Here is a 57,671-nt window from a genome sequence, read left to right as displayed (position 1 = left end):
TGCCATTGTCGTATAACAGTTTGGTCAGTTTTAAAAAGGCGGCGAACGACTGTATATAGGTGGAGTCCATTCCCGGCGGTACAGGTATGCCCCTGCCGCCGGCGCGCATGCTGCGTTGTATCTGTAACGGGAAATGGGTGATGATGTCTTTGTTTTTTTCTTCTATGACGCCATCGCGGCCGGTCAGCATCGGTTCAAACGCTACCAGCGTAGGGTCGGATGCGATATTCCGGGATTTCATCAGCGCGATAAACTGTTTCACCGGTTCGCTGTTAAGGTCCAGCGAAGCGGCCCGCTGTGCCGGGATCGCAAAACGCTGGGGCGTACGGGTATCGATGGTATCACCGAAGAAGTTCAGCAGCAGCATGTTCATATGCGTCACTTCGTTGTACCCGGCTTCTATGGCCTGCGCGGCGGTCATAAAAGCGGGAATATGGCCGCATACGCGCATATGGTATTTCTTCGCTTCCGCGATCAGCGGCTTCACCCACTCCGGTTTGATGGAGCTGTATAGTTTGATCTGATCATATCCTTTGTCAGCAAACATGCGGACAAACTTCTTACCTTCTTCTTCGTTGTGGATCAATATGCCGGTGGGCGCCGCCATGGGGCCGGCCCCGTCAATCAGTCCGCTGATGACTTCCAGATGCGGGCCTATCAGTTCACCGTTATCGATTTCTTTCCGGATAGTAAGCAGGGTGGTATCGTTTCCCATGTCCCGCGCATGCGTGACGCCGGCGGCGATGTGCATGATACCTTCCGGACCGTCGCCCATGTGCACATGCATATCCCAGAAACCGGGCAACAGTGTTTGTCCGCGGCCGTCCACGGTCTTCGCAGCCTTCTCTGTCAGCGGTTTTCCGACAGATACCGCTTTGATCTTTCCGGCGCCGATCAGCACGTCGGTATGCGGCTGTAAGGTAGCTTTCTCTGCATCGAAAAGGGTCACATCGCGGATCAGAATGTCTCCGTTTACCTTTTCAGGTATGTCTTTGGCCAGCTGGCTGTCATGCTGCCGCTCTATCTTTTTCTGTACCGCCAGCAGCTCTTTTACATAGGGTTCATAACCCTTACGGATCATCGAAAACCAGTCGCCGAGATATCCAAAGGTCACATTCTTTTCATCTGCCCAGATATACTCCGGTGTATAGTACATCCCGGAAATACGGCACAGCTGGAGCGATTGGCCGCCGGCTTTGTGTTGCAGCACCACTTCCAGCGTGGCTTCTCCGAATGGTAGCAGCTTTATTTTATTCCGGCCGGCTTTCAGCGCTTTGATGATGTTTCCGCTCTCTCCGTTCAGGCAGGTATAAAAAGCCTTTTCTGAAACAGGCCTGGATTCATTTTCAGCGGTATTCTTCCAGGTGGCCACACCATCTGTCAGGGAGAAATCTTCCGATATTGGTTTTTTGAAATAGTCTTTCCCTATGGCGTGGACATAAGTAGGATACCCGTCGCTGTCCTGGCGGTAGATGGTATGCAGGCTGTCGCCCCTGCCACGGTCGTTATACTGGTACCAGGATTCGAAGGTGCCGGGAGATGTTTCTATCACCTTCTTTTCGCCTTTGATATTTCCTGTTAAAATAAGTGAGTACCTGATCGTATCGTGCTGTTGGGCAAAAGTACAAACAGGTGTACTGAAACCAACCAGCAGTAACATCCTGAAGATGGCATTAGCGGGTAACATAAGCGGTTATCATTTTGGTTGAAAAGGATAAAGTAAATATAATGATTATTTCTTCTTCAATGGGTAAGACATCCGGTGACCGCCGTTCTCCTTTTCATCCAGATAGGGACAGTACAGGATATATTTTCCTTCTTCTTTTTCGATCCGGCCGAACCGCTTTTCGCTTTTCACCAGTACATCCCCTCCCTCCAGTACTTTTTTGAACGTAAAAAACAGCTGGCCGTCCATCTCAGTGGCAGCCAACAGGTACTTGTTATTCACCTGAAAGCCGGATTCGGTGAAGGTTACAGTGTTCCCTTCCACCTTCAGCGCCACTTCGATATGGGCCCCGGCATCGTCACCGGATGCATGGAGAACCGTAACATACGTTCCTTTCCAGGAAGCATTGACAGGAGCCGCCTGCAGCGTGTCTTTTTCTGAGGTAACCGTCATCCGCAGGTAATCTGAGGTGGCGGCATCATCGCCTTCTTTCTGCCAGGTTTTGATATATATCGTATGATTGTCTTTCCAGTACAGCTCCCTGGCCATCCAGCGGGAAGGCTGGAGGAAGATCCTTTTAATAACAGGATTATCTACCGTATAAATGCTGATATCCTCAGTGGGAGGCGGAATATGTTCGTACTCTTCATAAGGATTGTACCGTTTGCTCACGATCAGTCTTCCGTCCGGCGACAGGACCGGGAAGTTGCTGACCGTATCTTTTTTGCCGGTGACTTTATCAATCAACAGGACGTAATCCTGTTCATACCTATTTACTTCCACCAGGTATTTGTGCAGGGGTTTTAAATAACCCAGGTAGTGGTAAGACAACCTGTCTTCATCGTGGGGGACGCCGGCATTGTTCTTCAGCACTACCGCTCCCGCCTGGTCGGTAGGGAGGGCCAACTCACCACTGGCAACCCGGAACCTGGCGGTATCATATTCAACCTGGTTAAGGGCGGGCGGTTGGTGACGGCCGAATTCCGCTTCCGTAATGCCGGTCAGCTCAACGGATAATTGCCCTCGCGCCGGTGCAGTCGTTGCAACGGTGTCGCTCCTGCTGGCCGCTATGGTGCTGTCGGCGGTCGTTTTGCCGGGTATGCCCTGGTTACAGGCGTAGAGAAAGAAGGTAAACAGCAGGCTCGTGCGGGCTGTCCGGGTTATCTGATATAAACAATGACCGGTTGATGTATTCATGGATGGGAAACTTTCGGCGGGATATACCGCCCCGTTTTTTTAAAATAAAAATAGCCAAAATAGTTATATTGTGTTGTGTAGCTACTATTTACCTTACCCCGGTAAAACAGATCTATCTCAACCGCCAAACTTTTTTTAAATTCTGTTTTTACTGCTGACATAAGGTTGTCATGCTGAGGTTGGAATTTTGTTTTAATAAATACAAAATCCCATGAAACAGCTTGTTCTTTTATTTTCTGTCACTGTTATAGCGATTACCGCACTTTCACAACCTACAAAACAAGACCGTATGTTTACCGTAAAACCGTTTAAAATCGAAGTACAACAGTCTGTACTGGACGATCTTAACAACCGCCTCCGCCAGACCCGCTGGCCCGATGCCCCCGACAATGCCGGCTGGAACTATGGCACCGACCCTGTATTTCTCCGGGACCTTGTCGCCTACTGGCAAAGCAGCTATGACTGGCGCAAGCAGGAAGCTGCGCTCAACAAGTTTCCGCAGTTCACCGTGGAAATAGATGGCACCACCATCCATTTCCTGCACATCAAAAGCCCGAAAGCCAATGCCAAACCTTTGCTGCTGGTACACGGCTGGCCTGACTGTTTCTATCGTTTTCATAAAGTCATTCCCCTGCTGACCAACGACTACGACCTGGTAATCCCTTCCATTCCCGGCTTCGGTTTCTCCGGTCATGTAGCCATGACCGATGATGGCTCCGCTAAAGTCTTTGCGACGCTGATGAAGGATGTGCTTGGTTACCAGTCCTACTACGCGGCTGGTGGCGACGTAGGCAGCGGCATCGTCAAATCACTCGCTAACCTGTACCCCGAAAATGTAGCTGCCATCCACTTAACAGATGTAGGTTACCCGAACGGTTCAGAAGACTGGAGCACCATGACTCCCGCCGAACAGGCCTTTGGGCAGTTTATCCAGCAATGGTGGTTCCGGGAAGGCGCCTACGCCATGCTGCATGCCACCAAACCACAAACACAGGCTTATGGCCTGAACGACTCTCCTACCGGCCTCGCCTCCTGGATCGTGGAAAAATTCAACGCGTGGCGTACTCCCGGTGGCACACTGGAAGAACATTTCACCAAAGATGAGCTGCTGACCAACATCATGATCTACTGGGTAAGCCAGACGATCAACTCCTCCATGCGTACCTACGCCGTAGGCGCCTTTCAGCAGCTGGCCTCCGGGCAGAAAGTGAATACACCTACCGGCGTGGCTGTATTTGCCGGCGATGCGCCTACGCCGAAGGAATGGGCGGAAAGAAAAGCAAATGTGAAACGGTTTACCGTGATGGAAAAAGGCGGACATTTTGCCGCGCTGGAAGCACCGGAATTGTGGGTAGGAGAAGTGGATGCGTTTTTTAAGAGCGTAAAATAAAGACCGTATAAAAAGACAGCCCGCACGGGCTGTCTTTTTATCATTGCCAAATTCAGTACCTTTGAATTATATAAGGTTCAAAGCAATGACAGATAACTTCATTCCCACCGAATCACTGGCGCAGTTTTACAAGCGTACCGGCCAGGACATTCCATTGGGACTTGAATCCGGGAAAGCGCATTTTAATGTCCGGGAAACGCTCACCACCACCCGCAAGACACCTTTTAACCGGCGCGATTACTTCAAAATATGCCTGAGCCAAACGCCGGCAAAAGGCAGTGGCATACTACAGTACAATGACCAGGAAATACCGATCAATCAATGCTGCATTATTTTTAACAATCCGGCGGTGCCCACTTCCATAGAAGTAAATATCCCGTTCAACCGCTTCTATTGTTTATTCAATACTCCCTTTATAGAGGGTTCCATTCCTGCTGATATACAATACGCCTGCCCGTTGTTCAACCCGTCTCTCATGCCGGTCATACCCATTACCAAAGAAGACAGGCAACGGTTGAGCACCTACTTCACGCAAATGCAAACGCTGCAGGACAGCGACTATCCCTTTAAATGGGACATGATACGCCACCTGCTACAGCTGGTCATCCACGAAGGCATCCGTCTTCAGAAAAACCAGGAGATACCGGCCACTGTCGTCCGCGACCGGCTGGTAAACGATTTCCTCGCTTTATTGAACCAGCAGTTCCCGGTAGACTCGCCTGAATCTCCTTTGAAGTTATTAACACCAGCCCATTTCGCCAGCCAGCTGCATGTGCATGTCAACCATCTGAACAGCGTCGTAAAAAAGCATACGCATAAAACCACCCGCGACATCATCCATGAACGGGTGATCATCGAAGCGAAAACACTGCTGCGCAATACCAACTGGAATATCTCGGAGATCGCCTATGCGCTGGGGTTCGAGTACCCTTCCCACTTCAATAAATACTTCAAGCAGTTTACCTCCCGTACGCCCCTGGAGTTTCGCATGGGAAGGAAAACAACGGCTTAGAATCACCTTTGATTTGTATAACCATCCCTTTGAAACGTGTAATTACCACAGCTACCTGCCTTCCTACCTTTATGTCGCTAAATTAAAGCAACAAGTATGAGAAGAATCCAGGAATCAAAAATAGGATGGAACACGGTCATGTCGTTGTGCCTGATACCATTATCGGGCTTTGCCATGGATATATTCATCCCCTCCTTACCCGACATGGCGGTGCAGCTGCACGCCTCTCCGGCCGCTATCCAACTTACACTTTCGCTCTTTATTATCAGTTATGGTATTTCGCAACTGATCGTAGGCGGACTGATCGACACTTACGGCCGCTACCTGCCCAATATGATCGCCATTCTGGCCTTCAGCGCCAGCAGCTTTGTCATCGCCTGTTCCACTAATCTGCAGGTGATCTATGCCTTGCGCATACTACAGGGGTTTACCGTAGCGGTAATCGCCATCAGCAAGCGCGCCTTTTTTATAGACCTCTATAAAGGAGAAGCATTAAAGAAGTACACGAGCATGTTCTCGGTGATATGGGCCATTGCGCCGATCGTAGCGCCTTTCCTCGGCGGCTTTTTCCAGACCACCTGGGGCTGGTCCTCCAACTTCATGTTCCTCGGTTACTTCGGCCTGGCGTTTTTTGTTGTTGAACTGCTCATCGGCGGCGAATCCATGAAAGCAGCGCAGCCGTTCAGCGTTTCTTCTATGGTGCAGACATATGGCAGGATGCTCAGAACACCAGACTTCACTTCCGGCCTGGTCATACTCGGATTAGCCTACGGCATGATACTACTGTATGGCATGTGCAGCCCGTTCCTTATCGAGCGCCAGTTGCAGTTCTCAGCGGCTACAACAGGTTACTGCGCCTTATTCTCCGGCGTATCGGTCATGATCGGCGGATCGGTATCAAGGATGCTCGTAACCAAACCATTACGCCAAAAGCTGGTCCTGTCCAGCGTAATACAATTGATCGCAGTCGCCATCATGATACCGCTGACGCGCTACTACCACAATTTAGCGACGCTGTTATTGTATGTATTCCTGCTGCATAGCACCGCCGGCTTTATCTTCAACAACCTGATGTCGTATTGCCTGATCCGCTTTCCGCAATATGCCGGCAAAGCCAGCGGGCTAACGGGCGGCGGGTTTGCCGTAGTCACGTCTCTTCTCAGCTCATTGATGGTGAACACGATTGCTATTACCAACCAGGTTACGCTGGGTGCGGCGTATGGGATGATAGCGGTGGTTACCTTTCTATTTTTGCTGAAAACGAAGTGGAAAGAGGGGGAGGAAAGGAAGGTGGAGGTATCCGGACAACGGCTTTCAATGCAAACGATATCGGCAGAGGCGAATGTGTGAGCGGGTTATAAATTGAGAAACGGATATTCCTGTTCTAACTAATTGTAATTAGAAGATCTAAAGAGGTGGCCATAAAGGCCACCTCTCTCATTTGTTAAGATACTTTTCTACGGCAGCAGAGGAGTTGCCAACTGCTTTTACTGCTGCTCTTAACCGAGCTTCAGTGCAACCAAATTTCCTACACCAGTAATCAATTTCCCATTGCTCGCTAAGATTGATCTTACTGGCGTCCTGCGGCCTTCTTTTACTTAAATCATCAGACATAAACATTAAATTTAAATGAATATAGCTCCTGTGAAAGCTTCCCATTAAAACGTAACGGTTAAAAATATCGAATAATCGTTAAATTTAATGGGTATGAAAAAATCAAAATTTACAGAAAGCCAGATTATTGGGATTCTAAATGGCCAGGAATCAGGCAAATCGGTAGCCGACATCTGTCGTGATCATGGAATAAGCCAGGCGACATTTTATCAGTGGAAGTCGAAATACTCCGGGCTTGAAGTCAATCAGTTAAAGAAACTGAAGGATCTGGAGTCGGAACTTGCCCAGTACAAAAAAATAGTAGCGGAACAAGCCTTTCAGATCACCGTAATGAAAGATGTCATAGAAAAAAAGCTCTAACGCCTGCAGATAAGCGTGAGTTGGTGGATTATGCCCGTGATAGCCATAAAATGAGTATCCGGCAGGCGTTAAGATTGTTTCAAATCCATCCTTCTGTTTACTATTATAAACCATTGCCAGACGGTGACGAAGATATTCGGGAGAAATTATCTGAATTGTCGCAATTGCATAATCGCTGGGGATTCTGGATGATGCACCATTATCTGCGTAATCTGAACCACAAATGGAATCACAAGCGGGTATACAGGGTCTATACAGAGATGGGACTCAATATGAGGCGTAAGCATAAAAAACGCCTACCAGCAAGAATAATGGAGCCATTGCTACAGCCTCTCAGACCTAATATAACCTGGTCCATGGATTTTATGCATGACACACTAAGCAATGGTGTTACTTTCAGATCATTTAATATCATCGATGACTATAACAGAGAGGCTCTAAACATCACTATTGATACCAGCTTAACCAGCAAGCGTATTATCAGGCAGCTGGACCAATTGATTGCCTGGCGTGGACAACCGTTAAAGATCAGAGTCGATAATGGGCCGGAGTTTGTTGCTGAAGCACTCTCTCAATGGGCTGAGATCCGATGTGTCGAACTCAAATTCATCCAGAAGGGTAAACCTTTCCAGAATGGTTATATGGAGCGCTTCAATAGAAGCTACCGCGAGGAAGTATTGGATGCATTTTGTTTTACCCGCCTGGGGGAAGCTCAAATACTTTCAAACGCCTGGATGTGGGTGTACAACAACCAAAGACCACACAAGGCACTGGGTTACAGATCGCCAATAGATTTTCTATGTCGGCATCAAAAAACCAACACATTTCCTACTCTTCAAAAAGATGAAGGATTTGAGTGGGAAACCTTAGTTGAAAACGTTACTGTCTGAGGGAAGCTTTCACCTGGTCTCAGCACAAATGACACTGCCGGACATGGCTTTTAACCAGGTACCTTTCGAAGGTACTGGAAGCGTAAGACATCAAAATACGGGAACCCGTAAAGGTTGTCTGATATACCAGGTAATGAAATACGATCAGGCATAACGAAAACGATAAATATCTCCCAGAGAAAGTGAAATGCAAAGTTGTAGACACGAACCCTACACTACTATCAAAGGCTTCCATCGCCAAGTGCGTAAAAAGTAACCAAAACCAAAGGTACTTTTACCTCTGTATGGCCCTGTTAAAATTAATTTACCTCGCCGCCCGGAACATTCAGAGGAAATAGTCATAGTCCCTCCAAAACTGGAGCCTGACTGTGTCACAGTTGTCAATTATATTTGGCGATCGACTGAAATTACGATTATAAAATACTATTTGATACAGCTTGTTTTACACTCCCCTATTTGCTGAGGAAACAATGTTTAATCTAAAACCCGTTCAAAAATTCCAATAACCTGAAGGCTGGACAATCCATCTCCTTCAAGTACGATATCCTTGTAGGACTTGATGGTGGAAGAAGGTTTAAGTATAATGCGGTTATGCTTCCAGGTCCCATCAGGATAATGTGCTTTCTCACTGAAGTACTTTTTTACCGTATAACCTGAGCCGAAATCAGCATCCTGTATACTGGTGTGAGATACCAATACAACTTCCCCATTTCTGGTACCTCCCGTATATCTGCGAAATAAACATATGGCACCATTGGGAATTAGTCTATTCATGGATCTTCCCACCACTTCGCAAGCAAAATGGTCATCTGAAATTTTCACATCATCTGGTATCGGGTATCTTTCCATCTCATTATCAAATTGCTGCTGTTCACTAAAATCACCCGCTGCAGCTTTCAAATTAATCAGTGGGACGCTGTTCTTAAATGGAACAGGCTCCTTCTCTACTGAATTGCTATTGGCCAGGACCTCCTCGTAAGAAGGAATATAGCGGGTAAAATATTCCCGAAGCGCCTCATCACAGACATAAAGGTAAGTGCCTTTAATACCACGCAGCATTAGCGTTTTGTAGATATTAATAATGAAGCTCTTTAACTGTTCCGGGTCCTTAACTCCATTCTTTCCGTTCCTGTCATGATAGTTATCTTTCCGAATGATTATCTCTCCCCTTTCCTTATCAAAGCCAATCTCATTTCCGAAAATCACACCAGTATAGTTTAAATCGTATCCCTGTACAGTATGAATGCAGCCTACCTCGTTGATCGCATTAGGTGAATTAATCCAGTCTTTTGTGATGCTATTCCATTTCAACTCCAACCTATCAATTTTGATATCAACGGCTTTTTTGTTTTTTTTCGAGGCCCATGGCCAGGCGTATCCTGCCACCACTCTTGCCAATTTCCCTTTATTATCATGTTCTTTGACATGAGTTATCATCTGTTCCAAGTCATGAAAAATCCAGAAATCATATTTTTTAAACCATTTCACCTTTTTACTAACAATAGGCTTTACCGTCAGTAAAGCGTCGATAAACTTTACATACTTTAATCCACCCTTTACGCGAAACTGTGAATTCAGATAGGCAGTTTTTACATTTTCATTATTCTTCAGCATGTCAAACCTTTCCTGGAGTACATCGGAGGGCCGGATTGATTGAAATTCGTCGTAAAAGAATACGCTTCTATTGGATTGTTTTATTACCCAGTCCAACTCATCATTTTTCATTTTATCGAAGCCCAGCTCACTGCAAACTCTGTCAAACCCGCCAAAATAGCTGCCTAAATTCTCTCGTCTCCGTAGCCGATGTGCCTCATCCACTAAAACAATATCATAACGATTTCTTGCGAGATCCGCAGGTCCTACTACCATAGCAGCATTTAGTCCGTCTACATGCCTGAATATCTTCTCAACCGTTGACCTGAAGGAATCCACAGGAATAACCAATGCCATTCGGGGGTTGGGCCATTTCTGTTTTAGAAGTTTTACCAGTTCTGCTATTTTCATATCATCCTCACCAAAAAGACTAAAATTAAATTCTTCTTTCTCGGTATGTAACAGCTTAAACAGAAAAACGGCCAGTATGGTCTTCCCTGAACCCGCACCACCCTCGATTACAATCCTTTCATGCTTGTCTTCCAATAATGACTCCAGAATAGTTATCAGACTTTTCGCTTGCTCAGGATCTAATGTCTTATAAGGCGAGTACTTAAAAAGAGCAGAGTTACTAATTTCACTTAGTTCCTGACTGGCTATGCCTAATGAGCGAAATTTCTGCCATATGGACTCAAAAATTTTGTAGTACAATTCCTCCTTCTGATAATAGTTATGATCAGAAATACCCAGATTGCCATTAAGTAACTTGTACTTTCCATCTCCGGCTAAATACTTAATGCAGTATGCTTCGATATCAAGCGTAGCTGATTTATTAAATTTTTCGCCGGAAATTAAATATGCTTCCTGTAATTTGCTTTTTTCGGGATGGCCTAAGTGAGTGGTTAACCTTGTCACTACATCATACGTTTCGCCAACATAGGCAAGAGCGTTCTTTTTATCTTTTTCTTTCAATAGATAAACAACCGGCCAAAACTCATCGGTAAAGGGATCGTCAGAAAGTTGATTGATTGCGCTCTGGCTAAAGCCAAGCTTCTTAATGGCGTACTCTTGAGGGGTTTTCATAACTCGTTGTATTTCTTAGCACTACCTTTTGCCTTATCCACAGGGTATTTCAAGGCGTTCTTTTCAATTTTATCAGCTACGATCTGACCGACATCAAACCCGTACTTATCTGCTAACTGCAGCGCATAGGTAAAGATGTCTGCCAATTCCTCCTTTACTTTTTCAGCATCCGCTTCTTCAGCTTTTTTCCAGAGAAACAGTTCATTCAGTTCAGCAGCCTCAATACTTATTGCCAGTGCCAGGTCCTTCGCGTTGTGGAACTGGCTCCAGTCACGTTCCTGATTGAACTGCCGGATCTTGTTAATTAGCATTTGTAAATCGCTCATACAGTACAATTGATACCCTAATTTAAGAAACTAACACGATAAAGATTAAACGCTCTTTCTCATGATTAAATCGTGGATATCAAACTGCAATATACTTTGCTCAGATACAAACGCTAAAAGACATAAAAAAGGGGAGCAATCTTCCGACTGCTCCCCTTTGTGGAGATGGCGGGAATCGAACCCGCGTCCAAACATATTCCTCAAAAGCTTTCTACATGCTTATTTACGCATTGGTTTGTCGGGACTTGGCAGGGGCGCAACGAACCAACCTTGTCCTTATCCGTTTAGCTTCAGTGCTCACTCACAGAAACCATGAGCACCTATCCCTATGGGTTTGATGATTCAGCGGCGGGAGTCGCATAAGGCGACAACTCCGGGCGGCTATAATGGGTGTCTAATCGCTGATTAGGCAGCCATGGCGTAGTTAGATTCGCCAATTAAAGTTTGAATATTCAGATTAACGTGCTAATTATCCAACGCACGACATGCTTACACTTTCAAAGACCTATGCTGTCAAAACCAGGCATCCCCGATTTCAGACGACAAATATACGAAAAAAATATGGATTACGGAAATCCCGTAATCCATATCCTTTATAAAAATCAAGTGATTTAGAACCACTTACTGATAATATGCCGCCAGAAATCCAGACCGTTGGCCAGCAGCAGCAGGCCGAACAGGATGATCATACCGGCAATCTGCGCGTATTCCAGGAATTTCTCGCTGGGCTTGCGGCCGGTGATGATCTCGTACAGGAGGAACAGCACATGCCCGCCGTCCAGCGCCGGGATAGGCAGGATGTTCATAAACGCCAGGATGATGGAAAGGAAAGCGGTCATCTCCCAGAAGGTCAGCCAGTCCCATGCTTCGGGGAACAGGTTGCCGATGCTCATAAACCCGCCCAGCGACTCGCTCACCTTCACCTCTTTGGAAACGAAGATCAGCCGCAGCTGCTGTACGTATTTCACCAGCTTGTCCACGCTCATTTTAAAACCGGCGGGGATAGCCTCCAGCAGGGTATATGTTTTGGTTTTAAACGAAAAGAATTTCTCCGGGTCCTGCGGGTAGATGCCCAGCTTAGCCTTGTCATCCAGCTGGATGGGTATCACCACGGAGTCCTGGCCTCTCAGCACACCGATATTCACCTTTTCGTTTTTATGCTTGCGCAGCTCTTTGGCGAAGTCAGAGAAATAAGGCACGGACAGTCCGTTGATAGACAACATCTGGTCTCCGGGCTTAAAGAGGCCGCTTTTTTCAGCGATAGAGCCTTTTTCAAAACGGTCAACGTAATAGGGCACGCGGATGTAGGCGAAAGGTTCTTTCTGCTTCAGCAGCGCACGGATAAATCCATCAGGGATAGCGATGCTCTGCTCCTGGCCGTCACGCACCACTTCAATGCTTTTGGCTTCCTGCAGGATCACCTGGGCGGTGATAGCGTTGAACTGCTCTATTTTCTGATGGTTTACGCCGATGATCTTGTCGCCGTCACGCAGACCGATGCTCTGTCCGAGGGAATCCACGGCGATGCCGTATTTCACGGCGTCGGTAGGCAGGTATTTTTCACCCCAGTGCCACAGGATCATCGCATAGATAAAGAAGGCCAGCAACACGTTCACCGTAACGCCGCCGATCATAATGATCAGCCGCTGCCAGGCCGGTTTGGACCTGAACTCATATGGCTGCGGGGGAAGGGCCATGGCATCTTTGTCCATGCTCTCGTCTATCATCCCGGATATCTTCACATATCCTCCAAGCGGCAACCAGCCGATACCATATTCTGTTTCTCCCTTTTTGATTTTAAAGAGTGAAAACCAGGGGTCGAAGAAAAGGTAGAACTTTTCTACCCTTGTTTTAAACAATTTGGCGGGGATAAAGTGGCCTAACTCGTGCAATACGACCAGTATAGAGAGTGACAGTAACAACTGTCCGGCTTTCACCAATATTACCTCTGTTGTCATTTACTTGTTTCTGCTTTAATCTGCCCAAGATATCGGATTTAACAGATATTCCGGCAAAACTATTTGTTAATTTTCAACGGTTATTTTAAATAACGATAGCATTGATAAGGGTTGCAGCGTGTTCACGTGCAGCCTGGTCGCATTCGTAGTAATCATGCAGCGTCGGCGCTTCGATAAACGGGATTTTGGCGATGGTCTCCTCAATCACCTCGGTCATCTGCAGGAACCCGATCCGGTTGCGCAGGAAGGCATGCACCACTTCCTCGTTGGCGGCGTTCATCACACAGGCGGTGTTTCCACCCTTATGCATGGCGTCGATAGCAATGGCGAGGTTGCGGAAAGTCTTGGTGTCCGGCTGCTCAAATGTGAGCGATGAATAGTTCCGGAAGGAGAACCGCGGAAAATCGTTGGCCAGGCGGTCGGGATAACCCAGGGCATACTGAATGGGCAGTTTCATGTCGGGCAGGCCCATCTGTGCTTTGAGGGAACCGTCTACGAACTGTACCATGGAATGGATGATAGACTGCGGATGAATCACCACTTCGATATTTTCCGGGTGCAGGCCAAACATCCAGCGGGCTTCGATCATTTCCAGCCCTTTGTTCATCAGGGTGGCGCAGTCAATGGTTATTTTTGCGCCCATCCGCCAGTTGGGGTGCTGCAGGGCGTGATCTTTCTTTACATTGATCAGGAAATTGGGCTTTTTGCCGAGGAACGGACCACCGGACGCGGTCAGGATCACCTTTTCCACTTTACTGAAGGGCTCGCCTACCAGGCACTGGAAAATAGCGGAATGCTCCGAATCTACCGGTATCACCGGTACGTTCTTCCTGCGGGCGGTGGCCATCACGATATCACCGGCCACCACAAGGGTTTCCTTGTTGGCCAGTGCTACCGGCGTACCCTGCTCAATGGCGGACAAGGTGGGCGCCAGTCCGGCAAAACCCATGATAGCGGCCAGCACCATGTCTATAGAGCTCCAGGAAGCTACTTCCACCATGGCTTTGGCGCCGGCAAATACCTTAATGCCTTTGTCAAACAATACGTCTTTTACCTGTTTGTATTTTTCCTCGCTGCCGATAACAACCGCGTTGGGCTTGAATTTCAACGCCTGCTCTATCAGGAGGTCGGCATTCTGTTGTGCAGTCAGCACTTCTACACTAAACCGGTCGGGGTGCGCTGCTATCACCTCCAGTGCCTGTATACCAATGGATCCGGTGGACCCGAAGATGGCAATTTTTCGTTTATTCATTACGGTGATTTACTTTGTTAATCTTTCACAGTGATGTGAACGCTGCTACAGTGGTCACACCTTTCAGGATGGCTGCACATATTTTGTCAGCTCATCGGCCAGCTTTCTGTCATTGCTCAGACGGGGCACTTTGTTCTGGCCCCCCAGTTTTCCAATAGCCTTCATGTAATCGATGAAGCCCTGTTTACGTACGGTCCTTATTTTCAGGGGTTGTAAAATATTGCCGGTCAAAAGGTCATTGTAATAAATGTTCTTCTGACGCAGGTTATGGTCTACTTTCATGGCAAAAGCCTGCAGGTCTTTCGGGGCATTTTCAAACTCCACAAACCACTCGTGGTAAGGCAGTTCGCCGTTGGTCTGCACCATCGGGGCCACGGTAAATTCCGTGATCTGCACATTTTCCTCGGCGGCGGCTTTCATCAGGCTGTATTCCACTTCCTCGCCGATCACGTGCTCTCCGAAGGCGGATATAAAATGTTTGATCCTGCCGGTCACCAGCAAACGGTACGGATTGGTGGAAATAAACTTCACGGTGTCACCGAGGTTGTATCCCCATAATCCGGCGTTGTTGTTGATGATCATAGCGTAATTTACACCGGTTTGCACATCTTTGAGCGACAGTCGGGTCGGATTTTCATTAAAAATTTCCTGTGCCGGGATAAACTCGTAGAAAATGCCGGAGTTGGTGTTCAGCAACAGCCCTTCCTGCTCCTGCGAATCCTGGAAGGCAAAAAAGCCTTCAGATGCCGGAAACGTCTCTACCGTATGGATAGGATGACCGATAGAGGCCATCAGTTTGGCGCGGTAAGGCTCAAAATTCACCCCGCCATATACCATCACATCAAAATTTTTAAATATCTCTTTGATCTTTTTACCATCGGTACGTTCCATCAACCGGTCAAAATACATCTGTACCCACGGCGGTATGCCGCTGATCAGCGTCATGTCCTGGTTGATCGTTTCCTCCACGATCCTGTCCAGCTTGGTTTCCCAATCATCTATGCAATTTGTCTCATATGAAGGCAATTGATTGGTACGCAGATAACGGGGGATATGGTGATTCACGATACCGCTGAGCCTGCCGGTAGGGATGCCGCCCACCCTTTCCAGCTCAGGGGAGCCGGACAGGAAGATCATTTTCCCGTCAGCAAAAGCCGTATTGCCGGTTTCCCCCATATAATTAAGGAGGGCATTACGGGCGGTATCTATATGATTGGAAATAGAATCTCTGGAAATAGGGATGTATTTAATACCGCTGGTGGTACCGGAAGTTTTAGCCAGGTAAATAGGCTGCCCCTTCCACAACACATTCTGCCTCCCCTCCTTGATCCGCTCTATGTAAGGTTTAAACTGTTCGTAATCCCTTATTGGCACAGCTTGTTTGAACTCTTCGTAGGTACGTACTGCATCCAGCTTATGGTCATTTCCGAACTCCGTCTTTTTGCCTGTCTTTATCAGTTCCTCCAGGATAGCCTCCTGGTCTTCCACCGCCCTGAGCATCTCCTTCCTGATCTTGTTGTGCACAATAGAAGCAAATGGTTTGGCTAGCAGTGATTTAAACTTCATGCCCTTTATTTTATAATTGAGAGTATATTTTCAATTTCTTGATGTCGGGATTTTTTGATTTCAATTTCGGGAGATGATCACCGTCTGTCCATCCCCCCGGGAAATCAGAAAATTTTACATTTTAAAACATCATCGCTTCCCCAAAATCCCCCAATCTCAAAATCCCAAAATTCAAAAGTATATAAAATTGTGGTGGTTTGTACGGTAAAATAACTGTTTTTACTGCTTTGTCACCTCCTGTCGGAAAGCCGGCCGGCATGGCCCGGAATTTGTTAAAAAAATTTAAAATTCAAGAAAGTATGTATCTTTGAAAAGATTAAGTTTTTATCCGGCTTTTAATACGTATTTACATATATGAATTAAAAAAAGCCGGAAATCTTTGTTCAATTGGAAAACAATTGATACTTTTGCGGAAATTATATTTTGGATAATTATGTTTGCAGTTGTAAAAATCGCAGGTCAGCAATTTAAAGTAGAAAAAGACCAGGAAATTTTTGTACAGCAGTTACAAGGAAAAGTTGGAGACAAAGTGGAGTTTTCCGAAGTACTGTTGACAGACAATGCTGGTGCACTGACCGTAGGCACTGATGTAAAATCAGTAGTAAAGGCAGAGATCCTGAGCCATGTACAGGGTGACAAAGTGATCGCTTTCAAAATGAAGAGAAGAAAAGGCTTCAGAAAGAAAGTCGGACACCGTACCCATTTCACTAAGATCCGGATCAATGAAATAGCTTAATTCATTTTAAGCTGATTATTTTTATTTAGACACTTATTTTAAAGTAATTATACAATGGCACATAAAAAAGGTGAAGGTAGTGTAAAGAACGGCCGTGACTCCCAGAGCAAAAGGCTCGGAGTAAAAATCTTCGGTGGTCAGCCTGCTATTTCTGGTAACATCATCGTTCGTCAGAGAGGCACTGTTTATCATCCCGGTCAAAACGTAGGCGTTGGTAAAGATTTTACCATTTTCGCGCTGGCAGATGGTGTGGTTGAATTCAGAAAAGGTCGCGAAAACAAGACTTACGTTTCTGTTAAAGCATTTGACACCACTGCTCAGGCAGAAGCCTAATCAGTGTTAGCCATAAAGTTTTTTTATACCCAATATTTTTTTACTAACCCAAATTCAAAAAACAATGGCAACAATTAAAAAAGCAGCTGCTAAGAAAGCTGCGCCTAAAAAAGCTGCTGCTAAGAAAGCTGCGCCTAAAAAGAAAGCTGCTGCTAAGAAAGCCGCTCCTAAAAAAGCTGCTGCTAAGAAAGCCGCTCCTAAAAAGAAAGCTGCTGCTAAAAAAGCTGCTCCTAAAAAGAAAGCTGCTGCTAAAAAAGCCGCTCCTAAAAAAGCTGCTGCTAAGAAAGCTGCTCCTAAAAAGAAAGCCGCTGCTAAGAAAGCCGCTCCTAAAAAGAAAGCCGCTGCTAAAAAAGCTGCTCCTAAAAAGAAAGCTGCTCCTAAAAAACCTGCTGCTAAGAAGAAAGCTCCTGCTAAAAAAGCACCAGCTGCTCCTCAGGCACCAGCTGCTCCGGCAAACTAAGATCGGATTTACAAAATGTAGTTATAAAGGTCCCGGCTTATCAGCCGGGATCTTTTTTATGCCCCCAACACACAAACTCCTCCCCCCTTCCCGGTTTCATGCTGATGGAATCGCTATAAACCACTATTTTTACACTTCCCTTAATCAGCTTTACCCGACAATAACTTACCCCCGGCTTCAAACCCGGGAATTTGTACTTTTACCACATGGACAATAATTCAATCGCCGATAACTTCTCCCTGCTGTCCAAACTGATGGACATCCACGGGGAAAACAGCTTTAAAGCCAAATCCTTCGCCTCCGCAGCCTTTACCATAGAGAAACTGCCGGCTCAACTGAAAGATACCCCCCGCGATGAGATATTCCGCATCAAAGGCATCGGGGAATCTACAGGGAAAAGCATCCTCGAAATGCTGGATAACCAAAGCTTTTCCCTGCTCAACAACTACCTCACCATCACCCCTCCCGGCATCCTCGAAATCATGAAGATCAAAGGACTGGGACCCAAAAAAATAGCCACCATCTGGAAAGAACTGGAGATCGAATCCATGGGCGAACTACTGTACGCCTGTAACGAAAACCGCCTCCTGCTCCTCAAAGGCTTCGGTGAAAAAACACAGGAAAACGTCCGCCAGAATATTGAATTCTACTTGTCCAACCGCAACCGATACCTCTTCGCGGAAGTGGAAACCGTTGCGGCTGACCTGCAAAAACAACTGCAGGAGCTGCTGGCGCCCGCACCGGTAGCCCTCAGCGGCGCCTTCCGCCGCCAGGAAACGATCATCGATGAACTGGAATTCGTCATCGCCGCCACACCGGACACCCTGCGCGAACGCATAGCCTCCCTGCCCGGCTTCACCCCCGGCGACGCCAACGGACCCAACCTGGTATGGAAATACAACGATAAACTCAACGTGGTCACCCACGCCTGCGCACCGGACGATTTCCACAGCACCCTCTTCAACACCACCGGCGCCCCCGCTTTCATCGATAAATTCAATGCGGCCGGCGGCGCTTCCCATGTTGACAAAGCACCCTCTGAAGAAGCCATCTTCAGCAACGCCGGCATGGCCTACATACCGCCCTGCCTCCGCGAAGGACAAAATGAAATCGACCTGGCACGCCGGCAACAACTGCCCACCCTCATCACCCCAACAGACATCAAAGGCATTATCCACTCCCATAGCCAATGGAGCGACGGCCTCGATTCCCTGGAGGAAATGGCCACCGCCGCCGCCAGCCAGGGCTTCGAATACCTCGCCATCAGCGACCACTCCCGCTCTGCTTTCTATGCCAACGGCCTGAGCATCGAAAGAGTGATGACACAACACGAACAAATCGATGAACTGAATAAAAAACTGGCCCCCTTCCGCATCTTCAAAAGCATTGAAGCTGATATCCTCAACGACGGTACACTGGACTACCCCGATGAGGTACTCGCCCGGTTCGACCTCGTCATCGCTTCGGTACACTCCAACCTGAAAATGACGGAAGAAAAAGCTATGGCCAGAATACTGAAAGCCATCGAAAATCCATACACTACCATCCTCGGCCATATGACCGGCCGCCTGCTCCTGAGCCGCAACGGCTACCCGGTCAACCATAAAGCCGTGATCGACGCCTGCGCGGCCAACAACGTGGTGATTGAGCTGAACGCACACCCCCGCCGCCTGGATATCGACTGGACCTGGCTGTCCTATGCCCTGGAGAAAAACGTGCTCATATCCATCGATCCGGACGCCCACAGCATCCGGGGCTTCCATGATGTCCACTACGGCACACTGGCCGCCCAAAAAGGCGGAGTTACCAAAGCCAACAATCTGAGCAGCTTCGGTGTTGACAGGCTCACTGACTTCCTGCAGGAACGTAAAAAACAAAAAAATATCCTCTCATGATGTTACTGGCCCTGGCCGTAGCCCCGGGACTGGCTATCTGCCTCCTGATGTTTGTAATAGACAAATACGACCCGGAACCGGTTGGCCTCCTGTTGAAAAGTTTCCTCCTCGGTATGCTCTGCGTAGCCCTGCCGCTGGTATTTCAGCTGCTCGCCTCTATGTACGGCTTCCGGGAAACCAACGACAGCCTTTTTGATACCGCCCTCTTTGCCTATGGCATCGTAGGCCTCTCCGAAGAACTCGCCAAATTCCTGGTGCTGCGCTTCTATGCCTACCCTAAAAGCGCTTTCAACGAGCCACTGGATGGTATCGTCTACGCCGTCATGATAGGAATGGGCTTCGCCACACTGGAAAATATCGCCTATGTGGGCCAGTACGGCTTCGGTACCGGCGTGGCCCGCATGTTCCTCTCCGTGCCCGCCCACGCTACCTTCGCCATACTAATGGGGTACTATGTGGGACTGGCCAAATTTGTCCCGGCAGAACGAGACATGCTGCTGCTCAAAGGCCTGCTGATAGCGGTGTTTTTCCACGGCTCATTCGACTTTTTCCTGTTCTCCGGAAATAACATCCTGGCGCTGGGAGCCGCCGTTTTTACACTCATCATCGCCGCCAGGCTGTCTTACAGAGCCACCCGGAAAGATATGATGCTGTCGAAAAAACTGTTTCACCGGCATTTTGACAAAGAGGCCACAGGCCCCTCTCCCATGGACGGAGAAGAAGACGACTTACTATAATTACGGCTGACCGCATTAAAGATGAGCACAATTCAATCGGGAGATTAGTATCTTTGTAGCCGCTTGCACTTTTTTCCAACGGCTAACTGCACAGCTAACCGCGAAAAGCTAAATGCCTGTTTATGCGTTTTATATATGTCTATGATCCGCTTTGTGGATGGTGCTATGGGTTTACACCTGTAGTCATGCAGTTTCAGCAGCTGCATAGCGGGACCATGGAATTTGATATCCTCTCCGGCGGCATGATCGTGGGAGACAACCGTCATCCGTTCTCTACGATGACGGCCTATATCCAACGGGAACATACCAATGTGGAAGAGATGACCGGCGTGAAATTCGGTAACGCCTTTCTCGAAAAACTGCTCCCTTCGGAAGAAATCATGGACTCTGAAAAACCATCAGTGGCCCTCACCGTTTTTAAAACTTACGAGCCGGAAAATGCCATCTCCTTCGCACATGATATGCAACATGCACTCAACTACGATGGATTAAGCCTTAACCTCGACCATACCTACCGGAAACTGGTAAGGAAATATGGCCTGCCGGAAGACGAATTTATTGACCGCCTGCATGATGAACACCTGCGGTATGAAACCAACCAGGAATTCCAGCTCGTGCACAACTGGGGCATCACCGGCTTCCCCGCCGCCATTCTCGACACAGGCAAACAATTATACCTCTGCGCAAGAGGATACACACCACTCGATCGGCTTCAACAAACCGTCGATAATATTATTGAGGAAAGTAACCGTTTATAATACACAAACCATGTATCGCGTAAAATCAACATCAGTAGCCGACATTCCCGTTATACAGGAGTTGACTGAAAAAATCTGGAGACCAACTTACCAACGCATACTCGAACCCGAACAGATCGAGTATATGATCGATATGATGTACAGCACCGCCTCCCTCACTAAACAGATCGCGGAGTTAAACCACAAGTTCATCATCCTGCAGGACGATAAAAGACCCATCGGCTACGCTTCCTATAGTCCAACCGATACGGAAGGCGTCTATAAACTGCATAAAATCTATCTCGACACCTCCTACCAGGGCAAGGGCGTTGGCCGTTTCCTGCTGGAAACCGTTATCCGCCAGGTGAAAAAGCTCGGCGCCACCATCCTCGAACTGGATGTAAACCGCTATAATAAAGCCCGCTATTTCTACGAGAAAATGGGATTCTCTACTTATAAAGAGAAAGACACCGATATCGGTAATGGTTACATAATGGAAGACTTTGTAATGAGGAAATCTTTATAAAAAAAGAGCCCGGTAAGGACATACCAGGCTATTCCCAAGTTAACCATTAAAAGACACAACTCTTTTATTTTTGAGTTATTTTATTAATTCCTTCTATCATTACCTACGATAAACGGTTTATCGTGGATTTACAAATAATAAAAAAAGCAGCATCTTTTATATTTTAATATAAAGGATGCTGCTTTTAAGTTTATTAAAGAAAAAATTCCCGCATAATAACTATGCGGGAATGTAGGTGTTGCCTGAAGCAGCGTATATCGGTTATTGATTCAAGCCGGGATTACTTGGTGGCTGTCAGCACAGATCCTTCGTCGCTATCGTCGTCATGGATAACAGCCAGCGCTTTATTCAGCTTCAGCTCAGGGGAGATTTTCAGCACACCGGCATTGTTGGCGGCAGTAACGTCGCGCAGTTTCACGGCTACCACGGCATCTGATTCCCTGATACGGTCGTTTACCACGGCCACCTGGATGTCTGTTTCGCTAAAGGCACAGTCACCGGTGATTTTCACCATGTCGCCGTTCATGATCACGAATTTACGGCCGTAAGCGGCGGCACTCACGGAATCCACGCCAAAATAGATGTTGATATCACTGCCGGTGCAGTTGGTCTGTACAGAGCCGTCCACGGCTTTCACGAGGATACATTTGAACATGCTCACCGGCGCGGTAGCCGATTCGTTGGCGTCTGTCAGCTTAACCAGCGTGATATGCGCCGCCTGGTCCTGGATATACTGGGACGCGGAGATGGAAGTCACGTCGCCGTTATACCCCACGATGGCTTCGTTTTCCGCTTTGATTTCACTGAGTACCAATACCACTGTCTCTGCCAGCTCAAAACGGTTGTCGTCTTTCACCTTTACAGACAGGCTCGCGGTGCTGGCGCCATTGTCAATCACAAACGGCGCTTTGATGCTGCTCACAAAGTCAGCGCCGGGCAACGCTGTGCCGTTACCGAATTTGTACGTCAGCCGTACAGGTTTGCCGGTAGCATTGATCAGCGGCGTATTGTCCCGTTTGAACAGGCCGGCGGAGAATACCACATCGGTAGCTGGTTCCGCCCCGTTGGTACCGCCAATGAATTTTACCATTGCCGGCTGGTCCAGGATGGTCACTTCGCCTTTTGCCTTGGTGAGGTGCAATTCCGACGCATCCATGATTTCTACATGGAAAGACTCCTTGCCCTCCAGCAGGTTATCGCTTTTAACGGGGATCTGGATAGTTTTGGAGATAATAGCGCCCGCAGCGAATTCGGAAGGCACAAAGGAGATGGTGCCTTCGGTGATGTCGAAGTCGCCCTGGCCTGCGCCATCTTTATGCGGGATGGTTTTGTAATGCACATTCACCGGTGTACGTACGCCGTTGCTCCTGAGGAAGCCGGACAACGTAATGGTAAGGGAAGCGTTAGACAAGCCGTTGAGCGGCTCGGATACGGCAATATCATTCACAGACACGCCATGGCTGATTTTGATGATACGGTTGCCGTCTTCGTCACCACCGCCAGCTGCAAGTATTTCGCCGGAAGGGCTCATCAGCAGGGAGGCGAGGGTGGTTTTGGTATCATATTTACCCAGTTGTTTGTCAAACATCAGCTCACCGTCAGGCGTCAGTTTAATAAGGCGGTAGCCTTCTCTGGTCACCACACACATTTCATCGTCCTCCGTGAGCAGCAGGTGCTGAAACACCGTACCCATGTTTTTGTTGACTACCTGTGTGCCGTCGGGCAATAATTTCACGATTTTGCCGGTATTCATGCCGATGTTGCCCCCAGCGGCTACCACTTTACCGTTCTTACCTACTTCCAGCGCATACAGGGCGGCGTCTACCTCTTTGTTGAACAGCTCTGTACCATCAGGGCGCAGCTTCACGATGCGGCCCTTGTCTTTCTCTTCCGCACAGGCGAAGATCTGGCCCAGATCATTCACTTTCATGGCGTTGAACTTACCGTCTACCGTGCTGTATTCCTTGTCGAATACCACCTGGCCTTCGGCGTTCACTTTAGCGATACGGCTGGCGTTGCCGGTGCCGTAAGCGCCACCGCCCATTGCCAGGATGGAGCCGTCTTCCAGCAGCAACATTTTTTCAAACACGGCGCCGGGCTTACCGAAAGTAAGGTCAAACTGTTTTTCGCCCTTACCGTCTACTTTTACCATAAAGGCTTTACCCTGACCATCTCCTACGTCTCCGCCAACAGCCACGATATTTTCGTCTTCGTCGATCAATACGTTTGTAAATACGTTGTGTGCTCCAAAACCTTTGTCAAACTCGATCTTACCATCGGGTGTCATTTTGGTGATGCGGGCCTGTGCCGGCTTGCTGCCATCTACGCCTACGGTAATGTAGTTACCATGACGGTCGGCTATAATCTTCGTGAAATAACCACCCTGACCGTTGCCGATGCTCTTGTCAAACACCACTTCCCCGGTGGCGCTCAGTTTGGTGATACGGGCGTTACCATAGGCGATGGTGCCGCCGCCTACTGCCACCAGTTCATTTTTAGGCAACAGTAACAGGTCCTGGTACGCTACCAGCCCGCCTTTGTTTAAACGGGTATTGTAAATAGGATTTCCTGTGGAGGATAATTTGGTGATACATCCGTTATCCAATCCACCGCCGATAGCAACAATAGCATTGTTCTCCGCAATGGCCAGTTTACGGTACTGGTTTTTGGGAGCGCCCATGCTTTTGTTGAACACAACTGGCATTTCCTGGGCAAAGGCCTGTGAGCCTATTCCCAGCAACAGCATTAGTGATGCAACTTTGTTCATTTTGTTAGTTTGATATACGCAATAAAAAAAATCAGTTTACTGTATCGTGATCTCACACCGCCTGTTCACGCCCTGTTGCAGGATAAACTTCTCCCGGTCCGCATCCATCGTATACTGGCTCGCTACCAGCACCGGCCGGGTAGACCCGAAGTAGTTGATCCGGATACGGCCCGCTTCCACTCCCCTGCTGAGCAGGCATTCCTGGATATACACCGCCCGGTTTTTGGAAAGGGCGAGGTTGTATTTCTCGGTACCGATAATGTCTGTATGGCCGTTCACAATGATCATCCGCTGCGGCTGGGCTTTCCAGATATAGAAGATGGAATCCAGCTTACGCCATTCCTTATCCTGCGGGATATAGGAGTTGAGATCGAAATAAACGGCGCCCGGTATTTTCCACGCGGTGACGGGTACACGAAGCGTGCTGTCGGCAGGCAACGTATAGGCGCTCACGTGAATGACCGTACTGTCTGCCGGTATGTTCTTTTTTACGGGAGATGCAGGAGCCGCCGGTGCAGTGGCTGCTGCCTGACGGTTGAGCTGCTGCGGCTGACCGGCAACGGTGCGCTGCCCGTAACCAGGGGCGGCGGCCGCTGTAGCTGCTGCAGCGGCAGGCGCAACGGCGGGCGCAGGATGGGCCAGGTTCTGCCAGGGTATCATCTCCGGAGAACTGTCCACCACTTCATCTGTATAATCTTTTACCTCACGGACAGGCGTAGTAACGGGAACGGCTGTATGTGCCACTGCGGGCGCAGCAGGCTTGTCTTCCGCTTTCACAACGGGAGCCAGGTTATCATAGGTTTTATCCCCTGTTAAAGTCAGCTGTTGACGGTTGTCCGTCTGCGTCATGGTATAAGGCACTTTATCTTCGTCGTTTACCGGCTTGCCGGGATAAGGCAGTCCCAGTTGTTTCAAAGGATTCTTCTTCAGGTTCAGCACATAGATATGATCATTATCATGTACACCGGAACGGTCTGATGTAAAATATAATAATGACCTGGATTCGTCCAGCACGGCATTCAGATCGTCAAACTGCGAGTTGACCGGATAAGGCAGATGCACAGGGCCTTCATCGGGTTTCTTCAGATCGATCATGAATATGTCCAGCCCGCCGAAGCCCCGTAAACCGTTGGATGCGAAAAACAGCTTGTCTCCCGCAATAAACGGATACAGTTCGTTACCGTTGGTGTTCACCTTCGGTCCCATATTCACCGGCGCCTTCCAGCGTTTTTCCGCTTTGTCCCAGTCAGCATAGTAGATATCTGTACCACCCTGACCGCCAGACATATCGGACGCAAAGTACAAACGTTTACCATTCGAAGCAACTGACGGATGCAGGAAAGACCAGGAATCTGAAGATTTTCCCAGTTTTACCGGCACCGGTTTGCTCCAGGCATCGTGGTTTTCCTGGTAGGTGGAGGCTAACAACTGTGTGCCGTTGTTATAATTGATATAGGAATTTTTATCGTTTTTAACGTCGGTAAACCGGTTGGAGGTATAGATCACCTTCTGGCCCTTATCATAGAAAGAGGCCGGCCCTACCTGTAAAATGCCTCTCAGACTGTTGTTAAACGGTTCAATACCGTCTTCTGAAATCATATACAGCTTAGAATTTGTGTAGAAAGACTGCGCTTCGTTCTTCTTAAAATCATTGGAAAGAAAAACGATGTTGTCTTTATACAGGGCCAGTCCGTATTGGTACCCGGGCAAGCTGAGCCGGAGACTGTCGGCCTTTACGTTCCGGAGAGAATCCCGGTTAAAGAAAGTATAATAGTTCACCAGCGATTCCTGGAGATTGGTAAAGCGGGCGTTGTTTTTATAGTTGTTGGCATACACTTCACTGATCTGCCGGGCTTTTTCCACTCTGCCCGTACGTTTCAACAGATCAATATAAGTGGTTACGTCCGTCACCAGTACATCATCACCGGGCTTATACAACAGTTCATCATACAGGCTGACTGTCTTTTCGAACTGCCGTGTCTCGAAGTAAATGCGGGCCAGCTGGAACTTCGCCTGTCGCCGCGCATTTTCATTGCTGGTGTTATTAATTACGTCATTGCAAAGCGATATCGCCCGCTCATATTCCTGTCTTTTAAACAACCGCTCCGCCCTCCTTGCTTTAGACATGCCCATACTACCGGCAGTATGGTCTTTCACAAAAGAGCAGGAACCAGTCATGATCAGCACACCCAGGAAAAACACCAGGCGGCCAACATGGTAATTTCGCATTCGTTCCGTGAATCGGGTTTTCATAGCATTTTTTTTAAAAGTACCGCGGGGCCACCACTTTCCATTTGGACCAGGAAAAACGATAATTGATCATTACTTCGTGGGAAACTGTTTGTGCGCCTTTCAGGTTAGACTGCATCGGGGTATCGTAAGAATAGCCCAGTTGCAGGTTTTTGTTCAGCTGCACTTGTACAAGACCGGTCATCGTTTTTTCGGAACGCCAGGATGCGCCCAGCCATACCAGATTTTTTAAGAGAATATTCGCATTGAGATCATACTGCACCCCTGTGCCTTTGACGATCCGCAGCAGCACATTGGGTTTGAGTTTTACGTTGTCATTAATGGTCAGAAGGTATCCGGATTGAATAAAGTAATGTGATTGCACCACCACTTTGTTGACACTGTTGCCCAGGTCAAAACTTTTGAAAGTAGGGGAAGAGATGCCTACAAAGAAGTGATCGGTGAAGAGCATGAAACCGAAGCCTACATCTGTTTTCCAATAGCTCTGGTTTTGCGCGAACACCGGGTCGGAGGTTGACAGGGAGCTGTTGTCTTCCCGGAATTGCGACATACCCGCTTTCAGCCCCATGGCGAGGTATAACTTTTCGTTGAGCTTTACCCGTTGGGATACGTTGAAATGCACACCTGTCTGCGAGTTAACGGTAATTTTTTCATTCATCAGCGACACGCCAAGGCTCGTATTGGTCGCTTTCAGCGGCGTATAAAAAGAAGCTGTGGCTGTTTTAGGCGCACCGTCTACACCCACCCACTGGTTACGGCCTACGGCGGTAAGGCTGGAAGACTCGTCCATGGAAGGGTATGCCGGGTTGATGATCATCCCGTTAAACATATACTGGGAGTAGATCGGCTGTTGCTGCGCCCACCCTTTCAGGCAGCAGCAACAGCATAGTACAGCAATCCCTAAAGCTTTCATAAATCGCTTGTTCATAGGTATCAGCTTGAATATTTTACCAATAATGATCTCAACGTTTGATGACAATAAATCCGGTATACCGTTCTACCCTGCCATCCACCCAGATCTGTACCTGGTAGAAGTAGGAGCCGTCCGGCACATCGGCGCCTGACTGGCCGCCGGCATTGGCCTTGCCTTTGAAACTGTTGGATTTATTATCGTAATTACTTGTCTTATACACGGTACCACCCCAACGGTTAAACACCACGACCTCGTTTTTCGGGAACTTCTCGATGTTCTGGATGTACATCAGGTCATTACCCTGTCCGTCGTTGTTGGGGGAAATCGCCGGATGTACCTTGATCTTGCCGTCCCTGCCGTCGAGGTAATCGATCTTGCGGTTGTTGTCGAGATGGAAGCGGCTCACGGAATCCGGCACACCGTCGCCATCGGAGTCCAGGTCGAGGAAGTTCGGGATACCGTCTCCGTCCGTATCGTCGTCAAACGGATCACTGTTGCCGTTGATGTCCTCCTGTTCGTCGGTCAGGCCGTCACCATCGGTATCACAGGTTTTACACATCGGATCGTCGTTGAGGATCACACCGGTAGCTTTGGCCGGATCACCGAGTACCGGCGTATTCTGGCCGGAAGGCACGGTCACGGTCTGTAGCTTCACGATAAAGGTCTCGTTCTGTTCGAAAACCTCATCGCCAATAATATTCACCACTACTTCGCCGCCCGGCTGGAAGGCAGGTATTTTCGCCTGTTTCACCGTATTGTCAAAGTCTGTTCTCGGCGTAGCTTTGAAGCCCAGGTAAGGGAAACTGACACCGTCTGTGGATTCTTCAAAGTCATAGTTAAGGGTAATATCCCTTGAGCTCTTGCGGTTCATTTTCACCACAAATTTCAGCGGCGTATTTTCTCCTTTATTTCCTTCTTTCACGCTGAATTTCTCCGCGGCAAAAGCCAGCGTCAGCGGGTCGTTGTCATGGATGGCCGTTTGTGCGGAAACATTAGTCCCTGCTTTGTAGATCGGGGTACCGCTGCCACTCACATGCGGCAGGATGGTCGCTTTCAGGAAACCGTCGTCATCGTTGGTATCGTTGTCTGTTGCGGTCAGGGTAAAGTCCTGCGCCGTACGGAGTGCCGGTAACACTACTGTGATGGTATTGCCGTTCACCGTGGCGCCGGCGGCAGTGAAGCTGCGCGCAGCATCCTGGTCTACCCGGAAGCGGATCGGCAGATCACGCGCAGCGGTGTTCACCGCGCGAATGCTGAACTTCACCGGCTTGCCTTCGTCTGCCGGCAGACCGTCGTTGATGATATCCACCAGCAGGGTATCGTTATCGTGGATCAGCACGTCTGCCTGCGCTTTGGCAGATAACGGCCAGGTAACGCCCGCGATGTTGCCGGTAACAGTCTTCAGTTGTACCTGTACATTTTCGTCTCCTTCCACAATGGTATTGTCAATCGGATCGACTTTAATATCGGCGTAGTTTTTACCGGCCGGTATCACAGTGGAGCCGCTGAGTTTACGGTAACGGCTGTCCGCCACCGCATTGCCGCTTACCTGGTAAGTCACGGTCACATCTTTCACGGCCGACAGTTGAGTGTCTGTGAAGTGTACCCTGAAAGCGCCGGGTGTATTGGGTTCGGACGCATCGGCAGTTTTCTCCACCATCATCTGGCGGGCAGTAGCTTTAGCGCCGGTAGCGTAACTTTCATCGTCAAACACCGTCATCCGCACGGTATCTTTATCGTTTACATCGAAGCCGATATTTTTATTAAACCGCTTCATCTGCGCCAGCAGCAGCGATACTTTCACTTCTTCATCGCCTTCAATCACCAGGTTATCGATCACGTTCACGGGAACGGATACACTGTTCTGTCCGGGTACGATAGTGGCGGATGTCTGTATCGGCGCTATATTGGTAGTACCGGCGATGCTGCTGACATAGAACACCACCTTCACTTCGGCGGCAGCGGTGCTGGTACCGGGCAGTTTAATCAGGTAAGCGCCGTGGGTGGCTGGTTCGGCCGCATCATTTTTCTTCTGCAGCTGCACGCTCATATCGCCGGTTTCCGGTATCAGTAAAGACGACGGCTGAAGGAGGGTATATCCCGTTGTTACCAGCTGAGCAGTCAGTTGCAGCATCTCATCGCCTTCCAGCACATTATCGTTGATCATCTGCAACGTGTATACTTTATTGTTAGTCAGCGCCGGCAGCGTCACGGAAGACGGCACGCCGCTATAGTCTGCGGCATCCGCAGTGGAAGCGGCATCCCTGCCGATATTGATGGTAATGTCTTCATCGGAAGAGATCAGGCTGTTCACAAATCCAACCTTCAGGGCGGAACTGCTACCCTCATGCAGAATGGTAGAATCTATCTTCACCTGCACCTTCAGGTTATTGGGGTCGAGGCGGGTAGCGTCTTTGATGATCAGGTCGAGGGTGTCGCCCTTCATACCGGCCATATTTTTAGGTGCGGCTACCAGCTGTAACAGCTCGTCTTTTTCAAGGATGTTATCGTTTTCCGCATGTACGGAGAAGCTGACATCCGGTTGCAGCGCCGGGATAATCACCTGCGGCGGCAACCCGCTATAGTCGGAAGGTTTGGCTTTGGTAGCGCTGCCGGCAGACAGGGTCACCGTGATAGCTTTGCTGGAAGTAACGCCTGGCGCCAGGGATACTTTAGCGGCATAGGTGTCGCCCTCTTTTACAGCAGTACCAGCCGTTACCGGGATGATATGGATATAGCCGGTCGCCGGGTCGTCGTGTGTTCTGTCGAGGATCACTATGGTATCTCCTTTCACGGGCATATTCACATCACCGGTAGTACCGGTAAGCACGACCGTTTCATCATCTTCCAGGACCAGGTCTTTCACTGCTTCCAGCAACACTGGATGTGTGGCGCCGGTAGCCAGTTTAGGGATGGTGATGGTAAGGGGGAAAGGCAGCGGTTTATAGTCGATATTATCGGCAGTAGACGCTGCGTCTTTATTGATTGTGACAACGATGGGCTTACCGGCCTGCCAGCCATTAGGCAGCTGCACACCGATAGCGGCACCGGCGCCGCCTTCATTGATGGCGGCCAGCGAACGGGTGATCTTCACAGGCGCTGTCAGCGGATACTGCGCATCGTCGATGTTTACTTCAAAAACATTGGTGGCATAGCTGCTGATCCCGTCGGTGGCGGTGGTGCTGATCACCAGTTTCTCCGGTCCTTCCACAAGGTTATCTGCTGCTATCTTCAGTGCAATCGTAGTATCGTTGGCGTTATTAAAGGAGAAAGCGTTGCTCATGGTGTAATCCGCACCGGCTTCTGCTTCGCCGCTGGTTTGCGTCAGCGTAAGGCTGATGGGCACCTCTGTGGTAACGCCCGCCGGCAGTGCAATATGTACGTTACCGTTATCTCCTTCTTTCGCGTTGAGCGTTTTATAGGGTGTCAGCGTCAGCGCCCTGTTGGCAGGAACGGTGCGTGTCAGGTCCTGAATTTTCAGGTCGAGATTGTTCACGGTATAACCAGCCAGTGTGGCGTTGAGTTTAAGGGATTCGTCTTTTTCCAGCACCTGGTCGGTATGCGTCTGAAGCACTTCAAACGTGTGTGTTTTATCTGTTTTTTGCAGTTCCAGCAGGGTGTTGATCAGGGCGTAGTCATTTTTGGTGAGACTGGCTTCCGAAGCGGCATCGACTGCCAGTTGTACCGCTACTTTTTTGGCTGAGGTATACAACCGTGTTACCGTCACGCTCAGCTTCTCCCCTTCCGGTATCAGTGTTTTGCCGGCCGTGAGGGTAATCTTACGGGCATCCGGTTTATTGATGGTATTGTCTGCAATGTGAATGGTCGTGCTGGTGACCGGCAATGTGGTATTGGCCGGGTTGCCGTCAATGATCAGGTCGGCGTCGTCGTCCAGCACATCGTTGTCTGTGGCGAGGACCTGCATGGAAGCGGTGCCGGTGGACTGGATGACCAGCTGTTTATTGAGAATGGCAGTATGGCGGTCGTCTCCGGCGGTGGAACTGCTGTTCTTCACCAGCTGTACCGTCAGCGGAATGGCTGATTTCCACCCGTTCGGCAGCGTGGCGGTCAGGGTAGCGCCGGCCGGGTCGTTCTCCTGTATCGTGGCAGGCGTACTGCTGAGCACAATCGGATTGGTCGCCAGCAGCGGGTACTCCCGGTCGTTGATGGTAAGGGCCAGCGTGGCTGGTGTCATGCTATAGGTAGTGCTATAGGCATCGGTGATGGCCGGTGTGATGGTCAGGTTCTCCTGGTTTTCCACCAGGTCGTCTTTTAATATGTTTAGCGTGGCTGCGGGCGCCGGCGTAGCGGCGGTGATCTGCAGCGGGCCGGTCAACGTATAATCGTTGGTGGCAGCGGTGCCGGTGACAGCGCTGAGGTCTATATTGATGGGTATTTGCGTGGTAACACCGGCAGGCAGTGTAGCCGTAATAGTGGTAGTATTATCTTCCGCGATGGTGGTCTGCGGAATGCTGAAGGTCACCTTCGTGTTGGCTGCGTTTCTCCTGGTAGCGTCGTTGATGGTGATGGTTGCTCCGTTCACCGTATAAGCGCCGGCGGTGCCTTTGATCACCAGGGCTTCGTCTTTCTCGATCACCATGTCAGCAGCGGCTGCCAGTACGCTGGCAGGCGTGGTGTAGGTGCCGGTGGTATGGGCCGGCAGCTCAATTTCGTTGGCAAGCGTATAGTCGGTCGCTCCGGCTTCTGTCCCCGTTGGGTTGGCAGCCAGGGCTATCCTGATATTTTTGGCGAAACTGTACCCGCTGGTAAGGCTGATGGTAAAGGGCGTCGCCTGTCCTTCCGTCAGCGGTGTGGTGACCGGCGCTATGGCGATGGATACGGCGGAAGCATCTGTCTTATCGTGGATATTAAGTGTGACGTCTGTGCCGGTGGTAATACCTGTCAGCGGCACGCTGGCAGCTGTGGCGGCATGGACCACCAGCACGCGGTCGTCTTCCAGTACGAGGTTGGCAGCAGCGGAAATGACATCCGGTACAGACGCCTTCGCTCCTGCCGGAATCACCATTGAAGCAGGTAAACCGCTATAGGAGCCCGTTTGCGCGGTGGTACCGGCAGCGGCGGAGATGTCGAAGGTAAGCGCCACATCGGTGGCCACGATACCGGCAGGCAGTTCTATCCAGCAGTTGGCGCCGGGACCGCCTTCGTTGATATCGTTGGTGGACAAATGGAGTGTAGCCGGCGCCGTGAGGGGCAGCTGCGCATCCTTAATGGTAATGGCGGCCGGCGCCAGCTTAAAGGCCGTGGCGCTGCCGTCGGTGATGGCTGCGGTGAGGGTGATGGTTTCATCACCTTCGATACGGCCGTCGTCGGTCAGTTTAAGGGTACCGCTGATGGGTGTGCTGCCGTTGATGATGTTGGCAGGCAGGGTCAGCGTATAGTCTGTATTGTCTGCAGCGGTGCCTCCTTTCGTCAGGGTAACGGTGATGGGTATATCCGTAGATACGCCCGCCGGCAGGCTGACGTTGAAGGTACCGTTGTAACCTTCTTTAAAGGTGAGCGCGGGATAAGATGCGTCCGGATCAGCAGGGGTAACGGTAACGGCTAATGTAATATTGGCGTCGTGGTTACGGGTGTCGTCCGTAATGGTGATCACCGGTCCGGCAGCTGTTTTCGCCTGCCCCAGTACGTTAGCGTCTCCCTGTATTTTGAAGGTCTCGCTGGCTTCGAGGACAAGGTCCGTTTTGGCGGTGATCACAATGTCAGCGCTACCGGTGCCATTGGCGATCTTCACTTTTTTATCCATGGTGAAGTCCACGTCTGCCACGGCGGTATTGCCGGTAAGAACGGACAGGTCCACATAGGTATCTTCCGTTACGGTGGTGCTGCCGGGCAGGGAGATGGTACCCGTTATCTGGCTGCCTTCGTTGACAGTTGTCTGCGGGAAGTTAATCGTCAGTGTGCGGTCTTCATCATCGACAATGGTATAGGTCGCCTGTTTGGCGGCACCCAGCTGTACCAGTGCATTACAGTTGATGTCCTGCAGTTCGAGGGTAAGCTTGCGGCTGTATTCCAGCCTGTCGTTTCCTTTGATGATCACGTTGGTCACCGGTACGGTGGTAGCGGTGGTATAGTTACCGGCCGGGATGATGAAGCCCGTTTCGTAGGTGAAGTCCTGGTTTTCCAGGGCGGGATGCGGCTCTCCGGCATTAGCCACCACTTTCATTTCGGCGTATACCGGCGTTTTGAGGATGCCGCCGCTTACTTTCAGCAGGAGGCTTTGCGGCGCGTGGTCGTTGCCGGTGTTGCCTTCATTATCGCTGGCATCACCCGCAAATTCTACGGTCACAGGTGTGCTCCCGTCGCTGGTTTGGCCGCCGATAGCGGTGTGTATAGCATCGTAGTCCGGATACGAGGTTACCGGCGGCGTATTGTCCAGATCGCCGTAACCTACAGCAATGCGGGTACCCAGCGTTTTACCGGCCAGTTTGTTATTCAGGGCTGATTGTACCAATAACATACGGTCATACCCCACACTGATTCCCGTACCGGTGTTGGAGGGGTACGGAAAGAGCGTCAGGTTGGAAGACGACTGGTATTTGCCCGGCGCCTTGATATCGTCTGACAGAAAATAACTAGCAAATGAAGAGGAGGCGACAAAGGCATGGGTATAAGGCTGCGGCACGCCGCAGTTGATGCTGGACGCCGTTCCGTGGTAAGCGCCCATGTAGGCTGTTCCGCCCGGTTGTTTAAAGCCGAGGGCGCAATAACCTGCAATGCCTGCCTGATAATCGCTGCCGGCACTGTAGACATAGTTGGGGTCCTGTTGCATGGCCAGGTGTTCTTCCTGGTAGAGCATCACATTGTACCCGATGTTGATACCGTTAAAAGAGTAGTCGACGGTAAAGTATTTATTCGGTGTTATATAAGAGTAAGCGCGGGTGATAAAGATGGGTGATTCGAAGTCTGTCCCGCCTGCCGGCTTTTTATCATAAATTTTGTTGAAGACGAAGATCCGGTAGGGAGAGGCAGCGCTGCCGTTTCCGATAACGGGGGAGATATAGCAGACGTTGGTGTCCAGGCTTTGCAGGGCTGTCATGGGGGTGGTACTGTGTTTCACCCGGATATAGTCGCCATAGCCTTTTTCGCCGTTGGCCACATAAGATTCCGTTTTACCATTCCGGAACACCTGTATCCTGCCCTTGGCGTCCATTTCCAGCCGGAGGCCGTCGCTGGCGGAGTTCCCCCCGGCGGCGTTGATCACGCGGATGGCTGGTAGCGGTGCCTGTGCCTGTATGCCGGTATAGATCAGCAGGAACAGGAGCAGTGTTACGCAGCGCCGAAGCACGGTTTTGCCTTCCGGCAATAGATGCAGCTTCTTTTTCATAGGATGGGACAGGACTAACATATGCGTGTGTAAATTTCTATTTATACATATAGATTTTAAAAATGTAAAAAACAGTCCTTTATAAAACCCTATATGCCTCGTAATTGGCTCTCCCGGCAAACCTTTAACCTGAATACTTCATACGTTGAAGCTGAAAAACCTTTGTTGCCGGCAATTATTGTTATCAATACCCCGGGGATGGGGAGAAAATAAGACACACAAATTGCGCTTACAATGATGTTTAATAATTGCTCATACTCTTCTTACTGTTCTTTACCACTAAACAATTAAATATTAAATCATATATTTTAATTTACAAACTTATAACATAATTTATATTAAATCAAATTTAATTTGAAAACGATCGGCAGAGATGGCTCTAATAAAATGATTAACAAAATTTTAGGGGGTCACTGCGGTGAGGAGGGCGGCGCTATTATGTAAAAAGTTAAAATAAGCCTAGATTTGCACAAAACTTTATTTAATGTCCACAATTGCAAAATCCAACATCGACTTTAGCCTTCCGTATAAGGTAAAAGATATGTCACTTGCGGCCTGGGGTCGTAAAGAGATAGAGCTGGCAGAAGCCGAAATGCCCGGTTTGATGTCATTGAGAGAAGAATATGGTGATAAAAAACCCCTGAAAGGCGCACGTATCGCCGGTTGTCTGCACATGACCATTCAGACCGCCGTACTGATCGAAACCCTGGTACACCTGGGTGCGGAAGTACGCTGGAGCTCCTGCAATATCTTCTCTACACAAGACCACGCTGCTGCTGCCGTTGCTGCTGCCGGCGTTCCGGTATTTGCCTGGAAAGGTCTTAACGAACAGGAATTTGACTGGTGTATTGAACAAACCCTGTTCTTCGGCGGCGCTGACCGTCCGCTGAACATGATCCTGGACGATGGTGGCGACCTGACCAACATGGTACTGGACAAATACACTGAGCTGATCCAGCACATCAAAGGTCTGAGTGAAGAAACCACTACCGGAGTTCACCGCCTGTATGAGCGCATGAAAAACGGTACTTTACCGATGCCCGCCATCAATATCAACGACTCTGTTACCAAATCCAAATTTGATAACAAATACGGTTGCCGCGAATCCTGTGTAGACGCTATCCGTCGTGCTACCGACGTGATGATCGCCGGTAAAGTGGCTGTTGTTGCCGGTTTTGGCGACGTAGGTAAAGGTTCTGCTGAATCCCTGAGAGGTGCAGGCGCCCGTGTCATCGTTACCGAAATCGACCCGATCTGTGCTTTACAAGCCGCTATGGAAGGTTATGAAGTGAAAAAAATGAACGATGCCGTTAAAGAAGCGGACATCATCGTTACCACTACCGGTTGCCGCGACATCATCACCGGCGAACACTTCAAACTGATGAAGGATAAATGTATCGTTTCCAATATCGGCCACTTCGACATCGAAATCGATGTAGCATGGCTGAACAAGAACTACGGTAACACCAAAGTGGAAATCAAACCCCAGGTAGATAAATATACCATCGACGGTAAAGATATCATCCTGCTGGCAGAAGGCCGCCTGGTGAACCTGGGTTGCGCTACCGGCCACCCTTCCTTCGTAATGAGTAACTCTTTCACCAACCAGACACTGGCTCAGCTGGAACTGTGGCTGAATTCAGACCAGTACGAAAACAAAGTATACGTACTGCCTAAACACCTGGATGAAAAAGTTGCCCGCTTACACCTGAAAAAAATCGGTGTGGAACTGGACGTACTCACCCCTGCACAATCCGAATACCTCGGCATTCCGGCAGATGGTCCGTTCAAACCAGACTACTACAGATATTAATTACGAATTACGAATTACGAATTCGGAAAGCGAAGACCTGAGCGAAGACAATTTGCTCAGGTCTTTTTATTTATCGGGATCTTTTTATTTGCACAGATTATTTGTCCACACTGCAATAAAACAGCTCCCATTCGTAATTCGTAATCCGTAATTCGTAATTGATTAGTACTTTTGTGACATGACAAAGCTGAGCGTAAATATCAACAAGTTTGCTACCCTGCGCAATGCACGGGGCGGCAACCTACCGGACATTCTTAAAGTGGCACAGGATTGCGAACGGTTCGGCGCTGACGGTATCACCGTACACCCCCGCCCGGACGAGCGTCATATCCGCTACCAGGACGTAAGAGACCTTAAACCCCTTGTCACTACCGAATTTAATATTGAAGGATACCCTTCCAAAGACTTTATGGACCTCGTACTGTCCGTAAAGCCCCATCAGTGCACGCTCGTACCGGACCCACCGGACGCCATCACCTCCAACACCGGCTGGGATACCATCCAGCACCAGTCCCAGCTCAAGGAAGTGATCAGTGAACTGAAAAAAGCAGGCATCCGCGTTTCCATCTTCCTCAATGCAGAACCAGACAAGGTGGAAGGCGCTAAAACCGCCGGCGCAGACCGTATCGAGCTGTATACCGGCCCTTACGCGGAAGAATACACGAAAGCTCGTACACAGCCGCAAAACCTGCAGCTGTTCAACGACTATAAAAATACCGCCCGCGAAGCCACCAACATCGGCCTGGAACTCAACGCCGGCCATGACCTGAACCTCGACAACCTCCGTTTCTTTAAACTGCATATCCCGCAACTGAAAGAAGTGTCTATCGGTCATGCCCTCGTGGTCGATGCGCTGTATTATGGCCTCGAAAACACCATCCAGCTGTACAAAAGGCAACTGGCCGACCACTAACAATAGTATAAAACATAAAAAAGATACCCGTTTGATGATATATCAAACGGGTATCTTTTTTATAATACTTCTATCCTTCGCCCCTATCTCCGGGAATCAAAAAATCAGTAATAATCATGTCCGTCATGAGGCAAAATATTAAAGCCATTCCGCTGAGAGGAATGGCTTTAAGAACCCTTAAAACAATCAACATGATGCTCATACCGGGGTCACAACAAAACCGATATGAACTTTAAAAAATTGCTGCCAGGACTGGCAACAAAATTCGTTTATATTAAAACTAAAACTAATTTATTTATACAATTAGCATTATAGCTGCAAGTCAATAACTTTCGTCAGCATTTCTCTCTCCGCTTCCACCTCCACTCCTCAGCGAAACCGACAAAAAGCATGTTCATCACAGTTACTTCTTTAATAACGCTATTTCCAGCACTTGGTTCATTTCTCTTACATAATGAAACTTCATGCCTTTGATATATGAAGGATTTATGTCCTTTATATCCTTCTCATTCTGCCAGCATAAGATAATTTCCTTGATACCTGCCCTTTTGGCGGCCAGAATTTTTTCTTTGATGCCCCCTACCGGCAGCACCTGTCCTCTCAGCGTAATCTCTCCGCTCATCGCCAGGTAGGATTTTACCCTCCGGCCGGTAAATGCGGAGGCCAGCGCTGTCAGCATGGTAATACCCGCACTGGGACCGTCTTTCGGCACCGCGCCTTCCGGTACGTGCACATGTACGTTCTTTGTATGGAAGATTTTCGGGTCCAGCTTCAGCATAGCGGGGTTGGACTGTAAATAGGTCAGGGCCGTAACGGCAGACTCTTTCATCACGTTCCCCAGGTTACCCGTCAGTTTCAGTTCTCCTTTGCCTTCGCTCAGGCTGCTTTCGATGAAGAGTATATCGCCGCCCACGTACGTCCAGGCCAGCCCGACGGCAACACCCGGAGGGTTGCCCACTTTATAGATTTCGTTGGAATAACGGGGCCTGCCCAGTATCCGCTCTATATCCGCGTTGGTGATGTTCTCCGGCAGCTTGTTTTCCATGGCCACTTCTTTGGCCAGGTTACGCATGATAGCGGCAAAGAGCCTGTCCAGCTCCCGGACGCCGCTTTCGCGGGTATAGTCTGCAATAACATGCTCGATAACGTTATTGGCTATCTTGAATTTCGCGTCTTTCAGTCCATGTGCTTCCTTCTGTTTGGGCAGCAGGTGGCGTTTGGCGATCTCGGTCTTCTCTTCGATGGAATAACCGCTGAGGTCAATGATCTCCAGCCTGTCGCGCAGCGCAGGGTGGATAGCGTTGATATTGTTCGCTGTCGCGATAAACAACACCTTGCTCAGATCGAACTCCAGCTCCAGGTAATTATCGTAAAAAGTGCTGTTCTGCTCGGGGTCCAGTACTTCCAGCAGGGCTGAACTCGGGTCGCCGCGCAGATCGTTGCCGATCTTGTCGATCTCATCGAGGATCATGACAGGATTGGCAGATTTGATTTTGCGGATAGACTGTATCACGCGGCCTGGCATAGCGCCGATATAGGTTTTACGGTGACCTCTGATCTCGCTTTCGTCATGCAGTCCGCCGAGGCTCAACCGCACGTACTTACGGCCTACCGCGCTGGCAATAGAACGGCCGAGGGAGGTTTTACCGATACCCGGAGGGCCAACGAAACACAGGATCGGTGATTTCATATCCCCTTTCAGTTTCAGTACCGCCAGGTATTCCAGGATGCGCTCCTTGATTTTTTCCATGCCATAATGGTCATGGTCCAGTATTTTTTTCGCCTTTTTCAGGTCGTAGCTGTCGGTGGTATATTCGCCCCAGGGCAGGTCCAGCAGCAGGTCCAGGTGGTTGTACACCACGCTGTAGTCCGGTGTGCTGGGATGCATGCGTTCCAGTTTTTCGATTCCTTTGGCGAAGGCTTCGGCCGCCGCGGCCGGCCATTTCTTTTCTTCCGCTTTGCGCTTCATTTCTTTCAGCTCGCGGTCGTTGGCGTCGCCACCCAGTTCTTCCTTGATGGACTTCATCTGCTGTTGCAGGAAGTAGTCGCGCTGCTGCTTGTCGAGATCTGCCTTGGTTTTATTGGTGATTTTATTTTTCAGTTCTGCCAACTGCAACTCTGTCTGCAACAGTTTCATCAAGAGTTCCGCGCGGGTACGCAGGTTATTGATTTCCAGCAGTTGCTGTTTATCTTTCAGGTCCGAGTTGAGGTTGGAAGATACGAAATGCACCAGGAAAGAGGCATTTTCGATGTTCTTCAGGATAATGCTCGCTTCCGAAGGCAGATTGGGCGACAGCTGGATGATCTGCGCAGCGAGGTCTTTGATAGAGGAGATATAAGCTTCAAATTCGGAATCGTCCTCCGCCGCCTCATCCTGTAACAGGGTTACTCTGGCTTTGAAATACGGATCTTCCGAAACAATCTCTTTTATCCTGAAGCGTTTGCGGCCCTGTATGATGATGGTAGTGCCGCCGTCCGGCATTTTGATAAGTTTGACGATACGGGCCACAGTACCCACATCGCTCAGATCGGCCACGTTGGGGTCTTCGATGGTGCTGTCTTTCTGTGCCACCACACCGATCAATTTGTCAGCTTTGTATGCGTCGTTAACTGCCTTTATGGATTTATCCCTTCCCACAGTGATCGGTAAAACCACACCGGGAAACAGGACGGTATTGCGCAATGGTAATAATGCCAGTTCATCGGGAATGTTATCATCCTCCTGACCCTCCCCGTCTTCATTCAAAGGGATAATAGGCATGAACTCCATTTCATCTTCCGAATTTCCTAAATAAAATCTGTTCATCTGAGATATTTAATGCCCGGAGGACATTCTGGCAGAAAAAGCTGCAGAAGCCTCCGTTTTTTTATGCTCTCCTACCTTGTCAAGTTTGGTGCCAAGTGACGAGTTGTCATCCCGCAAAGAGCGCTAAGCAGCCCTTATTTTGTAAGCGCACAAAGAAAGGAATAGAAAGTTAAACAAAGAGAGAAAGATAGAGAGAAAAGCGCAAAGAAAAGAAGCGGAGACCACACACGAGAATATTGTATTATATCGACTATATCGAAATGATCAACAATATTCTCGTGTGTGGTCTCCGCTTCTTTGTGTTCTTACAAAAATACGGGCTTCTTTGTATGCTTTGCGTGCGTGTGAGCGTGCAACTACAGGGTTACACCCACACCCAGCTGGATGCTCTGGTTTTTCCAGTTGCTGGTGTTGGTAACGCTTTCGATGCCTTTTACGTCATTGAAGCCAATGATGTAACGGGCGCTGACATTCACGATAGGCAGCTGCAGCCACAGACCGGCCACGCCGGAAATTTCACCACCTTTAAAGGCAGTATTGGCAGCACCAAAAACTTTCCTGTCGCTCACCATGGCGCCGAACTGAGGACCTACCTGCAGTTTCAGACGGGGAGTACCAAGATCAATATTTGCGAGCAACGGAATGCTCAGGTAGTTCAGATTAACTTTTTTACGGTTGTCGGAGGTGCTTACTCCTTCGTAGATATCGCTGAATTTATCGGTGGTCTCTGTTTTGGTTGATGAAAAGATCACTTCACCCTGCACACCAAAACCTTTAGCCAGGTTTAACTGTGCGAAACCACCAAGATGGTAGCCTAATTTGAATCCGTCCTGAAATCCGGAACCATCCAGTTTTCCAAGGTTGGCGCCACCTTTAATACCAAAGCGCAGTAATTTCTGTGCGCTGACAGTGGTGGTAACAGCGGTCATTGCGAGCATGGCAACGGCGAGAAACAGTTTTTTCATAATTCTTATGTTGTTAATAATGGTTAAAATTATAGACGCCCGAACAGTAAAATACCCCTACTTATCTCAGGGAGATTCCCTAGATACAAATTCCGTGCTATTTGTTAAAGAAATCAGAAACTGTAGGACAGACGGGCGGTGAAATAGCCCATCAATTGCAGTTCCGGGCCTGTCAGCGGCTTAAAAACAGTGAAAGAGGGAGAAAAAGTAAACTGATGGAACAGATAGGAAGCATTGATCGTACAATCAATGGCGCGGGGCTCAAAACCGGTATGGTCTTCATAACTCAGCACTTTCCCGGGACGCCCTTTATTCGGTTTCAATTTGGGAGAGCGGCCCATATAGCGGAAAGCCGACAGCTGGCTGTAATAATTGGCGGTGCCTGTGGTGAGCGACAGGGAGGGCTGCAGCAACAACGCGTCGTCGGAGAACAAGAGGCCATCAAAAATAAACGGGTGCCGTACCGTGGCGATCACGTTAAAGTCGCTGCCCGTCACATGTTCCTTCAAACGCCGGGTGCCGCTGGTATAGGATCCCCAGCCGAAATCCAGGCTAATGCCCATGTGCAGCCACCATTTACGGTAATAGAAATAGGAAAATATTTCATTGTTGATCGGCGTGGCCGGAACATCGGTGGAATCGGCAAAAAGATAACGGGTATACGAAATGCCGGTGAGGAAGTTTCTTTTTTTCGTATAGTCGTAACCGGCAGTAAAGTCCCATTCAAACCAGTGATTTTTGTCGGTATCGAAGAGGTAATAGCCGCTCGCTCCGGCGGTCAAGCCGCTTTTATGATACCAGGTCAGTGAGGGGGAAAGGTAAGCCTTCATAACGATAGGCTGTTCGAGGTTAACGGTCTTGGCGCCGTAAGCAGGATTATTGCCATAACTCAGGGATGCCACCACTTCACTTTTCTGTTGTTTATTCAGCAGTGAATCCAATTGTCTTTCCAGGTCCGCCAGGGACTGACCCTCAGCGAAAACACTGCAAAACAGTAGCAGACATGTCAGGAATACGCGCATTGAACAAGAGATACAGGCCACAATATAGCATATTTTGGGATTTACGGATTTACGGATTTTGGGATTTACGGATTTTGGGATTTTGGGATTTGGAGATTTGGAGATTTGGAGATTTCAAAGGAAGCCCTTCATCATTAACCCAATCCCTAAATCCCTAAATTTCCAAATCCCAAAATATCAAAATATCAAACAAGTTCTATTACCGTAATTTCCGGCAATACGCCTACCCTGCCCGGGTAACCGAGGAAACCAAAGCCCCTGTTCACATACAGGCGTTGCTCTCCGGCTTTGTACAGGCCTGCCCATTCTTTATAGAAGTATTGGGCGGGGCTCCATTTGAGACCGGGTATTTCCACGCCGAACTGCATGCCGTGGGTATGGCCGGCGAGGGTGAGGTCAATATCCGGGAATTCAGGACGGATCTGGGCGTCCCAGTGGGTGGGGTCGTGCGACATGAGGATTTTGAAGGGGATGTGGTCTATCCCGTCATAGGCGCGGCGAAGGTCGCCGTGGCGGGGGAAACGCTTGATGGCGCTCCAGTTTTCCACACCAAGGAGGGCGATCTGGCCGCCATCTTTCTCCAGCACTACGTTTTCATTCATCATGAGCTTCCATCCCAGTTCACCGTGGACTTCCTTCAGGCGCTCCAGGTTTTTCATCTGCAATTCGCTGTGACCGGCAGGTGTTTTATCCGGCCAGGGGTAATAATCGCCGTAGTCGTGGTTTCCCAGCGTAGAATAGACGCCCATGGGCGCTTTCACCTGGTTAAACACGTCCATCCACTGGGTCATTTCATCAGCGCGGTCGTTGACCAGGTCACCGGTAAACAGCACCAGGTCCGGTTTCTGGGCGTTGATCATGTTCACCCCTTTGATCACCGCCTCACGGTTGGCGAAACTGCCGGAGTGGATGTCCGAGATCTGCACGATGCGCATTCCCCGGAAAGAAGCGGGCAGGTTTTTAAACGCCAGTTTGATTTTATGGACGCGATAGTTGTATTTATTGGAAAAGCCGTAGACCAGGGTGCCGAACAGGCTGCCGCCGGCGATGAGGCCGAGGCGGCTGAGAAACTGGGAGCGGCTGATGCCATTGGTGGCGCCGGTGGCCGCAACGGCGTTTTTTTCCGGTGTAAAGCGTTGTATGAGCCATACTACGCCGCGGCGCACATCATCTATCAGCAGGAATACCACCGCCAGCAGTTTGGCCACCACCAGCCCGAGGAATATGGCCATCAGGTAGGACTTCAGCTGGGCGGGCCAGGCGTGCCAGTGGATATAGGGCAGCAGCAGGACCATCAGGATGCAGATGGCAGATACCGACCAGTAGGCAGCATAGGTGATGGCCCGCACACGGGGCAGCGACATGTATACCATGGCGCGTACCGCCTGGAACACGTAGAGGTCCAATACCAAAAGAAAAACAACTAATATAATAGAATTCAGTCCGGGTCGCATTATAAATAATTAATATAAAACTTAACAGAAAAGCAAATTAACACAAGTTATCCGTCCCAAAAAGTTAAAACGGAGAACCGGCAGCTATGCAGACGAATAACAAACGGATAAATTGCCCGGTTTTAAATTAAATTTCCAAACAATATATTATGTTATTTTGATATTTAAATATTTCAATATTTAAATAGCTACATTTGGGCAGGGACACTTTGTGAATAAATAAATATACTACAGCGCCGGAATTGTTGCTATTCGTTGTATTTTTGTCCGATTCAGGTAACTTTTAACAATTAATGACCGGGTTAGTGATTTATTGGGCGAAAGCTTACATTATCATTCATAGCCCGGAATTCGTTTTTTTTACCTAAAATTGAGACCATGAGATACACTAATTACGGTCATTCCTGCTTCGCAGTAGAGATAAAAGGCAAGCGGATACTTTTCGACCCGTTCATTACGCACAATGAGCTGGCTAAGAAGATAGACGTTCAGACGATAAAGGCGGATTATATTTTTGTGTCCCACGGTCATGAAGACCACGTGGCAGACCTGATTTCGCTGGCGAAGCAGACAGGGGCTATGGTAGTCTCCAACTTTGAGATTGTTACCTGGGCGGGCAAGCAGGGATTGACCAAACTGCACCCGATGAATACCGGCGGTAAATGGAAGTTTGATTTCGGCACTGTGAAATGTGTGGTGGCACAGCATTCCAGCTGTCTGCCGGACGGATCTTACGGCGGTAATCCGATGGGCTTTGTGTTTATGACCGACGAAGGCAATTTTTACTACAGCGGCGATACCGCGCTGACGCTGGACATGGAGCTGATCCCGGATATTACCGAGCTGGATTTTGCCGTTTTGCCGATTGGTGATAATTTCACCATGGGCCCGGAAGATGCCATTGCCGCGGCCGAAATGATTGACTGTGAAAAAATAATCGGTATCCACTACGACACCTTCGGGTATATCAGGATAGACAGGAAGGAAGTCATGCAACTGTTTGACGAAGCCGGCGTGGAGCTGTTGCTGCCTGAAATAGGCAGTACTATAGAGGTTTGAGGAAGAAGCGATCCTGCTATTTAATCCTTTATCCTATAAATGAACCTTTGAATTTTTTAAATTAGACAATGGCTAGAGTAATCGCAATCGCTAATCAGAAAGGTGGGGTAGGAAAAACAACCAGTGCAATCAACCTGGCAAGCAGCCTGGCTGTACTGGAATTTAAAACATTGCTGGTAGATGCTGATCCCCAGGCAAACAGCACCACGGGACTGGGCTTTGACCTGCGTAATGTGCAGCAGAGCCTGTACGACTGTATGGTCAACGATGTGCAGGCCAGAGATGTGATACTGGAATCTGATACGCCCAACCTGAAAGTATTGCCTTCCCATATTGACCTGGTAGGTGCTGAACTGGAACTGATCAATCACCCTAACCGTGAGCGGGTGATGAAGCAGGTAGTGGATGCGGTAAAGGACGATTACGATTTCGTGATTGTGGATTGTTCCCCTTCTCTGGGACTGATCACGGTGAACGCCCTGGTGGCTTCCAACGCGGTGATCATCCCGGTACAATGTGAATTTTTTGCGCTGGAAGGTCTGGGCAAATTGCTCAACACTATCAAGATCGTCCAGAGCAGACTGAATACAGACCTGGAAATTGAAGGTATCCTGATGACCATGTACGATGGCCGTCTGCGCCTCAGCAACCAGGTGGTGGACGAAGTGAAGCAGCATTTTGAGGAAAGCGTATTCAACACCATCATCCATCGTAATACCAAACTGGGAGAAGCGCCCAGCTTTGGTAAATCTGTTATTATGTACGATGCAGCCAGCACCGGTGCCATCAACTACCTGAACCTGGCCAAGGAAATACTGCAGAAGCATAACTACACGAAAATTAAATCCAAAGACAAAATCTTAAAATGACCAATCCAAGTAAGAAAGAGGCGTTGGGGAAAGGTATCCGCTCGCTGCTCCAGAACATAGACACTGACCTGAAGCAAACTGCCGGCGCACTGAGCGACAAAACGGTAGCTACCGCCACAGGTATTGAGCGTATTGCGCTGGAACAGATCGTGACCAATCCGAAGCAGCCGCGTCGTGACTTTGATGAGGTTGCACTACAGGAACTTAGCCAGTCTATCAAGCTGCATGACATCATCCAGCCGATCACAGTGGCCAAGATCAGTAACAAAAAGTACCAGCTGATTGCCGGTGAACGCCGTTTGCGCGCCAGCAAAATGGCCGGACTGAAAGACATTCCGGCCTATGTGCGGCAAGCCAACGACCAGGAACTGCTGGAGCTGGCCCTGCTGGAAAACCTGCAAAGGGAAAACCTGAATGCCATCGAGGTTGGATTGAGCTACAAGCGGCTGATGGAAGAATGTTCCCTCACACAGGAACAGGTGGCCGACCGCATGGGCAAGGAAAGAAGCACCGTTACCAACTATATCCGCCTGCTCAAACTGCCGCCTGATATCCAGGTAGCGGTACGCAACGGACAACTGAGCATGGGCCATGCCCGTGTACTCACCGGCGTGGAAAACGTGGAAAACCAGCTGTTCCTCTACAACGAGATCCTGCAAAACGGCCTGTCTGTAAGACAAACGGAAGACCTGGCCCGCAAGATCAACCAGGCAGACAAAGGCAACCAGCAGAAAGCGGTCAGGGTAAAACTGCCGCCCGCTTTCCAGAAGATACAGGACAACCTCAGCTCCCACTTCTCCACCAAAGTGAAGCTGGAGAGAGGCAAGAATGGAAAAGGAAGCATCATGATTGAATTCTATTCGGACGATGAACTGAATAGTATCCTGGAAAAAATAGATTTATAAGGTGGCTAAAAAGGCTGGAAGATTATTCCGTTTATTTCGTCGCCATGTACCGGTATGCCTGGCATTGCTGGTATTGGCGCCCACACTGAGAGGGCAGGACACTACCCGTCGTGCTGCCGCAGATACTGTAGTACGCCCGGTCACCGACACCACTGTCAAACCCGTTGCGGTGCTGACAGATACGACTGCCTCCATCATCCGGTTGCCGTCGCGTGCGCCGCACAGTCCGCGTAAAGCGGCGCTGTACTCCGCCATACTGCCGGGGCTTGGCCAGGCCTACAACCGTGAATACTGGAAAATGCCCCTGGTATATGCCGCCATCGGTACCTGTACCTACTTCTTCGTGTGGAATATGGACAATTACCGGACCTATCGCGATGCCTACCGGCTCTCGGTAGACGGCAACCCGGACACCAAGGCGCCGGACCCGTTCCTCGCCGCACAGTCTTCCCAATACCTGAAAGCGTATCGTGACTACTACCGGCAGAATGTCGATTACTCCGTACTCTTCTTCGTACTGGCCTATACGCTTAATATCGCCGATGCTACCGTATTTGCGCATTTGCGCAACTGGGACATGTCCGACGATCTGAGCATGCGCGTGTCCCCGGCCATTATCAACAACCGGAGTTTAGGCATCAGCGTTAAACTCGACATCGGCGGCGGCCGTAAGCACCCTAAAACAGCCTGGGTGGCCGGACGGTAACCAAACTCCAACTCATCATCAACAAAAAATAGCAGCAAGGGTCATGAAAATAGCACTCATCGGATATGGTAAAATGGGCAAGGCGATCGATGCCATCGCCACTGCCAAAGGTCATGAGGTCATCCTGAAAATAGATCACGACAGCCAGCACCTGCTGGACAAGGAGCACCTCGGCCAGGCGGACGTGGCCATTGAATTCACTACTCCTGAAACCGCTTACCATAACATACAAAAGTGCTTTGAGGCCAACGTACCCGTTGTCAGCGGCACCACCGGCTGGCTCGAGCAGCTGCCTGAAGTGAACGCCCTGTGCGAAAAAGGCCACCATGCTTTTTTACACGCTACCAACTTCAGTATCGGCGTCAATATCTTTTTTGAAGTCAATAAAAAACTGGCAGCCCTGATGGCCGCCCAGCCCCAATACAATGTATGGATGGAAGAAATCCACCATACCCAGAAAAAAGACGCCCCCAGCGGCACCGCCATCACGCTGGCAGAACAGCTCCTGGCTTCCGTGGACCGCAAAAAGGGTTGGGTCAATGACGAAACACAGCAGGCTGACATGCTGTCTATCATCTCCAAAAGAATAGACCCCGCTCCGGGCACGCATACCATTCATTACTCCTCTCCGATCGATGATATCACGATCACGCATACCGCCCATTCCCGCGAAGGGTTTGCTGCCGGTGCCGTTGTGGCCGCGGAATGGCTGAAAGGAAAGGCAGGCGTATTCACCATGAAGGACGTGCTGAACCTCTAAGGGCATAATGAATTGAATATCAATTATTTTTTATTCGTGTCACGCTCCACGTCGGCTGCTGAAATATAAAACTCGAAAGAAGGGCTTATATTTGTTGGGTCAAAAATGTTCATTGCACCACGATAGCGTCATCCGAGAGATGCAAATAAGTCAGTATGTTATCTAAAAAAACACAATACGCATTTCACGCACTCATTCACCTGGCAGAAAATGTTGATAAGGGACCTATCCTGATCTCCGAGATCGCACAGGAAAAGAACATCTCTATCAAGTTCCTCGAAAACATCCTGCTGGAGCTGAAAAATGCCGGTATCCTGGGCAGTAAGAAAGGGAAAGGCGGCGGATATTATCTGATGCGTCCCCCGAAAGAGATCGCACTGGCTAAGATCATCCGGCTGCTGGACGGCCCCATCGCCCTGCTGCCCTGCGTAAGCCTCAACTATTACGAGCGCTGTGAGAACTGCCGCGACGAAGCCGTATGCGGTCTGAATGAGGTGATGAGCAAAGTAAGGGACGCCACCCTGAAACTGCTGGAGACCAAAACATTAAAAGATATTCTTACCCGCAACGCATAACCAGCGCAGCGTGAAAATTAAGGGACCGGCCGGGATTTCAACTCCCCGCCGGTTTTTTTGTGCGTCCCATCCCCGCTGGTAAACCGCCCCCACAGCCCCTTTCCTGACAAACGACAATTTTTTGATATAATAGTCTATCTTTTTTATAGGATTTATGTATTTTTGTATACGGCGTCACTGAAAAGTACGCGCTGGCACTAGGCAATTATCTTTAAGGAAGATTACATGACAGACATTACCAACGCGCTGGCCAATAAGCCGGTGGCAGAAGCCATACAATATCTCCTGGAACAATATCCGGGAGCGGTGGCCTTTTCCACTTCCTTTGGCCAGGAAGACCAGGTAATCGCAGACATTATCTGGCGCAACCACCTCCCTGTAAGAGTATTTACACTGGACACAGGACGCCTGTTCCAGGAGACCTATGACGTAATGGACGTTACCCTTGCCCGTTACAAACAACCGATCGAAGTGTTTTATCCTGAAACAGCGGCGGTAGAGAAACTGGTCACCGAAAAAGGGCCCAACAGCTTTTACGATTCCGTGGAAAACCGCAAGCAATGTTGCGGCATCCGCAAAGTAGTACCGCTCAACAGGGCGCTGGAGGGCGTAAAAGTATGGATCACCGGCCTTCGCGCCGAACAATCCGAAAACCGGCATGACATGCAGACGCTGGAATGGGACGAACACCGCCACCTCTACAAATACAACCCCCTGATCCACTGGGGATATGATGAAGTACTGGCGTATCTCTCCCAAAACAATGTTCCTTATAACAAACTGCACGATAAAGGCTATATTAGCATTGGTTGTGCACCCTGTACACGCGCCATCGGGCCGGGAGAACATCCGCGCGCCGGCAGGTGGTGGTGGGAACAGTCGCAGAAAGAATGCGGCCTGCACGGATAACAGAAAACAGCCTTTGCAATCATAAAATTATTGTCACCCATGACACATCAGATAAACTGGGGGTTTCCACAGGCGCTGGAAGATGAAGCCATATACATATTACGCGAAACGGCCGCCCAATTTGAGAAGCCGGTACTGCTCTTCTCCGGCGGTAAAGATTCCATTACCCTCGTAAGACTGGCCCAGAAAGCCTTCTACCCGGGCAAAGTACCGTTTCCGCTGCTCCATGTGGACACCGGCCATAACTTTCCCGAAACGATCGAGTTCCGTGACTGGCTGGTCAACACCCTCGGTCTCGACCTGATCGTCCGCAATGTACAGGACAGCATCAACCAGGGCAAAGTACAGGAAGAAACCGGCAAATATGCCAGCCGCAACGCCCTGCAGACCGTTACCCTCCTCGATGCCATCGAAGAAGGCAAATTTGACGCCTGCATCGGCGGCGCCCGCCGCGATGAAGAAAAAGCCCGCGCCAAAGAAAGAATCTTCTCCGTACGCGACGAATTCGGTCAGTGGAATGCTAAAATGCAACGCCCTGAACTGTTCGACATCCTCAACGGAAAAATCAATATCGGTGAAAACGTGCGCGTATTCCCTATCTCCAACTGGACAGAGCTGGACGTATGGAACTACATCCGCCGCGAAAAACTGGAAATACCATCCATTTACTTCGCCCACGAAAGAGAGATCATAGAGCGCGATGGCCTCTACTGGCCTTATTCCTCCTATCTCAACACCACCGCCGATGAAGTGCCTTTCCGCCAGAAAGTACGCTTCCGCACCGTAGGTGACATGACCTGTACAGCTGCCGTACTGTCTGAAGCCGATAAGCTGGAAGACATCATCGCAGAAATCATGGAAGCCAAAATTTCCGAACGTGGCGCCCGTATCGACGATAAACGCTCCGAAGCGGCCATGGAAAAGAGAAAACAGGCAGGTTACTTTTAACATTTACTTCTTACAGCAAAAAAGCGAACGCATATGGAGGTTTTACGTATAGCCACTTCCGGTAGTGTGGACGATGGGAAAAGCACCCTGATCGGCCGTCTTTTATACGACACCAACTCAATTCCCCAGGATAAAATGGAGGCGCTCCACGCCGCCAGCAAACGTAAAGGACTCGATTTCACCGACCTGTCACTGCTGACAGACGGCCTCGTGGCAGAAAGAGAACAAGGCATCACCATCGACGTGGCGCATATCTACTTCTCCACCCCTACCCGCAAATACATTATCGCCGACACACCCGGCCATATTGAATATACACGCAACATGGTAACCGGCGCTTCCAACGCGCAGGTATCCCTGATCCTCATCGACGCCCGTAAAGGCATCGTGGAACAGACACACCGCCACTTCTTCATCGCCAACCTGCTGCGCATCCCCCACCTGGTGGTATGCGTCAACAAAATGGACCTGGTGGAATACAGCGAAGCCCGTTTTAACCAGATCGTGGAAGACTTCCAGCAACTGCTGGCCAGCGCCTCCTTCAAGGCTCAACAGGTGAAATTTATCCCCATCTCTTCCCTGTACGGCGAAAACGTGGCTACCCGCAACGGCACCATCAACTGGTACAATGGCCCTACCCTGCTCGATTATCTCGAACAGATCGCCTTTGACCATGAAGACAGCCGCCACCCGGCCCGCTTCCCCATACAAAGCGTGATCCGCCCCCGTACTACCGAGTACCACGACTTCCGCGGATTCGCCGGGAAAGTGGCCAGCGGCCATTTCAACGTAGGCGATGAAATCATCTCCCTGCCTTCCGGACAAAAAAGCAGGATCAAAACCATCGAACAGTTCGAAACACAACTGCCGTCTGCCCATGCCCGCGAAAGCGTTGTCATCACCCTCGAAGATGAGATCGACAGCAGCCGCGGTAACATGCTCGTAAAGACCGACAGCGTCCCCGAACAACGTAAGGAAGTCACCGCCAACGTATGCTGGATGGACCAGCAGAAACTGGTCGCCGGTAAAACCTACCTGCTCCAACATGGCGTGAACCGCGTAAAAGCCAAAGTACAGCAGATCAACTTCGTCGTCGATGTTACCAGCAACCAGCACATCGAAGGCAAAAATGATATGGGCCTGAACGATATCGGAAGCATTACCCTGAAAACAGCCCAGCCCATCTTTGCCGACATCTACGCGGAAAATCCGGCCAACGGCTCGTTTATCCTGATCGATGAATTTAATAACACGACGGTAGGCGTAGGAACTTTGATATGATATAATTATTACTGATTTCGCTGATTCACGAAGACAGAAGCGAATAAGGAAATAACAAAATAAAAAAATAAAGAAGGCCCGGTGAAGATATCACCGGGCCTTACTATTATACTCAAATCAAACAATATATACTACTCTGAAAACCGCGCCAATCTCACTTCCCTCTTCGCCAACCAGCGAAATCAGTAATAATCACGGCATCACAGTTACTATATGTTTTTAAACATATCCTCTGTCATCTTCGCCAGATCATATTCGTGTTTCCATCCCCAATCGGCGCGAGCCAGGCTGTCGTCCATGCTGTTGGGCCAGCCGTCAGCGATCTGCTGGCGATAGTCCGGTTCGTAACTGATGGTGAATTCAGGAATATGTTTTTTGATCTCGGCCGCGATCTCTTTGGGAGAGAAACTCATAGCGGAGAGATTATAGGCAGAGCGCACGGATATTTTGGAGGCATCGGCTTCCATCAGTTCGATGGTGGCGCGGATAGCGTCCGGCATATACATCATGGGCAGATAGGTGTTCTCTGACAGGAAGCTGGTGTATTGCTTATGTTCTTTCGCTTCATGGAAGATTTCCACCGCATAATCGGTGGTACCGCCGCCGGGAGCAGACTTATAGCTGATCAGGCCGGGATAACGGAGACTTCTTACGTCTACGCCATAACGGTGATGGTAGTATTCGCACCAGCGTTCGCCGGCGAATTTGCTGATACCGTAAATTGTTGTTGGTTCGATGATCGTATGCTGCGGCGTGTCCTGCATAGGGGAGTTGGGACCGAATACCGCAATGGAGCTGGGCCAGTATACTTTATCGATATTTTCCTCCTTCGCGATATCCAGTACGTTGAGCAGGCTTTGCATATTGATATGCCATGCCAGCAGAGGATTTTTTTCACCGGTGGCAGACAGGATGGCCGCCAGCAGGTAGACCTGGGTAATGTTATGACGAATGATCAGTACATGCAGCATCTCTTTGTTCATCACATCCAGCGACACATAAGGGCCTGTTCCTTTCAGCAGCTCATGCTCCTCCCGCAGGTCCGACGCCACCACGTTGGTATCTCCATACATTTTCCTTAACGCCAGCGTCAGCTCCACGCCTATTTGTCCGCAGGCACCAATAACCAGGATCTTATCTTTCTTCATATAAACGAAAATTGTAAGCAATAATTTGAGAGCGTAATATTAACAGGTTCGTCGGTATTTCCGTTCCACCTGCCCACGCGCATGACAATGCTATAACAATAAAAACTGCAATGGGTGAACTTTACGATTCGGGATTACAAAAGTATGACAATTTTAACTTTTCGTATAGGGTTGAGCTCCGGATACGAGGGTCTGTTAATGCAGGGAAAGACTATCTTTGCAAGGCGATTAATGACCCAATAGTTATAAAATTATGAAGCATTTAAAATCATTGTTCAAAGAACAATACAATCCGGAGAATTTTTTCCTGATTGCTGGTCCATGTGTGATAGAAGAAGAAGAATTGCTGATGACGGTAGCGGAGAAAGTTTCCGGCATCTGTAAAAGGCTGGCTATCCCGTATGTATTCAAGGCATCGTACCGGAAGGCCAACCGTACCAGCGCCCATTCTTTCACCGGTATCGGTGATGTGGAAGGGCTGGAACTGTTACAGAAAGTAGGCAAAACATTCAACGTACCTGTTACCTCCGATATCCATTCTGCCGCCGAAGCCGCCATGGCAGCTGCTTACGTGGATGTATTACAGATCCCCGCCTTCCTCTGCAGGCAGACAGACATTCTGCTGGCCGCCGCAGAAACAGGTAAAGTAGTAAACGTAAAGAAAGGTCAGTTCCTGAGCGGCGAGTCCATGAAGTTCGCTGTGGAAAAAATAAAAGGAGCCGGCAACGATAATATTATCCTGACGGAAAGAGGCACCACCTTCGGTTATCAGGACCTGGTGGTAGACTACCGCAACATCCCGATCATGAAACATTTCGGGCATCCGGTAGTAATGGACTGCACCCACTCTTTGCAGCAGCCCAACCAGACCAGCGGCGTTACCGGCGGTAACCCCCAGATGATCAGCACCATCGCTAAAGCGGCTATTGCCACCGGCGCTGACGGGCTGTTTATCGAAACCCATCCCGAACCTTCCCGCGCCAAGTCAGACGGCGCCAATATGCTCCGCCTCGACCTGCTGGAAGAGCTGCTGGAGAAGCTGGTGGAACTGCGGAAGGTAGCGGTGAAATTATAAGTCCCGCAAAGGCTTCCCTTGTTGTTTTGGATCGTTTTATGTAAATTCATAGAACACTAAAAACAGCTCACTATGATCAGTTTACACCATTTAAAAACCGGAGATACGGTCATTACCAATTACGGAGGTGTAGAGAAACCGGGGAAAATTCTGCAGGTGGATCATGAGGACAAAAAAGTGCTTGTGGCCACCGATAATGACACAAATGAGTTTTGGTATGATCTCGACAACCTGTACTCCATTCCGCTGGACGAGGCTACCTTACTCAGATTGCAGTTCCATCTGGACGCTAACCAGTCCGGTAATGGAAGAGGCAGACTGTATGTGCGTGGACCATTCTCCATACGCATGCATGAACCGGGCAATCAGCCCCTGCTCCAGTTGCATTACCGCGACGAGACCAGGAACCTGAACGCACCCATTACCTTGAATGAGCTGCAAAACCATTATCACGGTATGACCAATTTCCATCTGGAATAAACGCCGGGGGAAGTATATACGGCAAAGAGGACGTGACCGGAACAACGGTTATGTCCTCTTTGTCATTTAGGGGATCCCCCGGCACGCAGGCTGCCGGCGGACGATCATCAATACCTCAATGCGGCATACGGTCGACGACGACGGACAGGGAAACGGTAAAATGTCAGAAAAGAGGGCAAAAATGCCGAAAACCGGCAAAAAGAAGGCAAAAAGCTAAAAAAGCGGGAGGCCGGGAAGGCCGGGCAACGGGAAGTGTGATGTTAAAGAAAGAGGAAAAATTCAGCGGTGGGTCATGCGGATCAGAGATAGCGCAAGGGATTCCTTCTGGCGTTGAGGATATAATTTTTCATATTCATCCAGAAAGCGAGGATCATATAGACGATCACCGGCGATCCCATGGTCAGGAAAGTGGCATAGATAAAAAAGAAGCGGATCCGGGAGCTGGCGACACCCAGTTTTTCACCGATGGCATTGCACACGCCAAAGGCTTTCCATTCCAAAAAGTCTTTTATCCGGTTCATATTCCAAATGTATCAAATTCCGGCGGGAAAAACAAGAGCGGCTGTCACTGCCGTAATTTAACAGGAGAGCGGCGGGAGCGGTACCCGGGGGCATCCATTAAAGAGGAGGGTAAAATTTAATATAATATTTTTTAACAATTCTTTTAGAGATGGAGACCAATTTGCCCCGCCTGTTTTTTGGGGCGATGGGCCGGGTAAAATTCTGGCAGGATCTTCAGTAATTAATTTAAAAACTTGTTGTTTTTAGTTAATTTTGCGTGCAATTTTTAACCGCTCTTAAATTATTTTTTTCCCATGGTGTTTGATATTGACATGATTAAAAAAGTGTATGCGGCACTACCGGGTAAAGTGGAAGCGACCCGTCAGCTGTTAGGCCGTCCGCTCACACTTGCCGAAAAGATTTTATACGCACACCTGTATGCACCAACTACCACGCCTTTTGAAAGAGGCAAATCCTACGTTGAATTTGCGCCGGACCGTGTAGCCATGCAGGATGCAACCGCCCAGATGGCGTTGCTCCAGTTTATGACCGCGGGTCGCGATAAAGTTGCGGTTCCTTCCACAGTACACTGTGATCACCTTATACAAGCCAAAGTAGGCGCCACACAAGATCTGGCGGCTGCTGTGGACACTAATAAAGAAGTTTACGATTTCCTTTCTTCTATTTCTGACAAATACGGCATCGGTTTCTGGAAGCCCGGCGCTGGTATCATCCACCAGGTAGTGCTGGAAAACTATGCCTTCCCCGGCGGTATGATGATCGGTACCGACTCCCACACCCCGAACGCCGGTGGTCTGGGCATGGTGGCTATCGGTGTTGGCGGTGCTGACGCGGTAGACGTAATGGCCGGCCTGCCCTGGGAGCTGAAAATGCCGAAACTGATCGGTGTGAAGCTGACAGGTAAAATGAGCGGCTGGACATCCGCCAAAGACGTGATCCTGAAAGTAGCGGGTATCCTGACCGTAAAAGGCGGTACCGGCGCGATCGTGGAATACTTCGGCGAAGGTGCTGACAGCCTGAGCGCTACCGGTAAAGGCACTATCTGTAACATGGGTGCTGAAATCGGCGCTACCTGCTCCCTGTTTGCTTACGACAGCAAAATGGCTGACTACCTGAAAGTAACCAGCAGAGCTGAAGTAGCCGCCCTGGCCGATGGTGTGAAAGAACACCTGCGCCCGGACGTGGAAGTATACGCAGAACCTGCGAAATACTACGACCAGGTGATCGAAATCAACCTCGACGAACTGGAGCCTCATGTAAACGGTCCGTTCACCCCGGACCTGGCATGGCCTATCTCCAAATTCGCACAGGCGATCAAAGAAAACAACTGGCCTGAAAAGCTGGAAGTAGCCCTGATCGGTTCCTGCACCAACTCTTCCTACGAAGATATCTCCCGCTCCGCTTCCCTGGCCAAACAAGCCATCGACAAGCAGCTGGATATGAAATCCGAATTCACTATCACTCCGGGTTCTGAACTGGTACGTTATACCATCGAAAGAGACGGCCTGCTCTCTACCTTCGACCAGGTAGGCGGTGTAGTGCTGGCAAACGCCTGCGGTCCCTGCATCGGTCAATGGGCCCGGCACATCGACGATCCTAACCGTAAGAACTCCATCATCACTTCCTTCAACCGTAACTTCGCGAAAAGAAACGACGGCCTGGCTTCTACCCACGCTTTCGTAGCTTCTCCTGAAATCGTGACAGCACTGGCTATTGCAGGTGACCTCACCTTCAACCCGCTGACTGACACCCTGAAAAACAAAAACGGTGAAGACGTGAAACTGGACGAACCTACCGGTTTTGAACTGCCGGTAAAAGGTTTCGCAGTGGACGACGCCGGTTACCAGGCGCCTGCAGAAGACGGTAGCAAAGTACAGGTGATCGTGTCCCCTACTTCCGACCGTCTGCAGCTGCTGGAAGCATTCCCTGCATGGGAAGGCACAGACCTGAAAGGCCTGAAACTCCTCATCAAAGCAAAAGGCAAATGTACCACTGACCACATCTCAATGGCCGGCCCATGGCTGAAATACCGCGGTCACCTGGACAACATCTCCAACAACATGCTGATCGGCGCGGTAAACGCGTTCAACGATAAAACAGATACCGTTAAGAACTCCCTGACCGGTGAATACGGTGCTGTTCCGGCTACCATGCGCGCTTACAAAGCTGCCGGCCTCGGTGCGGTAGTAGTGGGCGACGAAAACTACGGTGAAGGCTCCAGCCGCGAACACGCTGCCATGGAACCCCGTCACCTCGGCGTTCGTGCTATCCTGGTGAAATCTTTCGCCCGTATCCACGAAACCAACCTGAAAAAACAAGGTATGCTGGGCCTGACCTTCGCTAACAAAGAAGATTATGACAAAATCCAGGAAGATGACAGCATCGATATCGTTGGCCTGACCACCTTCGCCCCGGGTAAACCGCTCTCCGTGGTACTGCACCACAAAGACGGCAGCACCGATGAATTCGCTGTAAACCACACTTACAACGAACAACAGATCGAGTGGTTCAAAGCCGGCGGCGCCCTGAACGTGATCCGTGCAGAAGCAGCCAAAAACAAAAAATAATTCAGCCTACGGTTGAATAAAATACAGGGAGAACGGGCAGAAATTCTGCCCGTTTTTCTTTTTAAATTGCCCCGGTAAATCGTATCCATATGTCCATCCCCGTTATCAGCGAAAGCTGGAGCCGGCTCAATCACGCATATGCCGCCGACGACGCTCTCGTTCAAAAAGCCCTCTCAGACATCCTCACCGCCTACCAGGCTCCGGAGAGGCACTATCATAACCTGCAGCATATCACCCAGCTGCTGACGCTTCACCACGCATACGCCGGCCAGCTGAAAGCCCCGGACA

The 57,671-nt window shown here is 49.5% G+C and carries 45 protein-coding genes, 1 other RNA gene and 1 pseudogene (2 of these 47 cut by a window edge); 28 read left to right on the top strand and 19 right to left on the bottom strand.

Going from position 1 to position 57,671, the window contains the following annotated elements; genetic code table 11:
- A protein-coding gene (locus HF324_RS07905; RefSeq protein ID WP_168862243.1) for an amidohydrolase family protein crosses the window boundary here: on the bottom strand, positions 1-1,687 show its 5' portion. The gene continues 308 nt to the left of window position 1, outside the view; 1,687 of the gene's 1,995 nt are visible here — the first part of the coding sequence; it begins with the start codon at positions 1,685-1,687; its stop codon lies beyond the left edge, outside the window.
- Positions 1,688-1,732: 45 nt separating this feature from the next.
- Positions 1,733-2,863 carry a hypothetical protein gene (locus HF324_RS07900; protein ID WP_168862242.1) on the bottom strand — a complete coding sequence of 377 codons (1,131 nt, stop codon included), beginning with the start codon at positions 2,861-2,863 and terminating at the stop codon, positions 1,733-1,735.
- A gap of 289 nt (positions 2,864-3,152) precedes the next feature.
- On the opposite strand from HF324_RS07900, the gene HF324_RS07895 reads away from it, so the two are divergent.
- From HF324_RS07895 to HF324_RS07885, 3 genes are all read left to right on the top strand, one after another.
- Positions 3,153-4,253 carry an epoxide hydrolase family protein gene (locus HF324_RS07895; protein ID WP_168862241.1) on the top strand — a complete coding sequence of 367 codons (1,101 nt, stop codon included), beginning with the start codon at positions 3,153-3,155 and terminating at the stop codon, positions 4,251-4,253.
- 61 nt (positions 4,254-4,314) lie between these two features.
- On the top strand, positions 4,315-5,265 hold the full coding sequence (locus HF324_RS07890; RefSeq protein ID WP_168811139.1) for a helix-turn-helix domain-containing protein: 951 nt from the start codon (positions 4,315-4,317) through the stop codon (positions 5,263-5,265).
- Positions 5,266-5,361: 96 nt separating this feature from the next.
- The gene (locus HF324_RS07885) at positions 5,362-6,615 is read left to right on the top strand and encodes an MFS transporter (RefSeq protein WP_168862240.1); all 1,254 of its coding nucleotides are present in this window, start codon (positions 5,362-5,364) and stop codon (positions 6,613-6,615) included.
- 87 nt (positions 6,616-6,702) lie between these two features.
- Here the strand turns inward: HF324_RS07885 and HF324_RS07880 are convergent, their stop codons facing one another.
- The gene (locus HF324_RS07880; RefSeq protein ID WP_078672362.1) at positions 6,703-6,879 is read right to left on the bottom strand and encodes a DUF3606 domain-containing protein; all 177 of its coding nucleotides are present in this window, start codon (positions 6,877-6,879) and stop codon (positions 6,703-6,705) included.
- Between the two features lie 93 nt (positions 6,880-6,972).
- On the opposite strand from HF324_RS07880, the gene tnpA reads away from it, so the two are divergent.
- The 3 genes and pseudogenes from tnpA to HF324_RS33945 form a co-directional block, all read left to right on the top strand.
- A complete protein-coding gene (gene tnpA, locus HF324_RS33365; RefSeq protein ID WP_168804560.1) occupies positions 6,973-7,239 on the top strand; it encodes an IS66 family insertion sequence element accessory protein TnpA in 267 nt (88 codons plus the stop codon).
- Between the two features lie 23 nt (positions 7,240-7,262).
- On the top strand, positions 7,263-8,129 hold the full coding sequence (locus tag HF324_RS07875; RefSeq protein ID WP_220100703.1) for an IS3 family transposase: 867 nt from the start codon (positions 7,263-7,265) through the stop codon (positions 8,127-8,129).
- Positions 8,130-8,346: 217 nt separating this feature from the next.
- Positions 8,347-8,548 (top strand): annotated as a pseudogene (locus HF324_RS33945) (IS256 family transposase); the annotation flags it as partial.
- Positions 8,549-8,603: 55 nt separating this feature from the next.
- Here HF324_RS33945 and HF324_RS07870 read toward each other — a convergent pair.
- The 6 genes from HF324_RS07870 to HF324_RS07845 form a co-directional block, all read right to left on the bottom strand.
- Positions 8,604-10,805 carry a DNA/RNA helicase domain-containing protein gene (locus HF324_RS07870; RefSeq protein WP_168862239.1) on the bottom strand — a complete coding sequence of 734 codons (2,202 nt, stop codon included), beginning with the start codon at positions 10,803-10,805 and terminating at the stop codon, positions 8,604-8,606.
- On the bottom strand, positions 10,802-11,131 hold the full coding sequence (locus HF324_RS07865; RefSeq protein WP_168862238.1) for a nucleotide pyrophosphohydrolase: 330 nt from the start codon (positions 11,129-11,131) through the stop codon (positions 10,802-10,804). The genes HF324_RS07870 and HF324_RS07865 overlap by 4 nt, the downstream gene beginning before the upstream one ends.
- Positions 11,132-11,288: 157 nt before the next feature.
- Positions 11,289-11,662: a transfer-messenger RNA gene (gene ssrA / locus HF324_RS07860) on the bottom strand.
- Between the two features lie 80 nt (positions 11,663-11,742).
- Positions 11,743-13,089, bottom strand: a complete 1,347-nt coding sequence (gene rseP, locus HF324_RS07855) for an RIP metalloprotease RseP (protein WP_168862237.1) — start codon at positions 13,087-13,089, stop codon at positions 11,743-11,745.
- Between the two features lie 85 nt (positions 13,090-13,174).
- Positions 13,175-14,341 (bottom strand): 1-deoxy-D-xylulose-5-phosphate reductoisomerase, encoded by a 1,167-nt coding sequence (locus HF324_RS07850; protein WP_188103559.1) that lies wholly within the window; start codon positions 14,339-14,341, stop codon positions 13,175-13,177.
- Positions 14,342-14,404: 63 nt separating this feature from the next.
- Positions 14,405-15,907, bottom strand: coding sequence for a GH3 auxin-responsive promoter family protein (locus tag HF324_RS07845; RefSeq protein WP_168811127.1), 1,503 nt, complete (start codon positions 15,905-15,907; stop codon positions 14,405-14,407).
- A 433-nt stretch (positions 15,908-16,340) separates the two neighbouring features.
- Here HF324_RS07845 and rplU point away from each other — a divergent pair, with 433 nt between their 5' ends.
- The 7 genes from rplU (at position 16,341) to HF324_RS07810 (ending at position 21,331) form a co-directional block, all read left to right on the top strand.
- Positions 16,341-16,643: a 50S ribosomal protein L21 gene (rplU, locus tag HF324_RS07840; protein ID WP_168811125.1), complete on the top strand. Its 303-nt coding sequence runs from the start codon at positions 16,341-16,343 to the stop codon at positions 16,641-16,643.
- 54 nt (positions 16,644-16,697) lie between these two features.
- Positions 16,698-16,976, top strand: coding sequence for a 50S ribosomal protein L27 (rpmA, locus tag HF324_RS07835; RefSeq protein WP_078672044.1), 279 nt, complete (start codon positions 16,698-16,700; stop codon positions 16,974-16,976).
- Positions 16,977-17,040: 64 nt separating this feature from the next.
- Positions 17,041-17,436 carry a histone gene (locus HF324_RS07830; protein WP_168862236.1) on the top strand — a complete coding sequence of 132 codons (396 nt, stop codon included), beginning with the start codon at positions 17,041-17,043 and terminating at the stop codon, positions 17,434-17,436.
- 206 nt (positions 17,437-17,642) lie between these two features.
- Positions 17,643-19,331: a helix-hairpin-helix domain-containing protein gene (locus tag HF324_RS07825; RefSeq protein ID WP_168862235.1), complete on the top strand. Its 1,689-nt coding sequence runs from the start codon at positions 17,643-17,645 to the stop codon at positions 19,329-19,331.
- A complete protein-coding gene (locus HF324_RS07820; RefSeq protein WP_168811119.1) occupies positions 19,328-20,068 on the top strand; it encodes a PrsW family intramembrane metalloprotease in 741 nt (246 codons plus the stop codon). The genes HF324_RS07825 and HF324_RS07820 overlap by 4 nt, the downstream gene beginning before the upstream one ends.
- Before the next feature lie 122 nt (positions 20,069-20,190).
- Positions 20,191-20,826, top strand: a complete 636-nt coding sequence (locus HF324_RS07815) for a DsbA family protein (RefSeq protein WP_168811117.1) — start codon at positions 20,191-20,193, stop codon at positions 20,824-20,826.
- Between the two features lie 10 nt (positions 20,827-20,836).
- On the top strand, positions 20,837-21,331 hold the full coding sequence (locus HF324_RS07810) for a GNAT family N-acetyltransferase (protein ID WP_168811115.1): 495 nt from the start codon (positions 20,837-20,839) through the stop codon (positions 21,329-21,331).
- Positions 21,332-21,611: 280 nt separating this feature from the next.
- Here HF324_RS07810 and HF324_RS07805 read toward each other — a convergent pair whose 3' ends face one another.
- Genes HF324_RS07805 through HF324_RS07790 form a run of 4 tightly spaced genes read right to left on the bottom strand, consistent with a single transcriptional unit; the run spans position 21,612 to position 34,627 of the window.
- Positions 21,612-24,098 (bottom strand): Calx-beta domain-containing protein, encoded by a 2,487-nt coding sequence (locus HF324_RS07805; protein WP_168811113.1) that lies wholly within the window; start codon positions 24,096-24,098, stop codon positions 21,612-21,614.
- A 36-nt stretch (positions 24,099-24,134) separates the two neighbouring features.
- Complete coding sequence (locus HF324_RS07800; RefSeq protein ID WP_168862234.1) at positions 24,135-26,351, bottom strand: OmpA family protein; 2,217 nt, start codon at positions 26,349-26,351, stop codon at positions 24,135-24,137.
- A 10-nt stretch (positions 26,352-26,361) separates the two neighbouring features.
- A complete protein-coding gene (locus HF324_RS07795; protein ID WP_168811110.1) occupies positions 26,362-27,261 on the bottom strand; it encodes a PorP/SprF family type IX secretion system membrane protein in 900 nt (299 codons plus the stop codon).
- Between the two features lie 49 nt (positions 27,262-27,310).
- Positions 27,311-34,627 carry a Calx-beta domain-containing protein gene (locus HF324_RS07790; RefSeq protein ID WP_168862232.1) on the bottom strand — a complete coding sequence of 2,439 codons (7,317 nt, stop codon included), beginning with the start codon at positions 34,625-34,627 and terminating at the stop codon, positions 27,311-27,313.
- 463 nt (positions 34,628-35,090) lie between these two features.
- Here HF324_RS07790 and ahcY point away from each other — a divergent pair, with 463 nt between their 5' ends.
- Together ahcY and HF324_RS07780 are read left to right on the top strand one after the other, a co-directional pair.
- Positions 35,091-36,419: an adenosylhomocysteinase gene (gene ahcY, locus HF324_RS07785; RefSeq protein ID WP_168811106.1), complete on the top strand. Its 1,329-nt coding sequence runs from the start codon at positions 35,091-35,093 to the stop codon at positions 36,417-36,419.
- Between the two features lie 178 nt (positions 36,420-36,597).
- Complete coding sequence (locus tag HF324_RS07780) at positions 36,598-37,332, top strand: pyridoxine 5'-phosphate synthase (RefSeq protein ID WP_168811104.1); 735 nt, start codon at positions 36,598-36,600, stop codon at positions 37,330-37,332.
- Between the two features lie 403 nt (positions 37,333-37,735).
- Here the strand turns inward: HF324_RS07780 and lon are convergent, their stop codons facing one another.
- From lon to HF324_RS07760, 4 genes are all read right to left on the bottom strand, one after another.
- Entirely contained in the window at positions 37,736-40,138 is a 2,403-nt protein-coding gene (gene lon / locus HF324_RS07775; RefSeq protein WP_168862231.1) for an endopeptidase La, read from the bottom strand.
- A gap of 356 nt (positions 40,139-40,494) precedes the next feature.
- Positions 40,495-41,103, bottom strand: coding sequence for a porin family protein (locus tag HF324_RS07770; RefSeq protein ID WP_168811100.1), 609 nt, complete (start codon positions 41,101-41,103; stop codon positions 40,495-40,497).
- Between the two features lie 113 nt (positions 41,104-41,216).
- Positions 41,217-42,125, bottom strand: coding sequence for a hypothetical protein (locus HF324_RS07765; RefSeq protein ID WP_168862230.1), 909 nt, complete (start codon positions 42,123-42,125; stop codon positions 41,217-41,219).
- A 185-nt stretch (positions 42,126-42,310) separates the two neighbouring features.
- Complete coding sequence (locus HF324_RS07760) at positions 42,311-43,579, bottom strand: metallophosphoesterase (protein ID WP_168811096.1); 1,269 nt, start codon at positions 43,577-43,579, stop codon at positions 42,311-42,313.
- A 378-nt stretch (positions 43,580-43,957) separates the two neighbouring features.
- Here HF324_RS07760 and HF324_RS07755 point away from each other — a divergent pair, with 378 nt between their 5' ends.
- The 9 genes from HF324_RS07755 to HF324_RS07715 all read left to right on the top strand — a co-directional run bounded on the left by HF324_RS07755 (position 43,958) and on the right by HF324_RS07715 (position 51,591).
- Positions 43,958-44,638, top strand: a complete 681-nt coding sequence (locus HF324_RS07755; RefSeq protein ID WP_168811094.1) for a metal-dependent hydrolase — start codon at positions 43,958-43,960, stop codon at positions 44,636-44,638.
- A gap of 68 nt (positions 44,639-44,706) precedes the next feature.
- Positions 44,707-45,507 (top strand): ParA family protein, encoded by an 801-nt coding sequence (locus HF324_RS07750; protein ID WP_078672026.1) that lies wholly within the window; start codon positions 44,707-44,709, stop codon positions 45,505-45,507.
- Complete coding sequence (locus tag HF324_RS07745) at positions 45,504-46,412, top strand: ParB/RepB/Spo0J family partition protein (RefSeq protein ID WP_168811092.1); 909 nt, start codon at positions 45,504-45,506, stop codon at positions 46,410-46,412. The genes HF324_RS07750 and HF324_RS07745 overlap by 4 nt, the downstream gene beginning before the upstream one ends.
- Position 46,413: 1 nt before the next feature.
- Entirely contained in the window at positions 46,414-47,118 is a 705-nt protein-coding gene (locus tag HF324_RS07740) for a DUF5683 domain-containing protein (protein WP_168811090.1), read from the top strand.
- Between the two features lie 43 nt (positions 47,119-47,161).
- Entirely contained in the window at positions 47,162-47,878 is a 717-nt protein-coding gene (dapB, locus tag HF324_RS07735) for a 4-hydroxy-tetrahydrodipicolinate reductase (protein WP_168811088.1), read from the top strand.
- A 155-nt stretch (positions 47,879-48,033) separates the two neighbouring features.
- The gene (locus tag HF324_RS07730; RefSeq protein ID WP_078672022.1) at positions 48,034-48,453 is read left to right on the top strand and encodes an RrF2 family transcriptional regulator; all 420 of its coding nucleotides are present in this window, start codon (positions 48,034-48,036) and stop codon (positions 48,451-48,453) included.
- 225 nt (positions 48,454-48,678) lie between these two features.
- Positions 48,679-49,362 carry a phosphoadenylyl-sulfate reductase gene (locus HF324_RS07725; RefSeq protein WP_168811086.1) on the top strand — a complete coding sequence of 228 codons (684 nt, stop codon included), beginning with the start codon at positions 48,679-48,681 and terminating at the stop codon, positions 49,360-49,362.
- A gap of 39 nt (positions 49,363-49,401) precedes the next feature.
- Positions 49,402-50,310 carry a sulfate adenylyltransferase subunit CysD gene (gene cysD / locus HF324_RS07720; protein ID WP_168862229.1) on the top strand — a complete coding sequence of 303 codons (909 nt, stop codon included), beginning with the start codon at positions 49,402-49,404 and terminating at the stop codon, positions 50,308-50,310.
- 33 nt (positions 50,311-50,343) lie between these two features.
- Positions 50,344-51,591 (top strand): sulfate adenylyltransferase subunit 1, encoded by a 1,248-nt coding sequence (locus HF324_RS07715; protein WP_168862228.1) that lies wholly within the window; start codon positions 50,344-50,346, stop codon positions 51,589-51,591.
- 209 nt (positions 51,592-51,800) lie between these two features.
- Here the strand turns inward: HF324_RS07715 and HF324_RS07710 are convergent, their stop codons facing one another.
- Entirely contained in the window at positions 51,801-52,739 is a 939-nt protein-coding gene (locus HF324_RS07710; RefSeq protein WP_168811080.1) for an NAD-dependent epimerase/dehydratase family protein, read from the bottom strand.
- A 253-nt stretch (positions 52,740-52,992) separates the two neighbouring features.
- On the opposite strand from HF324_RS07710, the gene kdsA reads away from it, so the two are divergent.
- Together kdsA and HF324_RS07700 are read left to right on the top strand one after the other, a co-directional pair.
- A complete protein-coding gene (gene kdsA / locus HF324_RS07705; protein ID WP_168811078.1) occupies positions 52,993-53,814 on the top strand; it encodes a 3-deoxy-8-phosphooctulonate synthase in 822 nt (273 codons plus the stop codon).
- A gap of 72 nt (positions 53,815-53,886) precedes the next feature.
- The gene (locus tag HF324_RS07700) at positions 53,887-54,294 is read left to right on the top strand and encodes a hypothetical protein (protein ID WP_168811076.1); all 408 of its coding nucleotides are present in this window, start codon (positions 53,887-53,889) and stop codon (positions 54,292-54,294) included.
- A gap of 299 nt (positions 54,295-54,593) precedes the next feature.
- Here the strand turns inward: HF324_RS07700 and HF324_RS07695 are convergent, their stop codons facing one another.
- The gene (locus HF324_RS07695; protein WP_078672015.1) at positions 54,594-54,815 is read right to left on the bottom strand and encodes a PspC domain-containing protein; all 222 of its coding nucleotides are present in this window, start codon (positions 54,813-54,815) and stop codon (positions 54,594-54,596) included.
- Between the two features lie 294 nt (positions 54,816-55,109).
- Here HF324_RS07695 and HF324_RS07690 point away from each other — a divergent pair, with 294 nt between their 5' ends.
- Together HF324_RS07690 and HF324_RS07685 are read left to right on the top strand one after the other, a co-directional pair.
- Positions 55,110-57,383, top strand: a complete 2,274-nt coding sequence (locus tag HF324_RS07690; RefSeq protein ID WP_168862227.1) for an aconitate hydratase — start codon at positions 55,110-55,112, stop codon at positions 57,381-57,383.
- Between the two features lie 89 nt (positions 57,384-57,472).
- On the top strand, positions 57,473-57,671 hold the beginning of the coding sequence (locus HF324_RS07685; RefSeq protein WP_168862226.1) for an HD domain-containing protein. The gene runs 449 nt beyond the window's last position; 199 of the gene's 648 nt are visible here — the first part of the coding sequence; the start codon lies at positions 57,473-57,475; the stop codon falls past the right edge of the window.

Source organism: Chitinophaga oryzae, assembly GCF_012516375.2.
GTDB classification, from domain to species: domain Bacteria; phylum Bacteroidota; class Bacteroidia; order Chitinophagales; family Chitinophagaceae; genus Chitinophaga; species Chitinophaga oryzae.
This window is presented reverse-complemented; position numbering and strand designations above follow the sequence as displayed.

Excerpts from the sequence above, each read along its gene's own strand:
- HF324_RS07830 (WP_168862236.1), top strand. The coding sequence starts at position 17,041 with ATGGCAACAATTAAAAAAGCAGCTGCTAAGAAAGCTGCGCCTAAAAAA.
- HF324_RS07805 (WP_168811113.1), bottom strand. The coding sequence starts at position 24,098 with ATGAACAAAGTTGCATCACTAATGCTGTTGCTGGGAATAGGCTCACAG.
- HF324_RS07710 (WP_168811080.1), bottom strand. The coding sequence starts at position 52,739 with ATGAAGAAAGATAAGATCCTGGTTATTGGTGCCTGCGGACAAATAGGC.
- HF324_RS07825 (WP_168862235.1), top strand. The coding sequence starts at position 17,643 with ATGGACAATAATTCAATCGCCGATAACTTCTCCCTGCTGTCCAAACTG.
- HF324_RS07845 (WP_168811127.1), bottom strand. The coding sequence starts at position 15,907 with ATGAAGTTTAAATCACTGCTAGCCAAACCATTTGCTTCTATTGTGCAC.
- HF324_RS07885 (WP_168862240.1), top strand. The coding sequence starts at position 5,362 with ATGAGAAGAATCCAGGAATCAAAAATAGGATGGAACACGGTCATGTCG.
- HF324_RS07880 (WP_078672362.1), bottom strand. The coding sequence starts at position 6,879 with ATGTCTGATGATTTAAGTAAAAGAAGGCCGCAGGACGCCAGTAAGATC.
- HF324_RS07695 (WP_078672015.1), bottom strand. The coding sequence starts at position 54,815 with ATGAACCGGATAAAAGACTTTTTGGAATGGAAAGCCTTTGGCGTGTGC.
- HF324_RS07780 (WP_168811104.1), top strand. The coding sequence starts at position 36,598 with ATGACAAAGCTGAGCGTAAATATCAACAAGTTTGCTACCCTGCGCAAT.
- kdsA (WP_168811078.1), top strand. The coding sequence starts at position 52,993 with ATGAAGCATTTAAAATCATTGTTCAAAGAACAATACAATCCGGAGAAT.
- HF324_RS07730 (WP_078672022.1), top strand. The coding sequence starts at position 48,034 with ATGTTATCTAAAAAAACACAATACGCATTTCACGCACTCATTCACCTG.
- lon (WP_168862231.1), bottom strand. The coding sequence starts at position 40,138 with ATGAACAGATTTTATTTAGGAAATTCGGAAGATGAAATGGAGTTCATG.
- rplU (WP_168811125.1), top strand. The coding sequence starts at position 16,341 with ATGTTTGCAGTTGTAAAAATCGCAGGTCAGCAATTTAAAGTAGAAAAA.
- ahcY (WP_168811106.1), top strand. The coding sequence starts at position 35,091 with ATGTCCACAATTGCAAAATCCAACATCGACTTTAGCCTTCCGTATAAG.
- HF324_RS07795 (WP_168811110.1), bottom strand. The coding sequence starts at position 27,261 with ATGAAAGCTTTAGGGATTGCTGTACTATGCTGTTGCTGCTGCCTGAAA.
- HF324_RS07870 (WP_168862239.1), bottom strand. The coding sequence starts at position 10,805 with ATGAAAACCCCTCAAGAGTACGCCATTAAGAAGCTTGGCTTTAGCCAG.
- tnpA (WP_168804560.1), top strand. The coding sequence starts at position 6,973 with ATGAAAAAATCAAAATTTACAGAAAGCCAGATTATTGGGATTCTAAAT.
- HF324_RS07750 (WP_078672026.1), top strand. The coding sequence starts at position 44,707 with ATGGCTAGAGTAATCGCAATCGCTAATCAGAAAGGTGGGGTAGGAAAA.
- HF324_RS07895 (WP_168862241.1), top strand. The coding sequence starts at position 3,153 with ATGTTTACCGTAAAACCGTTTAAAATCGAAGTACAACAGTCTGTACTG.
- HF324_RS07765 (WP_168862230.1), bottom strand. The coding sequence starts at position 42,125 with ATGCGCGTATTCCTGACATGTCTGCTACTGTTTTGCAGTGTTTTCGCT.
- HF324_RS07790 (WP_168862232.1), bottom strand. The coding sequence starts at position 34,627 with ATGTTAGTCCTGTCCCATCCTATGAAAAAGAAGCTGCATCTATTGCCG.
- HF324_RS07865 (WP_168862238.1), bottom strand. The coding sequence starts at position 11,131 with ATGAGCGATTTACAAATGCTAATTAACAAGATCCGGCAGTTCAATCAG.
- rpmA (WP_078672044.1), top strand. The coding sequence starts at position 16,698 with ATGGCACATAAAAAAGGTGAAGGTAGTGTAAAGAACGGCCGTGACTCC.
- HF324_RS07850 (WP_188103559.1), bottom strand. The coding sequence starts at position 14,341 with ATGAATAAACGAAAAATTGCCATCTTCGGGTCCACCGGATCCATTGGT.
- HF324_RS07700 (WP_168811076.1), top strand. The coding sequence starts at position 53,887 with ATGATCAGTTTACACCATTTAAAAACCGGAGATACGGTCATTACCAAT.
- HF324_RS07820 (WP_168811119.1), top strand. The coding sequence starts at position 19,328 with ATGATGTTACTGGCCCTGGCCGTAGCCCCGGGACTGGCTATCTGCCTC.
- HF324_RS07715 (WP_168862228.1), top strand. The coding sequence starts at position 50,344 with ATGGAGGTTTTACGTATAGCCACTTCCGGTAGTGTGGACGATGGGAAA.
- rseP (WP_168862237.1), bottom strand. The coding sequence starts at position 13,089 with ATGACAACAGAGGTAATATTGGTGAAAGCCGGACAGTTGTTACTGTCA.
- dapB (WP_168811088.1), top strand. The coding sequence starts at position 47,162 with ATGAAAATAGCACTCATCGGATATGGTAAAATGGGCAAGGCGATCGAT.
- HF324_RS07900 (WP_168862242.1), bottom strand. The coding sequence starts at position 2,863 with ATGAATACATCAACCGGTCATTGTTTATATCAGATAACCCGGACAGCC.
- HF324_RS07755 (WP_168811094.1), top strand. The coding sequence starts at position 43,958 with ATGAGATACACTAATTACGGTCATTCCTGCTTCGCAGTAGAGATAAAA.
- HF324_RS07800 (WP_168862234.1), bottom strand. The coding sequence starts at position 26,351 with ATGAAAACCCGATTCACGGAACGAATGCGAAATTACCATGTTGGCCGC.
- cysD (WP_168862229.1), top strand. The coding sequence starts at position 49,402 with ATGACACATCAGATAAACTGGGGGTTTCCACAGGCGCTGGAAGATGAA.
- HF324_RS07815 (WP_168811117.1), top strand. The coding sequence starts at position 20,191 with ATGCGTTTTATATATGTCTATGATCCGCTTTGTGGATGGTGCTATGGG.
- HF324_RS07690 (WP_168862227.1), top strand. The coding sequence starts at position 55,110 with ATGGTGTTTGATATTGACATGATTAAAAAAGTGTATGCGGCACTACCG.
- HF324_RS07770 (WP_168811100.1), bottom strand. The coding sequence starts at position 41,103 with ATGAAAAAACTGTTTCTCGCCGTTGCCATGCTCGCAATGACCGCTGTT.
- HF324_RS07745 (WP_168811092.1), top strand. The coding sequence starts at position 45,504 with ATGACCAATCCAAGTAAGAAAGAGGCGTTGGGGAAAGGTATCCGCTCG.
- HF324_RS07810 (WP_168811115.1), top strand. The coding sequence starts at position 20,837 with ATGTATCGCGTAAAATCAACATCAGTAGCCGACATTCCCGTTATACAG.
- HF324_RS07725 (WP_168811086.1), top strand. The coding sequence starts at position 48,679 with ATGACAGACATTACCAACGCGCTGGCCAATAAGCCGGTGGCAGAAGCC.
- HF324_RS07760 (WP_168811096.1), bottom strand. The coding sequence starts at position 43,579 with ATGCGACCCGGACTGAATTCTATTATATTAGTTGTTTTTCTTTTGGTA.